Origin of the sequence: Pseudoalteromonas rubra (assembly GCF_004212645.1) — a bacterium.
Taxonomy (GTDB): Bacteria; Pseudomonadota; Gammaproteobacteria; order Enterobacterales; family Alteromonadaceae; genus Pseudoalteromonas; species Pseudoalteromonas rubra_G.
Genome location: NZ_PPUZ01000020.1, coordinates 1 through 57671 on the forward strand (window position 1 = coordinate 1; position 57671 = coordinate 57671).

The 57671-nt window shown below is 49.2% G+C and carries 49 protein-coding genes, 12 tRNA genes and 1 pseudogene (1 of these 62 running past the window's edge); 22 read left to right on the forward strand and 40 right to left on the reverse strand.

Translation table 11 applies throughout. The annotated features are described in order from the left end of the window. A pseudogene (locus C3B51_RS07375) lies at window positions 1-184 on the forward strand (transposase); the annotation flags it as partial. 1331 nt (window positions 185-1515) lie between these two features. Here the strand turns inward: C3B51_RS07375 and C3B51_RS07380 are convergent. The 10 genes from C3B51_RS07380 to xseB form a co-directional block, all read right to left on the reverse strand. After that, complete coding sequence (locus C3B51_RS07380; protein ID WP_125778871.1) at window positions 1516-2133, reverse strand: phage tail protein; 618 nt, start codon at window positions 2131-2133, stop codon at window positions 1516-1518. 192 nt (window positions 2134-2325) lie between these two features. Beyond that, on the reverse strand, window positions 2326-2826 hold the full coding sequence (locus C3B51_RS07385) for a hypothetical protein (protein ID WP_125778872.1): 501 nt from the start codon (window positions 2824-2826) through the stop codon (window positions 2326-2328). A gap of 85 nt (window positions 2827-2911) precedes the next feature. Further along, on the reverse strand, window positions 2912-3634 hold the full coding sequence (gene deoD / locus C3B51_RS07390; RefSeq protein ID WP_130244644.1) for a purine-nucleoside phosphorylase: 723 nt from the start codon (window positions 3632-3634) through the stop codon (window positions 2912-2914). Next, window positions 3634-4398 carry a deoxyribose-phosphate aldolase gene (gene deoC / locus C3B51_RS07395; RefSeq protein ID WP_130244645.1) on the reverse strand — a complete coding sequence of 255 codons (765 nt, stop codon included), beginning with the start codon at window positions 4396-4398 and terminating at the stop codon, window positions 3634-3636. Before deoC ends, deoD begins: the two co-directional genes overlap by 1 nt. Before the next feature lie 246 nt (window positions 4399-4644). After that, on the reverse strand, window positions 4645-5979 hold the full coding sequence (locus C3B51_RS07400; RefSeq protein ID WP_125716540.1) for a magnesium transporter: 1335 nt from the start codon (window positions 5977-5979) through the stop codon (window positions 4645-4647). A 12-nt stretch (window positions 5980-5991) separates the two neighbouring features. Next, window positions 5992-6804 carry a magnesium transporter MgtE N-terminal domain-containing protein gene (locus C3B51_RS07405; RefSeq protein WP_130244646.1) on the reverse strand — a complete coding sequence of 271 codons (813 nt, stop codon included), beginning with the start codon at window positions 6802-6804 and terminating at the stop codon, window positions 5992-5994. A gap of 11 nt (window positions 6805-6815) precedes the next feature. Then, window positions 6816-7670 carry a mechanosensitive ion channel family protein gene (locus C3B51_RS07410; RefSeq protein WP_130244647.1) on the reverse strand — a complete coding sequence of 285 codons (855 nt, stop codon included), beginning with the start codon at window positions 7668-7670 and terminating at the stop codon, window positions 6816-6818. 209 nt (window positions 7671-7879) lie between these two features. Then, window positions 7880-9739, reverse strand: coding sequence for a 1-deoxy-D-xylulose-5-phosphate synthase (dxs, locus tag C3B51_RS07415; protein WP_130244676.1), 1860 nt, complete (start codon window positions 9737-9739; stop codon window positions 7880-7882). A 212-nt stretch (window positions 9740-9951) separates the two neighbouring features. After that, window positions 9952-10839: a (2E,6E)-farnesyl diphosphate synthase gene (ispA, locus tag C3B51_RS07420; RefSeq protein WP_130244648.1), complete on the reverse strand. Its 888-nt coding sequence runs from the start codon at window positions 10837-10839 to the stop codon at window positions 9952-9954. 3 nt (window positions 10840-10842) lie between these two features. Next, window positions 10843-11085: an exodeoxyribonuclease VII small subunit gene (gene xseB, locus C3B51_RS07425; RefSeq protein ID WP_125716536.1), complete on the reverse strand. Its 243-nt coding sequence runs from the start codon at window positions 11083-11085 to the stop codon at window positions 10843-10845. 241 nt (window positions 11086-11326) lie between these two features. Between xseB and pomA the strand changes: the two genes are divergently transcribed. From pomA to C3B51_RS07440, 3 genes are all read left to right on the forward strand, one after another. Further along, window positions 11327-12094 carry a flagellar motor protein PomA gene (gene pomA, locus C3B51_RS07430; protein WP_010382858.1) on the forward strand — a complete coding sequence of 256 codons (768 nt, stop codon included), beginning with the start codon at window positions 11327-11329 and terminating at the stop codon, window positions 12092-12094. A 2-nt stretch (window positions 12095-12096) separates the two neighbouring features. Further along, window positions 12097-13029: a flagellar motor protein MotB gene (locus C3B51_RS07435; protein WP_125716535.1), complete on the forward strand. Its 933-nt coding sequence runs from the start codon at window positions 12097-12099 to the stop codon at window positions 13027-13029. Between the two features lie 229 nt (window positions 13030-13258). After that, entirely contained in the window at window positions 13259-13717 is a 459-nt protein-coding gene (locus C3B51_RS07440) for a hypothetical protein (protein ID WP_240657344.1), read from the forward strand. Between the two features lie 276 nt (window positions 13718-13993). On the opposite strand, the gene C3B51_RS07445 is transcribed toward C3B51_RS07440, so the two are convergent. From C3B51_RS07445 to putA, 3 genes are all read right to left on the reverse strand, one after another. Further along, the gene (locus C3B51_RS07445; RefSeq protein WP_130244649.1) at window positions 13994-14890 is read right to left on the reverse strand and encodes a hypothetical protein; all 897 of its coding nucleotides are present in this window, start codon (window positions 14888-14890) and stop codon (window positions 13994-13996) included. A 90-nt stretch (window positions 14891-14980) separates the two neighbouring features. Further along, on the reverse strand, window positions 14981-16201 hold the full coding sequence (locus C3B51_RS07450) for an aromatic amino acid transport family protein (protein ID WP_130244650.1): 1221 nt from the start codon (window positions 16199-16201) through the stop codon (window positions 14981-14983). 199 nt (window positions 16202-16400) lie between these two features. Then, window positions 16401-20204 carry a bifunctional proline dehydrogenase/L-glutamate gamma-semialdehyde dehydrogenase PutA gene (putA, locus tag C3B51_RS07455; RefSeq protein WP_125716531.1) on the reverse strand — a complete coding sequence of 1268 codons (3804 nt, stop codon included), beginning with the start codon at window positions 20202-20204 and terminating at the stop codon, window positions 16401-16403. 371 nt (window positions 20205-20575) lie between these two features. On the opposite strand from putA, the gene C3B51_RS07460 reads away from it, so the two are divergent. The 3 genes from C3B51_RS07460 (at window position 20576) to C3B51_RS07470 (ending at window position 25301) form a co-directional block, all read left to right on the forward strand. Beyond that, a complete protein-coding gene (locus C3B51_RS07460; RefSeq protein WP_046002933.1) occupies window positions 20576-21064 on the forward strand; it encodes a winged helix-turn-helix transcriptional regulator in 489 nt (162 codons plus the stop codon). 143 nt (window positions 21065-21207) lie between these two features. Next, window positions 21208-24432 (forward strand): S41 family peptidase, encoded by a 3225-nt coding sequence (locus tag C3B51_RS07465; RefSeq protein ID WP_206076611.1) that lies wholly within the window; start codon window positions 21208-21210, stop codon window positions 24430-24432. Between the two features lie 122 nt (window positions 24433-24554). Then, window positions 24555-25301, forward strand: a complete 747-nt coding sequence (locus C3B51_RS07470) for an SDR family oxidoreductase (RefSeq protein WP_130244652.1) — start codon at window positions 24555-24557, stop codon at window positions 25299-25301. Window positions 25302-25359: 58 nt separating this feature from the next. Here C3B51_RS07470 and C3B51_RS07475 read toward each other — a convergent pair whose 3' ends face one another. The 8 genes from C3B51_RS07475 to miaB all read right to left on the reverse strand — a co-directional run bounded on the left by C3B51_RS07475 (window position 25360) and on the right by miaB (window position 34330). Beyond that, complete coding sequence (locus C3B51_RS07475) at window positions 25360-27318, reverse strand: discoidin domain-containing protein (RefSeq protein ID WP_130244653.1); 1959 nt, start codon at window positions 27316-27318, stop codon at window positions 25360-25362. A gap of 423 nt (window positions 27319-27741) precedes the next feature. After that, window positions 27742-28275: a GNAT family N-acetyltransferase gene (locus tag C3B51_RS07480; RefSeq protein WP_130244654.1), complete on the reverse strand. Its 534-nt coding sequence runs from the start codon at window positions 28273-28275 to the stop codon at window positions 27742-27744. Then, complete coding sequence (locus C3B51_RS07485) at window positions 28259-28525, reverse strand: helix-turn-helix domain-containing protein (protein ID WP_130244655.1); 267 nt, start codon at window positions 28523-28525, stop codon at window positions 28259-28261. The genes C3B51_RS07480 and C3B51_RS07485 overlap by 17 nt, the downstream gene beginning before the upstream one ends. 318 nt (window positions 28526-28843) lie before the next feature. After that, a complete protein-coding gene (lnt, locus tag C3B51_RS07490) occupies window positions 28844-30424 on the reverse strand; it encodes an apolipoprotein N-acyltransferase (protein WP_130244656.1) in 1581 nt (526 codons plus the stop codon). Continuing rightward, window positions 30402-31280 (reverse strand): CNNM family magnesium/cobalt transport protein CorC, encoded by an 879-nt coding sequence (gene corC, locus C3B51_RS07495; RefSeq protein ID WP_046002927.1) that lies wholly within the window; start codon window positions 31278-31280, stop codon window positions 30402-30404. The genes lnt and corC overlap by 23 nt, the downstream gene beginning before the upstream one ends. A 22-nt stretch (window positions 31281-31302) precedes the next feature. Next, window positions 31303-31761 carry an rRNA maturation RNase YbeY gene (gene ybeY, locus C3B51_RS07500; protein WP_125716524.1) on the reverse strand — a complete coding sequence of 153 codons (459 nt, stop codon included), beginning with the start codon at window positions 31759-31761 and terminating at the stop codon, window positions 31303-31305. Next, the gene (locus C3B51_RS07505; RefSeq protein WP_054017263.1) at window positions 31761-32843 is read right to left on the reverse strand and encodes a PhoH family protein; all 1083 of its coding nucleotides are present in this window, start codon (window positions 32841-32843) and stop codon (window positions 31761-31763) included. Before C3B51_RS07505 ends, ybeY begins: the two co-directional genes overlap by 1 nt. Window positions 32844-32896: 53 nt before the next feature. Then, window positions 32897-34330, reverse strand: coding sequence for a tRNA (N6-isopentenyl adenosine(37)-C2)-methylthiotransferase MiaB (miaB, locus tag C3B51_RS07510; protein WP_054017262.1), 1434 nt, complete (start codon window positions 34328-34330; stop codon window positions 32897-32899). 326 nt (window positions 34331-34656) lie between these two features. On the opposite strand from miaB, the gene C3B51_RS07515 reads away from it, so the two are divergent. Next, complete coding sequence (locus C3B51_RS07515; RefSeq protein ID WP_130244657.1) at window positions 34657-35820, forward strand: FAD-dependent oxidoreductase; 1164 nt, start codon at window positions 34657-34659, stop codon at window positions 35818-35820. Between the two features lie 133 nt (window positions 35821-35953). Here the strand turns inward: C3B51_RS07515 and C3B51_RS07520 are convergent. From C3B51_RS07520 to lolB, 18 genes are all read right to left on the reverse strand, one after another. Next, window positions 35954-36038, reverse strand: a tRNA-Leu gene (locus tag C3B51_RS07520). 290 nt (window positions 36039-36328) lie between these two features. Next, a tRNA-Leu gene (locus tag C3B51_RS07525) sits at window positions 36329-36413 on the reverse strand. Window positions 36414-36440: 27 nt separating this feature from the next. Next, a tRNA-Gln gene (locus C3B51_RS07530) sits at window positions 36441-36515 on the reverse strand. Between the two features lie 222 nt (window positions 36516-36737). Beyond that, window positions 36738-36822 (reverse strand) — tRNA-Leu (locus C3B51_RS07535). Window positions 36823-36826: 4 nt separating this feature from the next. Next, window positions 36827-36903, reverse strand: a tRNA-Met gene (locus tag C3B51_RS07540). Between the two features lie 2 nt (window positions 36904-36905). After that, window positions 36906-36980: transfer RNA gene (locus C3B51_RS07545), tRNA-Gln, on the reverse strand. A 36-nt stretch (window positions 36981-37016) separates the two neighbouring features. After that, window positions 37017-37101: transfer RNA gene (locus C3B51_RS07550), tRNA-Leu, on the reverse strand. Window positions 37102-37120: 19 nt separating this feature from the next. Then, window positions 37121-37195 (reverse strand) — tRNA-Gln (locus C3B51_RS07555). A 39-nt stretch (window positions 37196-37234) separates the two neighbouring features. Next, window positions 37235-37319: transfer RNA gene (locus tag C3B51_RS07560), tRNA-Leu, on the reverse strand. Between the two features lie 95 nt (window positions 37320-37414). Then, window positions 37415-37489: transfer RNA gene (locus C3B51_RS07565), tRNA-Gln, on the reverse strand. A 36-nt stretch (window positions 37490-37525) separates the two neighbouring features. Continuing rightward, window positions 37526-37610 (reverse strand) — tRNA-Leu (locus tag C3B51_RS07570). A 124-nt stretch (window positions 37611-37734) separates the two neighbouring features. After that, a tRNA-Met gene (locus tag C3B51_RS07575) sits at window positions 37735-37811 on the reverse strand. A gap of 245 nt (window positions 37812-38056) precedes the next feature. Next, entirely contained in the window at window positions 38057-39148 is a 1092-nt protein-coding gene (gene ychF / locus C3B51_RS07580; protein ID WP_054017260.1) for a redox-regulated ATPase YchF, read from the reverse strand. A 58-nt stretch (window positions 39149-39206) separates the two neighbouring features. After that, window positions 39207-39791 carry an aminoacyl-tRNA hydrolase gene (gene pth / locus C3B51_RS07585; protein WP_130244658.1) on the reverse strand — a complete coding sequence of 195 codons (585 nt, stop codon included), beginning with the start codon at window positions 39789-39791 and terminating at the stop codon, window positions 39207-39209. 19 nt (window positions 39792-39810) lie between these two features. After that, window positions 39811-40419, reverse strand: a complete 609-nt coding sequence (locus tag C3B51_RS07590) for a 50S ribosomal protein L25/general stress protein Ctc (protein ID WP_125716521.1) — start codon at window positions 40417-40419, stop codon at window positions 39811-39813. Between the two features lie 199 nt (window positions 40420-40618). Then, the gene (locus C3B51_RS07595; protein WP_010386544.1) at window positions 40619-41566 is read right to left on the reverse strand and encodes a ribose-phosphate pyrophosphokinase; all 948 of its coding nucleotides are present in this window, start codon (window positions 41564-41566) and stop codon (window positions 40619-40621) included. A gap of 78 nt (window positions 41567-41644) precedes the next feature. After that, window positions 41645-42502, reverse strand: a complete 858-nt coding sequence (gene ispE, locus C3B51_RS07600) for a 4-(cytidine 5'-diphospho)-2-C-methyl-D-erythritol kinase (protein ID WP_130244659.1) — start codon at window positions 42500-42502, stop codon at window positions 41645-41647. Continuing rightward, window positions 42499-43086 (reverse strand): lipoprotein insertase outer membrane protein LolB, encoded by a 588-nt coding sequence (lolB, locus tag C3B51_RS07605; RefSeq protein ID WP_125716519.1) that lies wholly within the window; start codon window positions 43084-43086, stop codon window positions 42499-42501. Before lolB ends, ispE begins: the two co-directional genes overlap by 4 nt. Window positions 43087-43169: 83 nt before the next feature. Here lolB and hemA point away from each other — a divergent pair, with 83 nt between their 5' ends. From hemA to rlmM, 12 genes are all read left to right on the forward strand, one after another. After that, window positions 43170-44426 carry a glutamyl-tRNA reductase gene (gene hemA, locus C3B51_RS07610; protein WP_125716518.1) on the forward strand — a complete coding sequence of 419 codons (1257 nt, stop codon included), beginning with the start codon at window positions 43170-43172 and terminating at the stop codon, window positions 44424-44426. A 7-nt stretch (window positions 44427-44433) separates the two neighbouring features. After that, the gene (gene prfA / locus C3B51_RS07615) at window positions 44434-45519 is read left to right on the forward strand and encodes a peptide chain release factor 1 (RefSeq protein ID WP_125716517.1); all 1086 of its coding nucleotides are present in this window, start codon (window positions 44434-44436) and stop codon (window positions 45517-45519) included. Then, a complete protein-coding gene (prmC, locus tag C3B51_RS07620) occupies window positions 45519-46367 on the forward strand; it encodes a peptide chain release factor N(5)-glutamine methyltransferase (protein ID WP_130244660.1) in 849 nt (282 codons plus the stop codon). The genes prfA and prmC overlap by 1 nt, the downstream gene beginning before the upstream one ends. Window positions 46368-46508: 141 nt before the next feature. Then, window positions 46509-48050, forward strand: a complete 1542-nt coding sequence (locus C3B51_RS07625) for a response regulator (RefSeq protein ID WP_130244661.1) — start codon at window positions 46509-46511, stop codon at window positions 48048-48050. A 29-nt stretch (window positions 48051-48079) separates the two neighbouring features. Next, complete coding sequence (locus C3B51_RS07630) at window positions 48080-48454, forward strand: SirB2 family protein (protein WP_046006609.1); 375 nt, start codon at window positions 48080-48082, stop codon at window positions 48452-48454. A gap of 144 nt (window positions 48455-48598) precedes the next feature. Continuing rightward, window positions 48599-49402, forward strand: a complete 804-nt coding sequence (locus C3B51_RS07635; RefSeq protein ID WP_046006608.1) for a tetratricopeptide repeat protein — start codon at window positions 48599-48601, stop codon at window positions 49400-49402. A 110-nt stretch (window positions 49403-49512) separates the two neighbouring features. Beyond that, window positions 49513-50763, forward strand: coding sequence for a DUF819 domain-containing protein (locus tag C3B51_RS07640; RefSeq protein ID WP_130244662.1), 1251 nt, complete (start codon window positions 49513-49515; stop codon window positions 50761-50763). A 33-nt stretch (window positions 50764-50796) separates the two neighbouring features. Continuing rightward, window positions 50797-51651 (forward strand): 3-deoxy-8-phosphooctulonate synthase, encoded by an 855-nt coding sequence (kdsA, locus tag C3B51_RS07645; protein ID WP_130244663.1) that lies wholly within the window; start codon window positions 50797-50799, stop codon window positions 51649-51651. A 62-nt stretch (window positions 51652-51713) separates the two neighbouring features. Beyond that, window positions 51714-52607: a transcriptional regulator GcvA gene (locus C3B51_RS07650; RefSeq protein ID WP_046006605.1), complete on the forward strand. Its 894-nt coding sequence runs from the start codon at window positions 51714-51716 to the stop codon at window positions 52605-52607. After that, window positions 52604-53266: an alpha/beta family hydrolase gene (locus tag C3B51_RS07655; protein WP_130244664.1), complete on the forward strand. Its 663-nt coding sequence runs from the start codon at window positions 52604-52606 to the stop codon at window positions 53264-53266. The genes C3B51_RS07650 and C3B51_RS07655 overlap by 4 nt, the downstream gene beginning before the upstream one ends. Further along, the gene (locus tag C3B51_RS07660) at window positions 53259-53627 is read left to right on the forward strand and encodes a DUF423 domain-containing protein (protein WP_054017245.1); all 369 of its coding nucleotides are present in this window, start codon (window positions 53259-53261) and stop codon (window positions 53625-53627) included. Before C3B51_RS07655 ends, C3B51_RS07660 begins: the two co-directional genes overlap by 8 nt. A 23-nt stretch (window positions 53628-53650) precedes the next feature. After that, window positions 53651-54736 carry a 23S rRNA (cytidine(2498)-2'-O)-methyltransferase RlmM gene (gene rlmM, locus C3B51_RS07665; RefSeq protein WP_125716511.1) on the forward strand — a complete coding sequence of 362 codons (1086 nt, stop codon included), beginning with the start codon at window positions 53651-53653 and terminating at the stop codon, window positions 54734-54736. A gap of 98 nt (window positions 54737-54834) precedes the next feature. On the opposite strand, the gene C3B51_RS07670 is transcribed toward rlmM, so the two are convergent. Next, complete coding sequence (locus tag C3B51_RS07670; protein ID WP_130244665.1) at window positions 54835-55275, reverse strand: hypothetical protein; 441 nt, start codon at window positions 55273-55275, stop codon at window positions 54835-54837. Between the two features lie 240 nt (window positions 55276-55515). Between C3B51_RS07670 and C3B51_RS07675 the strand changes: the two genes are divergently transcribed. Then, window positions 55516-57396 (forward strand): hypothetical protein, encoded by a 1881-nt coding sequence (locus C3B51_RS07675; RefSeq protein ID WP_130244666.1) that lies wholly within the window; start codon window positions 55516-55518, stop codon window positions 57394-57396. Between the two features lie 100 nt (window positions 57397-57496). Further along, window positions 57497-57671: the start of an AAA family ATPase gene (locus tag C3B51_RS07680; RefSeq protein ID WP_130244667.1), read on the forward strand. Its footprint extends 338 nt past the window's final position; the window shows 175 of its 513 coding nt (coding positions 1-175); its start codon is at window positions 57497-57499; its stop codon lies off the right edge, out of view.

Sequence of the window (57671 nt, forward strand, 5' to 3'; positions counted from 1 at the left end):
TGATAGCCAGCCGCTGCTGGCTAGATTGCAAATAGAGCCAGAAAACTGGTTTAAGCTTACTACTCGATTTACCAAGGTATTCCATGGTGCAGTAGGGCGAAAGCAAGCAATGACGGATTACTGTGAACGTCTGGGTAAAAAGCGACGAACCAATCTGGTGCAGTGTGAGCGGCTATTTGGCTAACAGCCTTTTTCCTTCAGTGTCATTTAGATTTATCCAAACTGAAGCTTGGACGTACTCTCGTATTGTCTAACCCTTCTTATTTTCCAGAGTTTTGAGTTTAAACTTACGAATTTCACAGCTCAAAGCTTGTAGGAAGCTGTTGTGATTCAATAGTCCTGAGTTTCCAATTTAGAACATAGCCGTAACAGGTAGTGAGTTTTAGAATGGATGTCCCTGCTGATCCTCCCTGGTGTGAAAATATCTCCAGATGCATTTTGTTGTAACCAGGGACGAGTGACAACAAGAGTAAGCAAGTAAATGCATCCGGCGTTATGAAATTGGTAATGTGCCGCAGCTGACTTGCGTTTATGTGCTGAGTGCGACTGGGGTGAGCTAAATCAGTATTTGGTTCAAGAATTTTACAAGTGACTCGTGGGTCCAGAGAGTACAGAAATGAATCTATATTTTTCACGCATTGTTCAGGGTTGTTCAGCAGACTCCACAGCGGATTAAGCAGGCATCCAGATGCCCCCGGAACCAGGTTATCTAGCAGCTGAATTTTAGTCATACTGCCAACTGGGCTCTCGTTCCATTTTTTATATAAAAAACTGGCAGAGCAATTTCCTATCTTTCGCTTTTCAATCAGAGCGCTTAACTGATTCAAGCTGTTCAACCTGAGTCGAGTCAGTATTAATCCGAGCCAGTATCGGGTTGCCAATAGCTTAATTTCTCTTTTAAGGGCCCTGAATTGAGTCAAATTTATTCTCTGCTCTAAGTTTGGCACGCGCATGAATAACTCCAATAAGAATTTATTAACGTTCTGATTATTATGCTTTTTAATGTTTTTTCGCAGCGAATTCATTCCATAAAGCATAGTACAGAAGACAGTTTTCGCAGGTGTGTATAGGGTCTACACTTTGTTTTAGTCTCTAACAATGTATGACAAGAAATATAAAAGACACCCAATCTAAAGCCCCAGGCACCCGCCGGGGCTTTTCTGTTTCTGGTCGCATGTCACCGGTTTTTTGGTCACATCGGTTTGACCAGCGTGGTCGTATTCATCGACCTGGCGGTCCGTAGGTAGTGTGATATACAGGTGTATATGTCGCTTGTTTGGACCAGGTAAGTCAGAGTTGTATGACGGGTTCCATGGACTGCCACCTAAAATTGGCGTACGGGCTTTACGCTGACGGCTAGTGCGTTTTAAAGTGGATGTCTCTGCTGGTCTAAGGTCTGAAAATCAGTTGTGCAATCGCAAAGATGCTTGTCATTGTGACAAGTTAGCGTGCCTGGGCGGGGGATATCATCGCTGAGATTGTGCCAGAAGGCTATGTTCTTCTGGCACTCAATACTTAGTCGGCGCGTGACGGGTAGGTGCCGAAAAGACACACTTGCCAGCTGATGGCTTGTACCGGGCTGCGGATATCTACGGCAGTACTGGAACCGGCGCTTTCAACTTGAACGGTTGCTTGTGCAGTAGAGCTAACAGCTACACTGGGCCCTTTAATCTCTTCTAGTTGCGGTTGCGCAAAGGGGGTAGGACTAAAGAAGTTGGCGCTGCCAGGAGAACCGATATAACTGTCTGATGTGGGCACTGTTGCATTGGCACCATTGGCTGCAACAGACATCGTAGCCGTTGCTGCACTCTCTACAGCCACTTGAGCTGATGCCAAATGGGTGTGCGCAGGCAGTTGGCTGTGAGTAAGTTGGATTGTTTCACTACCAGTCATCATCCCTGGTATATAGTTACTTAAACCGGGTCCGCTGCCATAACTGATGGGACTTCGTCCGCGCAGGTCGGGTAAGCCAAATGAGGTTCGGCCATCACCGCCATAGTACGTGCCTAATATAGAGAACATCGCCTGAAACTGTGCAATTGAAAGTAATTGCCCTCTGCACTCTGCGTGGTTGCGAACTGCGAATACCCCGGAAAAGGGCATCAATTCGCCGATAAATGCGTCGACAGCCATAACACTCACTCCTTAACTTATTGTTGTTAAAAACCTGATAGTTACCTTGACGGTACTTCATCTTGGCAGATAAGTATATTACTTGATATTACACCGTGCTCGGCTAATGGTAGGAGTAAATCGTGCTTTTTACCATCGGGCAGTGAATATTTGCCTTTACGACGCCTCAATAATCTTACTGTAGTAAGGTAATTATAGTTGATGCTTTTCTATGTCAATGGCCGCGATTCTGTAGGCAGCTTTGAGCATCACAATGAGCGCAACCACATTAAATACCAGGCTGAAAATGGCTTCAAACGCCATAATATCAATATTAAAGGTACGTAAATATCGAGTGATTTGGTCAACAATTTCGATGGCAATACCGATCACAATCAGCATAAAGCCATAGTATTCAGAAGTAGCGTTCAGGGCGCTGTGCTGTTCAAGCGCTGGATCATTTTTGCTTTCCAGCAAACGCTTTGAGAAGATTTTACGGCCATCCATAATCGCCCCAAACCCAATCAGCAAAATGGTAATGGTCGACTCGTTATCAATGACGCGCTGATAACCATGTTTGTCCATATGGCCAAGCAGAAAACGCAGGTCATCTGCGGTAATACTGCCAACCAACAGGCTGATCAGCACCAGTGGAAACAGTAAAAAGGCCCGGTTGAGCACAACCGCATAAATAATTTGTCGGGTTTTGGTCATAAGTTTTATGTAGTTCGTTCAAGCAATGGTGTTGAATTTGCCTGATGGGGCTCAGCGCCATAGTGGGCGCATAAGCCCGGCATAGTTACAGCGCTTTAGCTGTTGTCAAAGCCAGCTGAACCATCTCAGTAAAGGAAGACTGCCTGGCGTCACTGCTCAGGTGCGTGTCGAGGGTGATGTGATCGGCAACGGTTAAAATGGTCAGGGCCCTGGCACCATATTGTGCCGCGACGCCATATAAACCAGCTGCTTCCATTTCCACACCCAGGATCCCCATGTTATCCATCAGGTCAAACATTTCTGGCTGTGGAGTATAAAACAGGTCGGATGAAAATACATTGCCAACTTGCACTTTTAACGCCAGCTGTGCTGCGGTATTGACGCAAGTATTCAGCAGCTCAAAATTGGCAATGGCGGCAAAGTCATGATCTTTAAAGCGCATGCGATTTACCTTAGAGTCGGTACACGCGCCCATCGCAATAATAATATCGCGCAGTTTTATCTGCCCGGACACAGCACCACAGCTGCCCACCCGGATCAGATTTTTCACTTTATATTCAGTGATCAATTCTTTGGCATAAATGGAGCAACTGGGGATCCCCATGCCGGTACCCATCACAGACAGCCTGCGGCCCTGAAAGAAGCCGGTGTAGCCAAGCATGTTGCGTACTGTGTTGACCTCTGTCACATCCGTGAGAAAGTGCTCGGCAATGAATTTAGCGCGCAGCGGATCGCCCGGCAGTAACACAGTGTCGGCAAAGGCATCGGCTGGCGCATTGATATGAACGGTTTGGTGAGGGTTGACCATCAGTAGTCTCCTGCTAATTTATTGTCGGAGCCTGTCAAAGTACTCAGTACATCGCTGAGTAAGCCCGACGCGCCAAATCTAAAATGTTGCGGGTTGACCCAGTCGGAACCCATAATTTGCCGGGCTTGGTCCAGATAAGCGCACGCATCATTCACCGTACGTACGCCACCGGCGGCTTTAAAGCCAACGGCTTTACCACTACTTTTGATGGTATTGAGCATCACATGTGCGGCGTCTAATGTGGCATTGACCGCCACTTTGCCAGTGCTGGTTTTAATAAAGTCGGCACCTGCTTCTATGGCGATACGCGACGCTTGTTCTATGAGTTGGGCGGTTTTTAACTGACCGGATTCTATGATCACTTTGAGCTGCGCCCCTTTGCCACATGCCGCTTTACATTGCCGCACCAGTTGCGCACCAATCTCGGTATTGCCAGCCATCAGTGCCTTGTAAGGAAACACCACATCGACTTCATGGGCACCGAGCGCAACTGCCGCACGGGTTTGTGCAACTGCGCTGGCGATATCCTCTGAGCCATGGGGGAAGTTAGTGACCGTGGCAATCCTTATCCGCGCAGCTAAATGCTGCGTGGCCAGTGGAATATGCTGAGGAAAAATGCAGATTGCAGCCACGGCGCCTGCCTCTGAGCTGGCCTGCTGGCAAAGCTGGATAATATCGTCGTCGCTTTCTGTGCCGGTCAGGCTGGTTAAATCCATACAATTGAGCGCCAGCTGAGCGGCTTGTTTGGGTGTTATTGATGACATAAGGAAACTCCTGATGTGCAGCCAGTATGGCGTGGCCTGGCTACTAAGAACCACTTACCCGACAATACGAAGAGGGCACAGTTCAGGCGTCGCTCACTCGTATGTTGGGAACTCGAGTGGACTTGGTTCCGTGAAGACGCGTCCCGGCGGGACACGCTAATTCCATTTAGTCACCAGCGTATTGTCTGTTAGTTGGTGATACTTTTCCAGTACTAAGGAACCGTCTCTTGATTTGGCGCAAAGTGACTAACCGACGGGCAGCATATCCGACAATAACAGGGCAATGCCCAGAAACGACATAAAACCAGCAATGTCGGTGATGGTTGTCAACACGATGGAGGATGACTGCGCAGGGTCAAGGCCAAACTTCTTCAGCGCAATCGGCACAATGGCACCGGCACTGCCTGCTATCACCAGGGAGCAGATCAGGGCCAGCGCAATCACCAGGGCTAAGCCCACAGACTGACTCCACAGATACACCCCAATGGCGCAGGTCAGCGCAATCGCCAGGCCGTTGAGAAAGCCGGCCAGCATCTCCTTGAGCATCACCTGATACCAGTGTCGGGTAGAGATCTCGCGCAGTGTTAGACCACGCATTGTGACAGCCAGTGCCTGGGCGCCGGCATTGCCCGATTGCCCGGCTGCCACGGGCAGCAAAATCGCCAGCGCGGTCACCTGGGCGATGAGCCCTTCAAACGCGCCAACCACCGCCGCGGCTGCAAAAGCGGTGAGTAAGTTGATCTGTAACCAGGGAAGGCGCTTTTTAACAGCAAACCAGCTGCTGGAGAGGGCCTTTTCATCTTTACTGGCACCCACCATAGTTTGCATATCACTGGCGAGTTCTTCTTTGGTCGACTGGTACACATCAAAAAAGCGGATCTGACCAACCAGCTGCTTTTGTGCATCTAATACGGGCAGCGCACGGGCCCGCAGGCCTTCAAACATTTCCACGACTGTGTCTTTGTGGTCCATCACATCCAACTTGCCTTTTATCGGCGTGGCTAGTAGGTCCAGCGTTTGATTACCGGCACTGGCCAGTAACTGGTTGAGCGTCAGCTCGCCAATCAGTGCCTGATCCGGGCCAAGCACATAAAGTACATCGGCAATCTTGGTTTTGAGCTTTTTCAGCTGGCTCAGGGTCTCATGCACGCTGGTATCGGCATAAAACGCCTGTATAGAGCGGTCCATCATTCTGGCTGCGGTGTCCGGGGGATAAATCAGCAACTCTTCGAGTTCGCTGGCCAAGTCCGGATGCTGCGCTTTGAGCGCATCGAGCAATATACTTCGGCTGTTATCATCGAGTGCAGCAAGCAGGCTGAGTGCAACATTGGCATCAAGCTGGCAGAGCAGGTCAATACTCAGTGGATGTGCCATGGCCTGAAACAGCGCGTTGGCGCTGCCCGGTGGAATATACTTCCAGAGTTTAACCACAATATACAGCGGCTGCTCCTGCAATAACCTGGCTGCTTCGTCGGGGGCCAGCTGGCTTATCAATTGAGCGCCTTTGCGGGGGTAGGTGTTTAAAAAGGCGGTCCCCAGCTTCTCAATGGCGGCGTCGAATTGCTCATTGCTGGCATGCATAAAGTCCCTCCTTCAGGGTTTTCCCGGGATCAATAAGTCGAGTACGTTGGCAAATGAGCTGGCATAGGCATCGAGCAGATCGCTGCTCATCAGCGGGGCAATTTGCTCCACCTCATGGTGCTTCAGGGCGTGTCGTACGCGATAGTGTTGTAAGGTACCAATAAATCCTTGCTTGCGATTGACCACAGCGACCTGATCTTGTCTGTCCCAGACGCTGGCAGACAGGGCGCTACCGAGCTCAGTGTAGCCGCTCAGAGAGGGCACCTTTTTATCCATAAAGTCGGCAACCAGTTGTCCCCCAGAGCGGCAGAGCAGCTCGTAAATTGATATTTGACCGACAACCTGGCGCTGGTGGTCAACCACGTAGAGTCGTGAGGGCCCCCGGTAGGTGCGCTTTTTTAGTCGCAGCATGGCATCTTCTACCGACATTTTGTCATCCAGGGTCAGCACATCGGTTTCGACCCAGGCACCGACGGTGTAGTCGGGGTAGCTGATCAGCATCCGGCACAGGGTTTGCTTTTTTAGTGGCAATAAGGCCAGGTAAGAATCCGTTGATTGCTTTGGTACATGGCGCAGAATTGCCGCAATGTCTGCCAGATTCAGCAGCTGCAACCAGCGGGCCTGTTGTACTTGTTCCAGATTAGGCAGCAGCTGAGCAGTATAACTAGGGTGCATGGCCTTAAGTACGCCGCCCACTTCGTGATCTTCCAGGGTACCCAGAATACTGGTGACGACTTCTGGCGCTTGTAATTCAAGCCGTCGGGCTGCTGCGCGTGGCTCTTGCTGCATAAAGTGTTGGGCGAGCTTAAGGTGTAAAGTCGACATACGCTGCCTTATTACTGCTGTCCGGTTGTGTGTGTGGCACCGATCTGGCTATGGTGTTTGAGAAACACACTGGCAGGGATCAGCACGCGTCCCTGGTCGGATTCAATGACCAGCATGGTTGCTGTGATCTCGGTTAATCGGCCACGCACACCGGCAATGTCGATATCATCGTTAATACGGCAATGGCGTTGTGCCTGCCTGGCCGCAACCGTGTTGGCAATCACCTCCTGGCTGCCGAGACCAAAGGCCAGTGCGACACCAAAGCACAGCATGCCAGTTACGACGATAACCAGGTTGGTAACAAAGTGCACATTGATCCCCAGTTGCTCGACCCCTATCACCATGGCGGTAAAAAGAATAACAAAATGGGCAATGCGGGTGGCGGCTTCAGTGTGGGCAAAGCCAATAGAGTGTGCACTGGCTTTGATCATGGAGCTGATCAGGCCGGCCAAAAAATAACCGGCAACCATGATCAGAATACCGGTGATCAGGTTGGGCAGGTAAGCAAAGAGCGCCGCGGCAGAGTCAGTAAATAAACTTAAGCCCAGGCTGGAAGCGGCGGCCGTGGCAAAAAACAGCAGTGTCAGCCAAAAAACACTACGGCAAATGACTTTTATGTGTCGGGAAGAAAGTTGCACCTGTTTGGGTTGTTGTGTCTTTTGCTGGACACTGGCCAGTGCCTTGTTGAACACCTGAAGCAGCGTCAGTGCCAGTTTGCTGAGTAACCAGGCGCAGGCCCAGCCCAGCAGCAGAATAACTGCGGCGACGACTAGCTGGGGGATCAGGCTAAAAAAGTAACTTTGCAGCTGCTCAAAACCGATATTTGCACTGCTGTGCCAGTCAAAAAGTGCCGAGCCATCAGCCATGATAGATCCTGATTAAAAAAGTTGGAAAAGCTATCGTCATCGCGTTCCGTCCGGTTTACCAACCTGGAAGTCGTGAAGATTGTAATCAGGCTGGTCGGTGAGTTTCTGATTTAGTTTCGCTGCGAAAGCGTGGTTTGTCCAGAAAATGATAATGAAATAAAAAAGCCACTGTGAAGACAGTGGCTTTAAAAATCGTTGGTGGTGGCGCTTTACAGTACCGCTTCGATCCTTCTTTGAATCCCGTCGGCATCCAGGCCCATTTCGGCGTGCATTTGCTCCTGAGTTCCATGCTTGATGAACTCATCGGGAATGCCCAAATGCAGAATAGGTTTAAGGATGTGCTTAGCGGCCAGATATTCACTGACAGCACTACCGGCACCGCCAGCGATGGCGTTATCTTCCAGTGTGACAAGCAGATCATGTTCAGCCGCCAGCGTTTCAACCATAGCGCCATCAAGTGGTTTCACAAAACGCATATCCACCAAAGTGGCATTCAGCGCGTCTGCGACTGGTTTTGCGTTGTGTAACAAGGTACCAAAGTTAAGTATGGCGACCTTCTTACCTGAACGTAGTTGGTTTGCCTTGCCTACTTCCAGCTCAGTCATCTGTGCTTCAATCTCTCCGTCACCTGCAGAACCACGTGGGTAGCGCACCGCGGCAGGCTGTTGCAGGCGATGGCCGGTGTAAAGCATCTGACGGCATTCATTGAGGTCACTAGGGGTCATAATCACCATGTTGGGAATACAACGCATAAAGCTCAGGTCGTAGGCGCCCTGATGCGTCTCGCCGTCGGCACCGACAATTCCGGCGCGGTCAATGGCAAACAGCACCGGCAGGTTTTGTAGTGCCACATCGTGGATCAGCTGATCGTAACCGCGTTGCAAAAAGCTGGAGTAGATAGCAACAACAGGGTTCAGACCTTCACAGGCAAACCCGGCGCCCAAGGTTACGGCATGCTGCTCCGCAATGGCCACATCAAAGTACTGACTAGGGTGCTCTTTTGAAAAACGAACCATGCCAGAGCCTTCACGCATGGCCGGGGTAATGGCCATTAGTTTGTTGTCTTGCTCTGCCATGTCACACAACCAGTCGCCGAACACTTTTGAAAAAGTCGGGGCGCTGGGTTTGGACTTAGGCAGGCTATGAATGCTAGGGTCAAACTTAGGCACGCCGTGGTAGCCAATCGGATCGGCCTCCGCAGGCTGATAACCTTTACCTTTTTGCGTTTTAACGTGCAGCAACTGCGGACCTTTTAGATTACGCATGTTTCTGAGCGTATCAACCAGCATATTCACGTCATGGCCATCAATCGGGCCTATGTAGTTAAAGCCGAGTTCCTCGAAAAAGGTACCCGGTATCACCATGCCCTTGAGGTGCTCTTCAACCTTGCTGGCCAGCTCTTTAACTGGTGGTACGCCTGAGAGTAACTTTTTTCCGCCTTCGCGGATATTCGTGTAGAAGCTGCCGGATAAAATGCGGGCAAAGTGGTTGTTCAGTGCGCCGACGTTTTCAGAGATGGACATTTCATTGTCGTTGAGGATCACCAGCATGTCTGATTTCACATCACCGGCGTGGTTCATTGCCTCGAAGGCCATGCCCGCGGTCATTGCACCATCACCAATCACGGCAACTACTTTACGTCCTTGCTGTTCCTTTTCAGCGGCAATGGCCATGGCCAGCGCTGCTGAGATAGAGGTACTGGAGTGGCCAACACTGAAGGTGTCGTACTCGCTTTCTTCACGGAAAGGGAAAGGATGCAGGCCATCTTTTTGTCGTATCGTATGCATCTTATCCCGGCGTCCGGTGAGGATTTTATGTGGGTAGGCCTGGTGGCCCACATCCCACACCAGGCGATCTGCCGGCGTATTGTAGACGTAGTGCAGTGCGACTGTCAGTTCAACGGTTCCAAGGCCTGAGGCCAGGTGGCCGCTACTTTGTGAAACTGAGTTGAGCAAATAGTCACGTAGCTCATTGCTGAACTCGGTCAGTTTGTGTTGCGGCAAAGTGCGCAGCTGCTCAGGCTGCTCTATCAATGCCAAAAGGGGATACTTGCTGTTATCAAGACTCATATTGATTACGTTATCCTGGGCAGAGTTTACTGACTTAGTTGTCATTGTTATCTGCCATTAAATTTATGAATTCTGTTCCAGGTGCTCAGCCAATTTACAAATCGCCTTTTTAGGCGCTCGGTTCGGCGTGCTCAGTGCAATGCACCACAGTATAACTTAACTAGTTATTAATTTAGCGACTTATCAGTCGATTGCTAGTTCGTGTACCGTTATTAATGGTCTCTGGCGATGATATAGTCAGCCAGCAAAGCCAGGGGTTGTGTGTCTGCATCTATATCTTGCAATGCCTGCTTGGCGTCTGCTACGAGTGCCTGTGCTTTTTGCTTGGCGCCAGCTAATCCCAATAGTGCAGGATACGTAGATTTATTATGTTCCAGATCAGACCCCTGAGGTTTGCCCAGTACTTCTGTGTTGCCTTCTATGTCGAGAATGTCGTCCTGAACCTGAAACGCCAGACCTATATTCTGACCATAGTCACGTAATCGCTCCAAAGTAGTAGGCGATACGTCGGGGGCACACAACGCGCCCAGTTCAATGGCACAGGTTAGCAGGGCGCCTGTTTTTAAGCGGTGGATCCGCTCGAGTTCTGCCAGACTGACGGACTTGTCTGTTGCAGCTAAATCGAGCGCCTGACCACCCACCATACCCTGTAATCCAGAAGCTTTGGCAAGTGTTTTTATCATCGTAATCTGATTTGCTGCCGGCACCGAAAATGTGTGTGTAGACAACAGCTCAAACGCCAGGGTTTGTAACGCATCACCGGCTAATATGGCTTGCGCTTCATCAAAGGCAATGTGACAGGTGGGCTTTCCTCTGCGCAGGTCATCATCGTCCATGGCTGGCAGATCGTCATGCACTAATGAGTAGCTGTGAATGCACTCAACCGCCGCGGCAGCAATATCCAGATCGCGCGATGAGGCGCCAAAAATTTGCCCTGTGGCGTAAACTAAAAATGGGCGTAACCGTTTGCCACCATTACTGATGCTATAGCGCGCTGCAGCGATGGCAGTCTCGTCACTGTCCAGTGTCTGGGCGAAATAGGTCGCCACAGTGTGTTCGACCTGCGCTCTGGCATGGGCAAGTTGTGCTTGTAAATCCACCGTTTATTCCAGCTCGTCCGTAAATTCATTCAGCGGACTTTGCTCGTCGTTACCAAGCAAAATCGCTACTTTTTGTTCTGCCTGTTGCAGCTTGTGTGAGGAGGCGTTAGCCAGTTTTATCCCACGCTCAAATTGCTTGAGGGATTGCTCCAGGGTCAATTCGCCCCGCTCCATGCCCTGTACAATGCTTTCAAGCTCGTCAACGGCTTCTTCAAAGCTCATGTTTTCCGGTTTTTTTGTCGCCATGTGCAATATTCACTTTGAGCTAAATTAAAAAACGCCTAATTTTATGAGTATTACAGATTGAGGTCAAAGATCTCTCAGACTTTTTGCGTTATACAGTCCGGACGGCCTTTCAATGGTTTATGAATTCGCAATTTCAAGGCAATTTAATATAATTGAGTTAAGTTATTGCAAAACTGGCCGATAACTCTGTCGATAATAATAACTGCGTGATAGATAGCGGGTAATTTCCTTTGGAGGGTGTGTGGATTTAGCAACCGTGATTGGGATCTTAGGGGCCATAGGCTTGATTGTGATGTCCATGGTACTTAGTAGTGATGGCCAGGTCGCCATGTTTTACAACACTCCATCAGTGGTTATTGTGTTTGGTGGCTCGATATTTATCGTGCTCTCTAACTTTACCATGAGCCAGTTTTTTGGCATTGGTAAGGTGGCCGGTAAGGCCTTTATGTTTAAGCTCGAAACCCCGGAAGAGTTGATCGAAAAAGCGGTTGAGCTTGCGGACTCTGCACGTAAAGGGGGCTTTTTGGCTCTGGAAGAAGCGGAAATTCCCAACTCGTTTATGCGCAAAGGCGTCGACATGCTGGTGGATGGTCACGATGCGGACGTGGTTAGGGCAACCTTACAAAAAGACATTGCGCTGACCTCAACGCGTCACGAAATGGGGGCCGGCTTGTTTAAATCCCTGGCAGACATTGCACCTGCAATGGGGATGATTGGTACCCTGATTGGCCTGGTGGCCATGTTATCAAACATGGATGACCCCAAAGCGATTGGTCCAGCAATGGCCGTGGCATTGTTAACCACGCTCTATGGCGCGTTTTTGGCCAATGTGGTGGCCATTCCTATCCAGGTTAAGCTGGAGCTGCGCAAAGACGAGGAAGAGCGCAACCAGCGGTTGATCCTGGATGCTATTTTGGGTATTCAGGATGGTCAGAACCCGAAAGTAATTGAAGGTATTCTGAAAAACTACCTGCCTGAGTCCAAGCGCGGTGGTGAGGCCGAGGAGTAGTTATGTCAGACGAGAACGAATGCAAATGTCCTCCCCCGGGCCTGCCTGCCTGGATGGGGACCTTTGCCGATCTGATGTCGCTGCTGATGTGTTTCTTCGTTCTGTTGTTGGCGTTTTCGGAAATGGATGTACTCAAGTTTAAACAAATTGCGGGCTCAATGAAGTTCGCATTTGGTGTTCAGAATAAAATTGAAGTCAAAGACATTCCCAAAGGCACCAGTGTGATTGCAATGGAATTCACCCCGGGCAAGCCTGAGCCCACTCCTATAGAAACCATTCAGCAGCAGACTGTTGAAATGACGCAGCAAATGCTGGAGTTTCAGGCCGGTGACGAAAGCTCAGCGGGTGGACGACAAGAACAGCGTGGTAACAAACGCGGTGGCGAGTCGTCCAGTACAGCACAGGAACAGTCGATGACGCAGGCAATCGCTGCGGCTGAACAGGAGCAAGTGAATGAACTGGTGAAAAAAATTGCGCAACAGCTCGAAAAGCAAATTATGGATGGCGCTATCGAACTGGAGTCGCTCGGTCAGCAGATCATCATACGAATTCAGGAAAATGGTTCATTCCCGTCGGGCAGTGCGTTTTTACAGCCTAAATTCAAACCAGTAATCCAGGATATTGCTCAATTGCTCAAAGATGTGCCCGGCGAAATAACGGTGTCTGGACATACGGATGATTTTCAGTTTTCCAATGAACTGTACAGTAACAACTGGGATCTCTCCGCGACCAGAGCTGTTGCGGTGGCTACAGAAATGCAAACAGTTCCCGGGTTTGATAAAAACCGCATGGTGGTTGTGGGCCACGCAGACACGCGTCCTTTGGTACCGAATGAAACGGATACAGACCGGCGGCGCAACCGGCGTGTCGAAATATCAATTATGCAAGGAAAAGCCAAAGAGTCTGAGCCAATTAATGTACGTGAAAGCAATTAGAGGTATTGCGTGGTACCCATTCTTGGGCTACGCTAGTCCACGGACTTTACCTTATAATGTTAATGGAGAAAACAATGCTTAATAAATACGCTTATATGCCAGGGTCAAATGGTGGTGGTGCTGATGGCGATGAAAAGCCAGAGTAAACGCTTGATTCGTCTCCATGACTCAGATCGATATTAACGGCGCTAATATAACGCCGATCCTTCACGCCATAATTGACAGCCAAATGGTACTCGTTTCTATTGCCGTGGTGCTGTTTTATTTTCTAAAGGACAAGCAGGCACTCAGATATGCTTTGCTTTGCTTTGTGTTTTTCATTAACGGCTATCTTACATACGATCTGATCATGGAGTTCGATACAAACAAAGTATATCGATACATATATTGGGCTGCCACGGATATTCTTTTCATTGCCATAGTTGCTTACTGGGCACTTAAAGATAAAATGTATATGTGGCAGAGCATTATCTGCCAGCTAGTGGTGATCCCAGCTCCTTTATTACAGTTATTCCGCTTAGTTGACTGGCATCTGATGGACTTGAGTTATTCAGGTTACCTGTACAGAACCATATTGCCTTTAGTCAATTACGCCACGGTATTTTTATGCTTTGCACCCTTGATATATCTTTTTGGCAGAAATGCGAAAAAAGGCGTCTCTTCACAGCCACCTCAGGATGTTAGTTAACTGGTTTAACGCGAGCCAGTCAGACCTTAATTAACCTCCAATCTAGATTCATCTATGCGTTGCTGTTTAAACGTTTATATCCGATATGGCAGGAAAAATATCAGATAAGCCAATGTCGCTGTACAGTGGCTTATCCATATCAGCTAATACCAATTTGATTAATTAGTTGTTCTATTTCTCCTTCAAATTGAACAGGTATTAAGTGAACTTGGTATAAGATCCCCTGATCGGGATACGCATTTTGCTGCTGATTATGCCTTTAACGGGTTGTAACAACTAGCGAATATCGATTTGGGTAATTTTTAGTTCCGCGTCTGTTGTGATAATACTCAACTCTCCTGCAACTTTGACTGCAGTTTTGGTACCGGTGTTGTCTGGCAATGCTACGCTGGTTGCACCAAATTTACACGACTCCAGTTTATCTGTCGTGGTCAGTGCCACACTCAAACATTGAGTCACTGCGTTATCTCCGGTGCCCTGAGTTTCACAGAAGCTGGGGTTCAATGCATCTCGCTGGCTTTGTGCGACCTGAGAGAGGGAATAGGAGAGTGCAAATCCACCTTGATCACAATTCAGAGTCACCGGATTCTGATTGCTCTGTGCGGTTCCCAAAGTAAAACGATTTTCGTCTTGGTTACGATACCAAACGGTCATTTCACTGGTTGGTGATGCGATCACGGTTTGTGCAGGTGCGCCCTGAGCGCGCCAGTCATCCAGTGAGGTGAGTTCCGGTAAATTCCCCGTGAAAGTGAGGGCGGGGCTGTAATAATAAAGTTCACCCTGTTTAACCGAACCATTGTCTTCCCCCATCCAGGTTTGAGCGCCACTTGATCCAAAGATATTAGCAGCCAGTAGGCACAGGGTTTCATCTGAGCTGAGTTCATGGGACGCATTCAGAGAAAACTTATCAGCAAAAATCATCAGCTGCGGTTTTGACTGTAGTCGGGCCCCCTCAATTTGCCAAAATACTGCGCTGCTTTCGAACTTATTAAGCGACCGCTGTGCATTAAAATCGTTGCCACAGCTTTGTACCAGGTTGCTGGTATCCTGACTATTGTTATCTGTTGACGAGCTATCAGAACTATCAGGGTTGGCTTTTAAAGGCTCGCTATTTTCGCCGCCACAGGCGACAAGCAATGCGGCTGGAAGAATTAGAGAGATCAGGTGCTTCATACGGTCCTTCTTAAACTACGGCTGGAATGTCTTGGTGGGACATTATATCGCCAGCCGCGCTTAAATCGAGGCAAAAAATGTGGTTATTTGTTAAAGCGCCGGTATAACGCCGAGCATTTGCAGACATTGGGCTGAGATGATCAGGACCCCACACAGACCGGCACACAATAAGCCCAGGTTTCCGCCTACCACCTGATAGCCCTCAGCTGGCTGATTTGCGCCGTTCGCCTGGTGCGTTTTACGCTGTTGCCAGACCATAGCAACAGGCAGGAAAATGGCCAGCACCACAAGTGCAATGGCGGCATAGCCCAGGGCCATAATAAACCCTTGGGGATAAAACAGGGCAAAGCCAAGGGGAGGTAAAAAAGTAATAAGTGCGGTGATGATACGCTCCGACACGGTATTACGCTTTTTAAATGCATCGGCAAAAAAATCAAATAGCCCCAAGCTGACACCCAAAAAGGAGGTCGCCAGTGCCAGGTCGGCAAACAGGGTAACGAAGGTACTAACCTGAGGACTATGGGCAATACTTGAGATGCTGGCGACAAACCCGGGTAAGCCCTCGCTGTTTAGTAGGGCACTTTGTGCCATCACGCCCTGGCTGAGTAACTGCCAGCCAATGTAAATAACCAGAGGCAATGAGGCACCCACTATCATTACTCTTCTCAGTGTACGAATATCAAGTCCGACATATTTAACGATAGAAGGGATGGAGCCATGAAAGCCAAAAGAGGTAAAAATCACCGGCAGAGCAGAGATGATTAGCCCTTGCTCAATTGGCATATCCAGTAAGTGCTGGCCACGTACATAGGGAGTCAGGACGAAAAACAAACTGGCCAGGACGATAAGCTTAACGGTAAACAATACCCGGTTGAGCTTATCTACGGTACTGGTGCCTAATGTCACGATTGTCGCAACCATAATAGCCAGAAGCACTGAGCCTGCCTGTGGAGCAATGTCCATGCTAGTGAGTGCTGTCAGCTTTTCTTGCAGTTGGGCGCCGCCGCCGGCGATATAAGCCGCGCACAGGGCATAGAATAAAAACACCATGGAGAAGTTCGCAATATACTGCCCTTTCTTACCTAAAATACGTTTGGCCAGTGTGTTTAATGTGGCGTCTTTGTTGGCATATTGATGCAACTCCAGCATCAGTAAGGCGGTGTAAGTCATTAAGGCCCAGGTGGCCAGAATCAACAGTAATGCGGTAGTGAACCCCAGCCCGGCAGAGGCGATGGGCAACGCCAGCATTCCTGCGCCAATGGTGGTGCCGGCGACAATTAACATGCTGCCGATAGTTTTGTTTTTTTGCACACATAGCCCCTAACTTAGTGAGAGAAGCTGGCACCATATAACGGTTAACTAAAAAATGAAATAGTTTTGCTACAAATCAAGGTACAGGTATGTAATTTGTGCATTACATATCCGTTTAAGACTATGGAAACTTGACATAAATTTGCATAAAAAAGCCGGCGAATGCCGGCTTAAGGTAAATGTAACTTAACGACTAACGTTATTCGTCGTCTTCTACCAGCGTCATCAATGAGGTATTACCGCCTGATGCTGTGGTATCGATACTGATCGTTTTCTCTGTAACCAAACGGCTGATCAGCGTGTCGTAGTATTCTGCGCTGATCACCGGTAGGATAGCGCCTTTACGCGCAGCAAGCTGCTGACTGAAGTAGCCCAGGCGCGAAGAGCGCGCGGCAACTACGGCACCTGCCAGGTGAGGATGCGCCAGGATAGCTTGGAGCTGATTTGGTTTAGCAACCTGGAATACCCCTTCAGCAACGCCGGTGGCGATAAACTTATCGCGAAACGCCTGCGCTTCCTCGTAGAACAACTCAGAGGCAACGGTGATCACTGTGTTACCCGCCGCCAGTGCGGTGATAACCGACAGTGCCCAGAAGTTAAACGAGGTACTCTTATCGGCATAACACACGACACAACCACGCGGCTCAAGGTGCAGGGTGTTAGACTCACCCGTTGGCCCAGGCAATACAATGTGTGAACGCATGCGCTTTTCAAGGCGGTTAAGCTGTGCACGGGCATCTGCCAGTGTCAACGCTAAGTCGTCTGCCAGCTCGTCGATGATTTCAACTGTGGCAACTTTAGCAAGCAGCTGACGTACCGCAGAAACACGGTCATTCAGCGGTGTAGCACGCCAGATCTTCTCGTCGCGCAGTGAGTTTTGCATCAAAGCTTCAACCTGCTCAACGGCACCCGGGAAGTGGTGTGTTTCCAGCTCATCCGGTGTCAGGTTGGTCATCTGTACGTTATCCGGAGACGCTTTTTCCTTTACCAGGCGCAGCAGATAGTTTGGACCACCCGCTTTAGGACCTGTACCAGACAGACCACGACCACCGAACGGCTGCACACCAACGATGGCGCCGATCATGTTGCGGTTAACATAGACATTACCCGCGCGAGACATTTTCGCCAGGTACTCACAGCGTGATTCGATACGTGAGTGAACCCCCATGGTCAGGCCGTAACCTGTGCCATTGATCTGATCAATTACCTTATCCAGCTCTTCGCCCTTGAAGCGGATGATATGGACAACCGGACCGAAGACTTCACGTTTAAGGACAGACAAATCAGAGATTTCATACAAGCGCGGCGCAAAGAAGTAAGCACCATTCTCGCTGTTATCCGGGATCTTCGCTTCGAACAACAGCTTACCGTTGCTCTTCATATATTCAACATGCTTAGTCAGGGTGTTCAGGGCTTTTTCGTCGATCACCGGGCCAACGTCTGTCGACAACATGGCCGGATCGCCAACATGTAGCTCCTGCAATGCGCCTTGCAGCATCTTGATGATGCCATCAGCGACATCGTCTTGCAGGAACAATACACGCAGTGCAGAACAGCGCTGACCGGCGCTTTGGAAACCTGATGAAATCACATCATCCACAACCTGCTCTGGCAGTGCTGTAGAGTCAACGACCATACAGTTCTGACCACCGGTTTCTGCGATCAGCGGTACCTGAATGTCGTTACGTTCAGCCAAAATTTGCGAGATCAAAGTACCGGTTTCTGTAGAGCCTGTGAACATCACGGCCTGAATGCGTTCATCCGGCACAATGTGCTTACCAACTTCACTACCACGGGCAATGACCGGCTGTACAACGTGCTCTGGCAAGCCCACAGTGCGCATCAATTCGATACAACGCAGGGCAATCATACTGGTTTGTTCAGCAGGCTTAGCAATAACCGTATTACCCGTCACAATGGCTGCGGCAACCTGACCAAGGAAAATTGCCAGCGGGAAGTTCCACGGGCTGATACATAAAATCACGCCACGGGCTTCAAAACGTTCATCTTTCGACAGCTCTTCGGCACGCGCAGCATAGTAGCGACAGAAGTCGACGGCTTCACGGACTTCATCGATACCATCCTGAGTGATTTTACCGGCTTCTTTGATACAGATAGCTACCAGCTCATCGTGGTGACGTTCAAGAATATCGCCGACGCGGCGCAGCAGATCCGCACGCTCTTTTACAGGCGTTTGTGACCACTCGGCAAAGGCATTTTCGGCATTGCTCAGAATGCTCTGCATGTAGGCGTCGTCGTGTATGGGAACATGGCCGACAATTTCCGTGTGGTTGGCCGGGTTACGCACGGCCATACGACCTTCTGGCACGTCGCTTTCTTCAATGCGATGTTCGTTGAACCAGTTGTCCAGATTCTCTTTAAATGGCGTTAGTACATTGATATCAGTCAGATCCATACCTTTCGAGTTCGGGCGCTCATCACCGTATAGCTCGATAGGCAGGCTGATCTGCTTGTTGTACTTATTGCGCAGGCCTTGCAGGGTTTCAACCGGATCTGGCAGCAGTGACTCAACAGGCTTAGTGGTGTCTACAATGGCGTTTACAAATGAAGAGTTTGCACCGTTTTCAAGCAAACGACGTACCAGGTAGGCAAGCAAGTCTTCGTGGTGGCCAACCGGTGCGTAAACACGACACTGAATGCCTTCACTGGTCACGATTTGGTCAAACAGCGACTCACCCATGCCATGCAGGCGCTGGAATTCAAACCCGGTGTTGTCGCCTTTCGCGACTTCAAGGATGGTTGCAGCTGTGTAAGCGTTGTGAGTGGCAAACTGTGGGAACAGCACGTCACGTGCTTCTAACAGCTTGATGGCACACGCTTTGTATGAAACGTCTGTGGTTGCTTTACGGGTAAATACCGGGAAGTGGTCCAAACCATCTTGTTGTGTGGTTTTAATTTCGGTATCCCAGTAAGCGCCTTTTACCAGGCGAACCATCAGTTTGCGGCCAACGCGGCGCGCCAGATCGGCAACCCATTCAACAACAAAAATGGCACGCTTCTGATAAGCCTGTACTGCCAGGCCAAAACCATTCCAGCCGTCCAGCTCAGGATCAGAGAATACCGCTTCAATCACATCAAGAGAAATATCCAGTCGGTCTGCTTCTTCGGCATCGACGGTAAAGCCAATATCGTACTGCTTCGCAGCAACTGCCAGCTCTTTAAGCTTAGGCACCAGCTCGTCCATTACACGGTCGCTGTGAGAGAACTCATAACGCGGGTGGATTGCAGAGAGCTTAACAGAGATACCCGGGCTTTTAATTGGGCCACGTCCCGCTGCGGCTTTGCCGATAGCGTGGATCGCATTCATATAACTTTGATAGTAACGCTCTGCATCGGCCATGGTGCGGGCGCCTTCACCCAGCATATCGTACGAGTACACATAGCCTTTTTGTTCTTTTTCTGCGGCTCGGGTGATAGCGTCCTGGATGGTTTCACCCATAACGAACTGCTTACCCATGATCTTCATAGCGAAGTTTACTGATTTGCGGATCACCGGCTCACCCAGGCGGCCAATGGTACGCTTTAGTACACCAAACTGCTCTTCCTGGTTTTTGTCGCTGTAGTTGACCATTTTACCAGTGACCAGCAGGCCCCAGCTTGAGGCGTTTACGAACAGCGAGTCGCTGCTGCCCAAGTGTGAACTCCAGTCACCTTTAGCCAGCTTGTCGCGGATAAGTTGATCTTGAGTTTCTTTATCTGGCACGCGCAACAGGGCTTCTGCCAGACACATCAGTACCACGCCTTCTTCTGATGACAGAGAGAATTCGTTCAGCAGTGCGTCTACACCATTCTGGCCATCCTGATCGCGACGAATATTGAGCACCATCTGGCGCGCTCTTTCCCAGGCACGGCTACGTGCCGTTACACCTACTTCAGCCAGGGGCAGAATATGGTCGATAACTTCGTTCTCATCGATGCGGTAAAAATCGCGGATCTTCTGTCTGATAGGACAAGTGGTTGTCAAATCGCCGTTATAAAGCATAACTCAGCCTCATAAAATAAGAGTCAAAAATGATTGTAAATTGAACTGTTCAGTGTAGCGGTGCGAGCAAGGTTTGTAAGTGCTTGCTAGCGAATTGTAACTTTTAAACGTTACAGAGTACCTACAAGAAGTATCAATTACGACAATATGATGCGGTCATAATGCTAACCTTAACACACCTCAGTGTGTGTTCAACATTTAGCCAGTCTCACGTTCAATAAAATCTAGCGCCACGGACAAGTCTGAGGTGTGGCGGTTACGTCAAATTTCGGGGACATTCTATCGAAAAGACAGCAGAATATGCTGTCTTATTTTTTTTGATTACGGTAAATTTGCGGGTAATTGCCAAGCTGTGCAGAATTATATGCTGAATGACCACTTCAATTAAAACGCGGGTGCTCGACAGGATTGATATGGCTATCCTGGATATCCTGCAAAAAAATGCCCGTATTTCCAATGTGAACCTGGCCAAGGCCGTCAACCTGAGCCCCAGTCCCTGTTTGGATCGGGTAAAAAAGCTCGAGGCTGAAGGCTATATCGAGGGCTATGCTGCCCGTTTAAATGCCGCTAAGCTGGGTCAGCACTTGGTGGCCCATGTTGAGATCACGCTCAAAAGCTCAACCGAGTCGGTATTCGAGACGTTTAAACAGCATGTGCTGGAGATCCCCAACGTAGTGGCCTGCGATATGGTAGCGGGTGGGTTCGACTATCTATTAAAGATCCGGGTACAGGATATGCGCCAGTATCGTGAGGTGTTGGGGCAGATTGTTGAAATACCGGGGGTTGGTACTAATCACACTTATATGGTCATTGAACACATCAAAGAAGATATGGGTGTGGAAGTGCTGAACTTTCAGTGATCCAGGCCCGGATGCATCCAATTTAGATAAAAATATCGGGGTTTCACATCTTGTAACAAGCTTTTGACCGCAAGTTAGCTGTAATTAGGAACAGAATTGTTATTATAAATGAGATAAAATAACAAAATGAACTTGTGAGGCTTATGAAACTCAAGCACTTAGTTGCCGCCATTGCGGCTGTGGCAGCGCCGTTGGCCGCTGCTTATCAAACTGAGGACACGCGTCTGTTGCGTTTCCCGGATATTCACCAGGACAAGGTCACCTTTGTATATGGTGGCGATATTTACATTGCCGATACCAAGTCGGGCAACAGCACCCGCCTGACCGACCACGTTGGCTTTGAGACTTTCCCTAAGTTTTCCCCGGACGGAAAACGCATTGCCTTTGCTGCCGAGTACAATGGTAGCCGCCAGATTTATGTGATCAACGCCGATGGTTCTGATCTCAAACAGCTGACCTATTACAATGATGTGGGCCCCATGCCACCACGTGGCGGCTTTGATTACCGGGTGTTTGACTGGACACCGGATGGCAAGCACATCGTGTTTCGTGCCAACCGTACCCCTTGGGGTAAGCGCATGGGTCGCCCTTACATGATCCCCGCAGATGGCGGACTGGAGCAGCCGCTGGCTATTCCTGAAAGCGGTGGCGGTATGCTGTCGCCTGACGGCAAACAGTTCGTTTATACGCCCATAGACCGAGAATTCAGAACCTGGAAACGCAGCCGGGGCGGTCGTGCCCAGGATGTCTGGGTGTACGACCTGGAAAACAACACCTCAAAACAGCTGACTGAGCACAGAGCAACGGATCAGCAGCCGACTTGGGTGAATGACAGCATTTACTTTGTCTCTGACCGAGATTACACCCTGAATTTATACAAATACCGTGATGGCAAAGCGCCGGTGAAAATGACCAACCACAGTGACTATGACGTACTGTGGCCATCGGCCGGACCGGATGCCATTGTGTATGAAAATGGCGGCTACCTGTATCGTTTTGATGAAGCTACCAAAGCCACCGAAAAGCTGACCATTAATGTGCCTGGGGTACGTAAGTACGCCATGCCTTATACTAAAAATGTTAGCAAATTCATTGATTCAATGGATGTGTCGCACGATGGTAAGCGGGCGTTATTTACTGCACGGGGTGAAGTGTTCTCAGTACCGGTTGAGCAGGGCACAACACGTAACCTGAGTATGACGGCACAGGGGCGTGAAATTGCGGCCAGCTGGTCACCGAACGGTCGTTACATTGCATATATGAGCGATGCCACGGGTGAGTATGAGATCTATCTGAAAGACCGCGCCAACAACAACGCAGTTAAACAGCTCACCAGCAACGGCACTATCTGGCGATTTGACCCAATCTGGTCGGCCGACAGCTCAAAGCTGTTATTTGCCGATAAAAACCACACCATGTGGTGGCTGGATGTTAAATCGGGCGAATTGCACAAGATCGATACCGGTAAGTATGATGATGATGGCATCACTCAGTACACCTGGTCGCCAAACAGTGAAGATCTGATCTTTGTGAAGAACAATGCCAACCGATACGCCTCTTTGTGGCATTACAACATCCAGAGCAAGACGCTCAGTCGCCTGACGGATGATATGACCAGCGAGCAGAACCCGGCTTTCTCACCGGATGGTCAGTATTTGTATTTCACTTCAGAGCGCGATTTTAATCTGACTTTCAGCTCCTATGAGTTCGCTTATTTGTATAACGATGCAACGCGCCTGTACGCGGTTGCTGTGAACGATAAGGTAGCCTCACTGACTCAGTTTAGCAGCGACGAAGCCGCGATTGTCAGTGACGAAAAAGATGACAAAGCCGATGAGGGTAAAGCCGATAATCAGCTGCAGGTTGAGGGCTTTATGTCACGGGTTGTGGCACTGCCCGCGAAAGCAGGCAGCTATAATGACTTGGCTGGCGTAAAGGATGGTGTACTGGCATTGTCTGAGGGCGTATTGAAGCTGATCCCCAATAAACAAGACGGTAAAGTGCAAACGGTCGCCAAGGGCGTACAGGCCTATAAGCTTGCGGCAGGTGGCGCGCACCTGATTGTTCGCGCTGGCGGTAAATACAGTGTGATTAAGCCCCAGGCCAAGCAAGATCTGAAGGCAACACAACTTGATCTTGGCAACATGATGCTGAAGATAGATCCTAAAGTTGAGTGGCAACAAATGTATGTGGAAGGCTGGCGCACGCTCAGAGACTGGTTCTATGATGAGAATCACCATGGTCAGGACTGGGATGCGATACTAAAACGCTATCAGCCAATGGCCGATGCCGTGGCACACCGCAACGATCTGGACTATGTACTGAGCGAAATTGCTGGTGAAATCAATGCCGGTCATATTTATGTTCAGTCCGGTGATGAGCCAAAAGCCAAGCGCAAGAAACACGGCCTGTTGGGCGCTCAGATCAGTGCTCACAGTTCAGGCTTTGTGCGCATCGAAAAAATCTACCAGGGTGAGAACTGGCATGAAGAATTCCGCTCGCCGTTAGACGAACCCGGAGTGAACGCCAGTGTAGGCGATTACATAGTGTCGGTGAATGGTCGTGCGGTTAATACCGTTAGTAACTTCTACGAGCTGCTGGAAAATACCCAGGGCACGCAAGTTGAGCTGCGCCTTAACAATAAACCGAGCCTGGAAGGCGCCTGGCAGGTGACCGTCAAGCCAAGTGCCAGTGAGAGCGGTCTGCGCTATCTGGAGTGGGTGCACTCTCGTATGGCCTATGTCGACAAGTTATCGGGTGGCCGAATTGGCTATGTGCACTTGCCAAATACGTTGTTTGAAGGTAACCGTGCCATGTTCAAGCACTTTATGCCACAAACAACCAAAGATGCGCTGATCATCGACGACCGCTACAATGGCGGTGGCTTCATTCCTGAGCACATGATCACCTGGCTGGCACGTAAACCGTTGAACTACTGGAAGCGCCGTGGTGTTGAGCCGACAAAAACACCGCAGTTTGCTCACGATGGCCCGAAAGCCATGCTGATCAATGGTTACTCCAGCTCAGGTGGTGACGCACTACCTTATTACTTCCGCCAGGCGGGATTAGGTAAACTCATCGGCACCCGTACCTGGGGTGGTCTGATCGGTATCTCAGGTAACCCAAGCCTGGTCGATGGAGGTCAGGTGATTGCGGCGACTTTCCGTATTCTCGATACTGAAGGGAACTGGATCATTGAAGATGTGGGTGTCAGCCCGGACATTGAAGTGATCGACCGTCCGGAGCTTATCCATGCAGGTAAAGATCCGTCAGTAGAGCGTGCCGTTGAGGAGCTGCTAAAAGAAATGAAAGCGAATCCGAAGCAGCCGCTCACGGTGCCGCCAGCGCCTACGGAGTTTGGTCGCTAAATAGTGCTCAGTGAGCATTTGATGAAAAAGCATTGGGTCTGATAAATTCAATGCATATCAATAAAAAAGGGGTGCGAGGCACCCCTTTTTTATTAGCAAACTGGTGTAAGGAAAAAATAATAATGAAAAAAGTGGTGTTAATCACAGGTGCCAGCCGGGGAATTGGCGCGGCAACCGCGAACTTACTGGCTGAGCAGGGTTACCAGGTGGCGGTTAATTACAAATCAAATCATGCTGCTGCTGAGCAGGTGGTTGCTCAGATCCGCGCCCAGGGTGGCGCTGCCGAGTGCTTTGCGGCCGACATTAGCGACGAGTCGCAGGTAGTTGAGCTGTGTAATGAAATCAAAATGCAGCTGGGCCCAATTTCACACCTGGTCAATAATGCCGGGGTGCTTGCCACTCAAATGCGCGTGGAAGAGATGACCGCAGAGCGCATCAATCAGATGTTATGTACTAATGTGACACCGTATTTTATCTGTGCCAGAGAAGTACTGAAACAGATCCGTGGCCATCATCAGCCGGACCAATGTGCCATAGTGAATGTCTCATCGGCGGCTTCTTATCTGGGCGGTGCCAATGATTACGTTGATTATGCTGCAGCAAAAGGTGCTATCGACAGCTTCACACGAGGTTTGTCTCTGGAGTTGGCGGCAGAAGGGGTCCGGGTCAATTGTGTACGCCCGGGTTGCATCTACACCGATATTCATGCCGATGGCGGTGAGCCCGGCAGAGTCGACAGGCTGGCATCACTCCTGCCACTGCAAAGAGGTGGCAGGCCCGAAGAGGTGGCCAGCGCCATCGCCTGGTTGCTCAGTGAACAGGCAAGCTATGCGACTGGTACTTTTATAGATTTGGCGGGGGGGAAGTAGGGCGACTCATCAACCTGAGAGGGAGCGCATAAGCTCCCTCTATTGCATTGCAACCTTTTTATTTTACGTAGTAGTACAAAGTATTTTGCTCGGCACCACTGTAAGTTCCATGGCTATAAGGCCATACATCGAACTTAACGCTGTGTTGGTATAACGACGCGCCTGCGCGCAGGTAGCCATCGCCTCGGCTGGTAGATTTTATACTCAAAGCAATAAATGAGTAATCTAATCCTGACATGCTGCACCCAGTATTTTCGTTATGCCATAAAACGGCAATATCGTAAGGTACTTGAGGCTCAGTTAAGTCATTATTTTGTTTTACAGAAATACAGTTAGCGTTTACGAGTTTACTTTTGCTTATTTGTGAAACCTTGCTGTGCTCATCAATAAACATCATACCCGTTGTCATGTTGTCGCGAATGGCCTGCCATTGATCATTTGCAAGCACACCGACCGTGTTTAAGGTAACAGGTGAGGTATGTACGATACTTTCAAGTCCATCGGAATGATGCGCAACTAACGCCCAGCCACCGTCATTTTGTGTCATTTCACAGTATGCACTAAATGGTGCAATGCCATTGTCGCCATCAGGGTCAATTTCGTAGAAACCAGAGCTGGCAGTGGGGTTTTGCTGCTTAATGGTGGCACAGGTAATGCCATTTGCTGGGTTTGGCTCTTCAGTTGGAACTTCAGGTGTGCCATTGCCTACAAAACCGCCATAGTATTCTAATTCTGAGATCACACGATAATTATGTCCGTGCGTAGAGTGGATCTTCAATCTGACGTATTTACCGATCGCTGGCTGTGTCAGTTCTACGGTTTGATCATAACTTCTGGTTAGGGTAAATGACTCATGATCAATAAAGTTGGTATTATCATCAGACACCTGTAACGTGATATCTTTTACACCCATACCAAGGTCAGCGGCACTGTTATGCACCATAAGTCTAAATGACGTAATGTAAGCTTGTTTCTCAAAGGTAACCTGAAGCCAGTGTTCCTGAACCACAGTACTTAGCCAAATACCTCGCTTAATCTTTCCTTTAGTGGCGTCATTATTTACCAGTGTTGAATTGTTATAGCCGTCGAATGCACCAGAGGCACTATCCGCATAGTAACTTTGGCTAGTCGTGTAAGATGATTCGGTTAAGCCATTTGAACCGATTAAAGCGATATTCCCGTATTGGCCTGTTTTTTCACCGGGCTCAATTGTGAATGTGCTGGAGGCTTCTAAGCGAAGCGACATGGTATCTTTGCCGTAGTGGGTGATGTCTTGCGCAAACAGTTGGTTTTTCAAATTTAGAATATTCACCACTTCCAATACGTGGTTTGTCTCTGAGTCTCTAGATTGCTCTTCTTGTATAAAAAGCTTTCCGTTTAGGGTTTGAAAACCGGTTTGATTGGTTGCTTGATGCATTAGGTTATAAGCTAGGTTTTCGTTGGTAAAACCATTATTAGTTTCTTTGTAGATAGCAAGATAACCAATGGTTTCTTCTGCATGTGTGCTACCAAGCTCCTGCACTGCTAAGTCTGCACCTAGAGTCAGTTTTGAAACGCTAGAAGCACGCAATGTATAGGCATCACTGCGGTTTTGAGTTTGGCCACTCAATAGTACACTAGGTGCATGTGCAAAGCTTTCTTTAAAAAATAGCTGAGTATTGCCACTTTTAAGGTTAAATTTTCCAGCTTCCCATATGCTGCCATCTTCAAGCTGGTGGCGGCCATTTTCAACAACTAAAAACGACACTCGTTCTTCTTCATGTATGCCATCAAGATACGGCCACTCTTTAAATTGCACATCAAAACTGGTTGAAGTCACATTCGAAATGGAAATAACGCCCGGTTCACTGTCATTAAGTGTTGGCACTGATGAAATAATAACGGGATCAGTGTAACCGTTAAATGTAATGGTTTGTTTTTCACTGCTAACTGCAATATCTTCAATTAATGTAAATGCGTGCGCACTGTTCACTATAACGGTAATGAGTATTGCAACTATTCCAAGTATTGCCCTCATGCAGGCTCCTTTTTATAATTAAAAATAGAATTGAATCAGCGGGTTAATCTAAAGTCAACAATCTTTGAATTTTCTTCTGAGAACGGGCTGATTGCAAAGGGACTGTTTACCTATTTGTCATAAATGTATCTGTTTTAGGTATTTGATTTGGAAAACTCACCGCCTCACCGGTCCTTACTTTGAGCTTATTAGGTTTCTCATCTGGTGTTATATCTATAACGCTGATTTCCCCTAATGAGGCAATATCAACTGCTATTAGGTAAATTAGTGAATAGCGTAAATTAAAATGAAGAGGGCCTTTACCCCGTAATAGTTCATACTGTTTTGGGTTGGCCCATTACTTTTTATGATGATGGTTGCAGTACTCTGTTATTGTCTTTTTTCGCCTCATTACGCCACGAAGCTCCTTTATTCGACTGTCGGTTAAGCGGTCAGTGAACAGGCAAGTAGCTTAAAATAATAGCTGGTGGCATACAGAGTACCTTGTTGATCACTAACAAAGTGTGGGGTCTCTCCGCTTTTGGTAAAGCCAACGGCTTGATAAAACTGCTCCGACTTATCACCACTTTGTGTATCCAACACTAAGAGCCTAATGCCCAGCTGACTGGCATAGACTTCAAGATGATGCATCAGTGACTGGGCGATGCCCTGACGCTGATAATCCGGATGTACGATCAGCTTTTCTACTTCTGCACGATGCTGGCCATTTTGTTTTTGGCAAGGTACCAGTTGTACCGAGGCAACCAACTGCTGATTGACGTAAGCGCCCAGTAAGAGGCGTTTACTCTCCTTGAGCTCAGTGTTGACCTGAGACCAGTAGTTTGCCACGTCTGCGTCACAGAGTGGGTGATAGAACCCCAGGGATGCGCCCTGAGCAACACAGGCTTGCAATTGCCAGGCAAGCGCTTGCTGCTGCTCAACAGTGAGCTGTGCCAGAGGTTCAATTATGAGTGGCATAGTTATCCTTTTGTATACAAGCCAGTTCTTCGCGGACCTGACGAAGTTGAGATTCGAGTTGCTGTTTTTGCTGTAAAAGCTGCGAATAGTGTGACTGAGTACGGGCCTGATTACCCCGAAGTGCCCTGTAAAGCGTGCGCTGAGATAAGGCAAACTGACTGGCCGCTTCATGAATGGTCAGTTGCTGGCTTTGTACCATATGCACCGCACGCAGCACACTGGGGTGCGTGGAAGAGAGTTTGGCGGCCATTTTAGCTTTCCTCACTATTAAACTGTTGGTCCCGCAGTGGCCATACACTGCAGTCTATTCGCCAGATCAGACTTAGGGTATCGATAAATGTATGGAGCATATTTTCATTCCTTCCGAGTTCATATTGATTAGTAAGGAAGAACTATGCCAAAAATTTAATGCTAATATTTTCAGTGGCTTAATAAAAATAAAGGCATAATGAAAGTGATTGTGCACTTTACTAAAGCAAAAAGCTCACAAACATGGTGCAGTATTTGAGGGGGATTTAGTGTGTAAAGGTTAGCTGGAAACCTCTTTGCTCAAAGCGTGACTATTTTTTTACAAATAGTCACGCTCAACCCGGTATTTTAATCTGTTTAATCCTTTTTCGAGCATGACCAGCGTGGTCAAAAGTACCAACACTATCCAGATGCATGTGTTCCCATGCTGGCTATACCAGCTGTTTCCGCTCATCAGTTTTACGTCCAATAACATCGTTTCTTCAACAAACTGAGGGAGCGTATGCTGAGTCTGGCTGAGTGGATCATAAATCCCACTGATCCCATTATTGGTTACTCTGATCAGCGGGCGTTGTAGCTCCAGCGCACGCATGCGCGCTATTTGCATATGCTGATGCGGGCCGTGCGAGTCACCAAACCAGGCGTCGTTGCTCACGGTAAAGAGCATATCCGACTCGCTGGTGTAATTGTTTCTCACCAGTTCGCTGAAGGCAATTTCATAGCAGATAGCAGGTAAAATATGCAGCCCGTTGGCAATCAGATTAGGCTGCTGCGCTTCGCCTCGCGAGAAGGATGACATAGCCAGGTTGAATAACGGCGCAATCGGTCGCAACCAGGCTTCGAACGGGACAAATTCTCCGATCGGCAATAGCTGGTGCTTCTGATAACGGTTAGGGTGAAGATAGCGATAGTGACCCTGCTCATCCTCTGCATGCTGTTTACCAACCACAATCAAAGTGTTATAGACATTGCGGGTATCAAATTGATAATCCGGGATGCCGGTAATAAGTGCGCTTTGATTAAACGCGGCGGCTTTATCCAGATTGTGTAAAAAGTCGAATGCTAAGTCTTCCAGCTCAGGAATAGCGGCTTCCGGCCAGACAACTAAGTCGGCCTGCTGCCACAATGGGCGGGTCATATCCTGATATTTAGACATAGTCGGCCAGAACTGCTCAGGCTCCCAGCGCAGGCTTTGCTGAATATTGCCCTGAACCAGCAAGGTTCGGGTTTGCTCGCCGTTATAGTGCACCGGATTATCCGCTAAGCGTGTAAACAGGGTGAGTGCCAGCACCGGCAGCAGGGCAATCATGGTCAGCTGATAGCGCCTTTGCCAGAGCAGGTAGTACAGCAGCGCGCCAAGTAACACGCACACCAGGGTCAGGCCAAACTCGCCAATCCAGGGAGCAAGCATGTTAAGTGGTGCGTCGGTCTGGCTATAGCCAAAGCTCAGCCACGGAAACCCGGTCAGTAAGGTGCCACGCAGGTATTCAAATACCGCAAACCCACTTAGCAGCAGCGCAATGCGTTGCCAGGGTTTATCCGAAAAACGTGTTGCCAGCGCAAAGGCCAGTGCAGGGTAAATCGCCAGGTAGGCACACAGTAGGCCCATTAACAATAGTGAAGCCGGTAAGGGCAGCCCCCCGAACTGAGCGATGGAAACATGTACCCAGCTTATTCCGGCCGCAAACCAGCCAAAGCCAAATAAAAAGCCATATTTAGCAGCGTGTCGGGTTGTGGGCTGATCGGTGACAAAACACGCTACTGCGAGCGCTACAAAAGTCAGGGGCCAGAGGCCAAACGGGGCATAACTAAAGGTCAGTGAGGCACCGCTAAGCAGTGCCAGCCACGCAAACTTGTCTTTGAGTAAGGTGGTGAGTTTATTCGAAAATGTCTTCAACATGTTCAGCTTTTGGCATGGTCACCTGTAACTGCAAAATACGGCGATTGTCCGAGTTGGTAACCTTGAACTGCAAAGGTGCAATATCAATGGTTTCGCCCCGGCTTGGCATATGGCCAAAAGCATGCAAGATGATCCCGCCTATGGTGTCTGCTTCTTGCGTATCATATTCCGTTTTAAAGAAGTCGTTGAATTCATCCAGTGGAGTCAGCGCCTGAACGTTGAACACGTGTTTAGAAAGCTGGCGAATGGCCTGCTGTTCGTCTTCGTTGTCGTGCTCATCTTCGATTTCACCTACGATGGTTTCCAGAATATCTTCGATGGTCACCAGGCCCGAAACACCGCCGTACTCATCGATGACAATGGCCATATGATAGCGTTTTTGACGAAACTCATTGAGCAGCGCGTCAACACGTTTACTTTCTGGCACCACAACGGCAGGTCGCAAGTATTCACGGATGGTTGGCAGTTCACTGTCGCGCTGAACAATCAGCGGTAGCAGATCTTTGGCCAGTAAAATGCCTTCGACATGATCTTTGTCTTCGCAAATGACTGGAAAGCGCGAATGGCTGGATTCAACCATAGCGGGTAACTGCGACTCCAGGTCCTGATCAATATCCAGCGTCACCATTTGTGAGCGCGGGATCATGATGTCACGGACTTTCAGTTCAGAGACACTGAGTACGCCTTCCATCATGTCTTTGGTTTCAGGGTCGATCAGGGCTCGTTCCTGCGCGTCGGCAATTACTTCTACCAACTCTTCTTTATTTTGGGGTTCCCCTTGCAGCATCTGAGTGATGCGTCCCAGCCAGGTCTTGCTCGAAGAACCCTGACTACTTTGCGAGTTTTCGTCGCTCATTGCGGTGTGTTACTCCAGTCGGTTAAACGTCATCTCGATATGGGTCAGCAATACCCAGATCGGCTAAGAATTCTTTTTCAATACTTTCCATTTCATCGGCGTCCTGTTCATTTATATGGTCAAAGCCCAACAAATGCAAGCACCCGTGTACCACCATGTGGGCAAAATGATCATGGAAAGTTTTTTCCTGTTCTTCGGCCTCACGAAAAACCACCTGAGGACAAATAATTAGGTCGCCAACTAAAGGCAACTCAATCCCAGGCGGCGCTTCAAAAGGAAAAGACAGCACATTAGTGGGCTTGTCTTTGCCACGGTACTGGCTGTTCAGTTCCTGGCTTTCTGCTTCGTCCGCAATTCGTATGGTGACCTCGGCCTCTTCCTTATACGCAAGGAGTGCTTTTTCGGCCCACAACTGAAATTGTTCAGCAGAGGGCAGGTTGGCGAAGTCACTGGCAATCTGTAGATCTACCTCAAGCGACATTATGAGCGCTCCTCGTCGTTGGCGTTTGGCTGTGTATCAGCCGGCGCGGTATTGGCCTGTGCCTGTAATCTTGCCTGCTGTTTGTTAAACTTTTCCTTTCGTTCGGCTTCTTCTTTTTTCTCGTAAGCCTCAACAATGCGTGCCACCACAGGGTGACGTACCACATCGTGAGATTTAAAGAAGTTAAACGAAATCTCGTCTACCTCACCCAATACATCAATGGCATGGCGCAGACCAGAGCGCGCACCGCGTGGTAAATCCACCTGAGTGATGTCGCCGGTGATCACCGCTTTGGAATTAAAGCCAATCCGGGTCAGGAACATTTTCATCTGCTCTGTGGTGGTGTTCTGGCTTTCATCCAGAATAATAAAGGCGTCGTTCAGTGTACGACCGCGCATATACGCCAGTGGAGCCACTTCTATCACGTTCTTTTCGATCAGGCGCTCAACTTTTTCAAAGCCCAGCATTTCGAACAGGGCGTCGTACAATGGGCGCAAATAAGGGTCTATCTTTTGCGTCAGGTCGCCGGGCAAGAAACCGAGTTTTTCGCCAGCTTCAACGGCCGGACGAGTCAGCAGAATACGACGAATTTCCTGACGCTCAAGGGCATCTACCGCTGCAGCGACCGCCAGATAAGTTTTACCTGTGCCTGCCGGACCAATACCAAAGCAGATGTCATGGGTCAGAATATTGGCCACATACTGGCTCTGGTTGGGGTTACGAGGCTTAACCACACCACGACGTGTTTTGATAAACACTTCTTTTTCCCACACATCCGGGGCTTCCTGCTCCAGGCAGTTCGCTTCGGTGATAGCCAGATGAACCTGATCCGGTTCGATATCCGCAAATTTACCGCGTACGGGCTGGGTTTCGACATACAGAGATTTCAAGATGTCGACGGCGGCTTTTGCCACAACCGGCTGACCGGTCACTTTAAACCAGTTATCTCTGTGGGTAATTTCTATGCCCAGACGACGTTCGATTTGCTTCAGGTTGTCATCAAAAGGCCCGCATAAAGAAGATAGGCGGTGATTGTCGGAGGGTTCCAGATAAAATTCGATATTCTTGACTTGGTTACTCAAAACAACTTCCTAATAACAAGACGCCAGCATCAGCTGGCGTCGAAATTCCAAGACTAAGGCGTAAAGGTCGCTACACCCAGTTCGTTGGCTTCAGGTTCTGCCGGGGCACGATTTAAGATATCAGATGGCGCCACATCACGGCGTAAGTCCATCTCAGCTTCGGTCCTTAACAGCTCACCACGTAGCGAGTTTGGCAGCGCCTCTGTGATACGTACATCAACAAACTGACCGATCACTGAGTGAGGACCTTCAAAGTTCACCACTCTGTTGTTCTCGGTACGGCCACGCAATTCCATCGGGTTCTTTTTCGACGGACCTTCGACCAGAATACGCTGCTCAGTGCCATGCATTTTACGGCTGATATCCTGCGCCATTTGATTAATGCGGTTTTGTAGCAAGTACAAACGTTCTTTCTTTTCCTGCTCAGTAACATCGTCAGGTAAGTCAGACGCTGGCGTGCCCGGACGCGCAGAATAGATAAAGCTGAAGCTCATATCAAAGCCAATGTCGTTGATCAGATTCATGGTCGCTTCGAAGTCAGCTTTGCTTTCGCCCGGGAAGCCAATGATAAAGTCAGAACTCATGCTCAAGTTCGGACGGATCTTGCGCAGCTTGCGGATAGTCGACTTGTACTCAAGCGCCGTGTGGCCACGCTTCATTAGGTTCAGAATGCGGTCAGAGCCACTTTGAACCGGCAAGTGCAGGTGATCAACCAGCTCAGGTACGTCTGCGTATGCGTCAATGATGTCCGGTGTAAACTCAACCGGGTGCGAGGTGGTGTAACGAATACGGTCGATGCCATCAATGGCCGCCACAAAGCGCAGCAGATCAGAGAAATAGCAAATTTCGCCATCGTGCATTTCGCCGCGATAGGCGTTTACGTTCTGACCCAGCAGGTTCACTTCACGCACACCTTGCTCTGCCAGCTGGGCAACTTCAAGTAAAACATCATCAAGTGGGCGGCTTACTTCTTCACCTCGAGTATAAGGTACAACGCAGAAAGTACAGTATTTAGAGCAGCCTTCCATAATAGAGACAAAGGCACTCGGACCTTCTGCTTTGGGCTCTGGCAGGCGGTCAAACTTCTCGATTTCCGGGAATGAAATATCGACCACAGAGCCTTGCTTGCTCTGTACTTGTTTGATCATCTCTGGCAGACGGTGCAAAGTTTGCGGGCCAAACACGATATCAACAAAAGGCGCACGTTGACGAATGGTATCGCCTTCCTGAGACGCCACACAGCCACCGACGCCAATCACCAGATCCGGGTTATCGTCTTTGAGTAGCTTCCAGCGACCCAGTTGGTGGAATACTTTTTCCTGAGCTTTTTCACGAATTGAACAGGTATTGAGTAGGATCACATCCGCTTGCTCAGCTTCTTCTGTTAGCTGATAGCCGTTGGTGGAGTCAAGCAGATCCGCCATTTTCTGGGAGTCATACTCGTTCATCTGACAGCCCCAGGTTTTGATATGCAACTTTTTACTCATTGAAATAATGCCTCGTTTTCAACTCGGTGAATAGCACGGTGTGCGACGCTAAAACAACTAATATCACTAAGCCGACCCGCTTATCACCTGTGTCAATACAGAGCATAACCTGTATCTTTGCCAGGATCTTGCGTGAAATTAGTTTAAAGGACGCGTATTTTATATGACCTAATGACACTAGCCAAGTATAGTTTTTAACTTTAGAAACCAAGATCAAGGCATCTTGTATTTGCTCGGCTACACTATGCAGGGCTGTGAACCTTTCAGAGCGAATTGGGTTACAATAGCAGGATATGACTTAGCAAGCAGAACTAAGGAAAAAGGGTATGAAAAACAAAGTGCTGATAGTAGGCGGTGGCATGGTTGGCGCAGCCGCCGCCGTCAAGCTCGCACAGCAAGGCCTGACAGTCACTGTGCTCGAAACGCATCCATTGGATGCCATGCAAGCACTAACGGACGAGACCATAGATATTCGGGTTTCAGCCATTAATCGCTTCTCAGAAGCTTTGCTGGATGAACTCCAGGCAATGCCGTTGCTGCGCAATGCCAGACTGGCACCGTATCAGCAGCTCGAAGCGTATGAGCAGGAAAATAACAGCCTGCTATTTGATTGCGAAGAGCTGGCTGCAACGCATTTAGGCCACATTGTTGAAAACCGTCTTATCCAGGCCAGTTTATGGGCACAGTTCGAACGCCTTGGTATTCAGGTCGAACAGGTTTCTGGTACGCCGCAGGCAATCAAGCAAGATACTGATTCGGTTGAGTTGATTTACCCGGAGCAAAGTTATCAGGCCGATTTACTGTTAGCAGCTGACGGCGGACGCTCGGTGGTACGTAAACTGGCTGGCATTGGGGTGACCGGTTGGCAATATCAGCAGCATTGTATGGGTGTGCTGATCAAACTGGATGCGCCACAGCAGGTAAAAACCTGGCAGCAGTTTAAGCCGTCCGGACCGATTGCCTTTTTGCCCATGCAATACCCATATGCCAATCTTATTTGGTATAACTATGGCAATGAGCTGGCGCAGATGAAGACGTTATCGAATGCACAGTTAAAGCAGGAGATACAAAATCACTTCTTTGATTTACCCGGTGAGTTTGAGGTGTTACAAAGCGCGGTATTTCCACTGGCCAGACAACATGCCAATCAATACCATCAGGGGCGTGTCGTCCTGATTGGCGACTCAGCACACACCATTAACCCGCTGGCAGGGCAGGGCGTTAATTTAGGGTTCAAAGATGTGGCTGCGCTGGCAAGCGCACTGGAAGGCGCTAAGGACATTGGTAACGCCGCCTTGCTGCGCCGCTATGAGCAGAGCCGTCGCAACGATAATCTGATGATGATGAGCATGATGGACGCCTGCTACTTTGGCTTCTCTAACGAAATTGCACCTTTAAAGCATTTACGCAACCTGGTGTTAAAAGTGGCTAATCATGCTGGTCCAATTAAACGTGAAGTATTGAAACATGCAATGGGTGGCGTCGTTTAGACGTCATTCATGACAGGAATAACAGATAGAAAAGTAGTGAAGCAAAATTAACTGGAAACTACGAAGACGATGGAAAAATAATTAAGATATATCGGAAGAGTAATAAGGTAGTTGAAGTTGTCTTTGAACTAAATGGTGCGGAAGGAGAGACTTGAACTCTCACAACCGAAGTTACAGAAACCTGAATCCTGCGCGTCTACCAATTCCGCCACTTCCGCATAGTATTTAGTTTATCAATGAAAAAGAAACCTGAATCCTGCGTCTCATTCGAAGACAGCCAATTCTGACACTTTTGCATCGTATATTTAGTTTATCAATGAAAAAGAAACCTGAATCCTGCGTCTTATTCGAAGACAGCCAATTCTGACACTTTTGCATCGTATATTTAGTTTATCAATGAAAAAGAAACCTGAATCCTGCGTCTCATTCGACAACAGCCAATTCTGCTACTTTTGCATCGTATATTTAATTTTTAAAAAAGAAGAAAAGTTTCAAGATAAGAGTTAAATGGTGCGGAAAGAGAGACTTGAACTCTCACAACCGAAGTTACAGAAACCTGAATCCTGCGCGTCTACCAATTCCGCCACTTCCGCATCAAATTGTATCTCTTAAAGAAGAGATGGCTGGAGTACCAGGATTTGAACCTGGGAATGGCGGGATCAAAACCCGCTGCCTTACCGCTTGGCGATACTCCAGCAATAATTCAAATCTAAATACTTTCTCAAGATTTGAAACTGGGGGTGGATGAATGAGGGATCAAAACCTCTCTCTTCTGTCCTTACCGCTTGGCGATACTCCAGCAATAATTCAAATCTTGAATCCAGATAAATCTAAATCGATAATATCCTTCTTCTTAACGCTTGATACTACAGAGATAAAAAGCGTAATCAAGTGTTTTAGTTCTAACTTGAAGAACATGGTGCGGAAGGAGAGACTTGAACTCTCACATCCGAAGATACTGGAACCTAAATCCAGCGCGTCTACCAATTCCGCCACTTCCGCAACGTGGTGGCTATGCCCTGATTTGAACAGGGGACCCCATCATTATGAGTGATGTGCTCTAACCAGCTGAGCTACATAGCCAATGGCTGGAGTACCAGGATTTGAACCTGGGAATGGCGGGATCAAAACCCGCTGCCTTACCGCTTGGCGATACTCCAACGAAAATTTGATTGTTTTAGTTCCAATCGAGAACATGGTGCGGAAGGAGAGACTTGAACTCTCACATCCGAAGATACTGGAACCTAAATCCAGCGCGTCTACCAATTCCGCCACTTCCGCATTTTAATCTCATAAGAGATGGCTGGAGTACCAGGATTTGAACCTGGGAATGGCGGGATCAAAACCCGCTGCCTTACCGCTTGGCGATACTCCAACGAAACTAAATCTGTTTTAGTTCTGACTTAAAAGAACATGGTGCGGAAGGAGAGACTTGAACTCTCACATCCGAAGATACTGGAACCTAAATCCAGCGCGTCTACCAATTCCGCCACTTCCGCATATTTTTTCGCTTTGATATTGGAACCTAAATCCAGTGTCTAGTTCAAGACACCTGGCCAATTCCGCCACTTCCGCATTTTTATCTCAGAAGAGATGGCTGGAGTACCAGGATTTGAACCTGGGAATGGCGGGATCAAAACCCGCTGCCTTACCGCTTGGCGATACTCCAACGAAAAGTCGATTATTTTAGTTCTTATCGAGAACATGGTGCGGAAGGAGAGACTTGAACTCTCACATCCGAGGATACTGGAACCTAAATCCAGCGCGTCTACCAATTCCGCCACTTCCGCACATCTTTTGCTTCTATGTTGGAACCTAAATCCAGCGTCTATTTCTAGACATCTGGCCAATTCCGCGACTTCCGCATTCATTTGCAATTCAACTATACAATGAGTTTTGGTAGTAATTAAAGCATGGTGGCTATGCCCTGATTTGAACAGGGGACCCCATCATTATGAGTGATGTGCTCTAACCAGCTGAGCTACATAGCCATCTCTTTAATTTCTCATCATCGCTGATGCGGGGCGTATTATGCGTATATGCCCGTATGTCGTCAACACCTTTTTTGCAAAAAAATACCTAACACAGTTTGTTTGCAGATAAATTAAGCGAAGCGGGCTGTTTTTAGCGCAATTCAGCCAATAATTCTTCATACAGTGTAAGAGAAAGACAAAAAAAGCGCCATCAGGCGCTTTTTATCAGACCAATAAACTTGGTCAATAATGAATGCAGTTACTTAGACATTGAACAGGAAGTTCATCACATCGCCATCTTTTACGATGTAATCTTTACCTTCCTGGCGCATTTTACCTGCGTCTTTCGCACCGCTTTCACCTTGGTACTCAATGTAGTCATTAAAACCAATGGTTTGTGCACGAATAAAGCCACGCTCAAAGTCGGTGTGGATCTTACCCGCTGCCTGTGGCGCAGTGGCACCAACAGGAATAGTCCATGCGCGCACTTCTTTAACACCTGCTGTGAAGTAGGTTTGTAGTTTCAGTAGCTCGTAACCGCCACGGATCACCAGGTTAAGCCCTGGCTCTTCCAGACCAAGGTCAGCCATGAATTCAAGCTTGTCTTCTTCTTCAAGTTCAGACAGTTCAGATTCAATTGCAGCACAGACCGGGATCACAACCGCTTCTTCCGCTGCGGCAATCTCACGTACCTGGTCTAAGAATGGGTTATTTTCGAAACCATCTTCAGTCACGTTTGCGATGTACATGGTCGGCTTAATCGTTAAGAAGTTAAGCGGCTTAATCGCAGCTAACTCTTCTTTTGTCAGCTCCAGTGAACGCAGTGTTAACCCTTCATCCAGGTGTGCTTTGACCTTTTCCAGTACTTCGTTTTGGAATTTAGCGTCTTTATCGCCACCTTTGGCTTTTTTAGCATTACGTTGTGCTGCGCGGTCGGCTGCTTCCATATCTGCTAAAACCAGCTCAGTGTTGATAACATCAATATCGTCTGCCGGGTTTACCTGGCCAGATACGTGAACGATGTTTTCATCTTCAAAGCAGCGAACAACATGACCAATGGCATCTGTTTCGCGAATGTTTGCTAAGAACTGGTTACCCAGACCTTCACCTTTAGAGGCGCCCTTTACCAGGCCTGCGATATCAACAAACTCCATCGTAGTTGCGATGGTTTTTTGTGGATTAACAATCGCAGCCAATTGGTCCAGACGCGGATCCGGAACGGCAACTACGCCGGTGTTTGGCTCGATAGTACAAAAAGGGAAGTTCGCGGCTTCGATGCCCGCTTTGGTTAATGCATTGAATAGGGTTGACTTACCTACGTTAGGCAGGCCAACAATGCCACATTTAAAACCCATAGTTTAAAACCTTTAGTTTGCCATCAATCACAGCTGTAACGGGACAGGAGAGTCGGTGTTACGGCTTAAAAGAATGTAGTCTATTTTGTGCTTTTAACACACCGTCTTTGGCCAGAATTTCCATACAACGCACGGCTTCATCTACCACTGCATCGATTTTTTCCTGATCTGCCTGAGGGGCTTTGCCCAGCACCCAACCTGTTACTTTATCTCTGTGTCCAGGGTGGCCAATACCAATACGCAGGCGCATAAACTCTTTGTTATTGCCCAGCTTGGCTATTATGTCTTTGAGACCATTGTGTCCACCGTGACCGCCGCCTTTTTTGATTTTGGCGACACCAGGTTCCATATCCATCTCATCATGTGCAACCAGGATCTGCTCTGGCGGGATCTTGTAGAAGTTTGCCAGGCTACCTACGGCTTTACCGCTTAGGTTCATAAAGGTGGTTGGGATCAGTAGCTTAAATTCCTGATTGTTCAGGATAAGCTTGCCACTAAGGCCATGGTATTTTGAGTCAGGTTTAAGGGGGACGTTGTAGCGCTTGGCCAGTTCTTCGATAAACCAGGCACCGGCATTGTGACGGGTGTTTGCGTATTCGGGGCCTGGATTAGCCAGGCCCACTAGCATTTGAATAGTATTCAAGGTGCTAACACCTTAGAAATTATTCAGCAGCTTCTTCAGCTGTTTCTTCAGCAGCGCCGCCTTTAGGTGCGTTTACAGTTACAACCGCTTGGTCGTGGTCTGCACCTTTAGCTAGCTCAACAGAAACTACACCAGCTGGAAGAGTGATGTCTGAAAGGTGTACAGTTGCGCCAACTTCGATAGCTGCTACGTCAACTTCTACGAACTCAGGAAGCTGAGCTGGCAGACACGTGATTTCGATTTCAGTTACGTGGTGAGCAACAGTGTTGCCGCCTTTAGTTGCTGCTGCTTCGTTCAGGAAGTGAACAGGCACTTTAGTGTGAAGCTTTTGAGAAGCGTCAACGCGTTGGAAGTCAAGGTGAGTTACCTTAGGCTTGTACGGGTGACGTTGGATGTCTTTCAGGATAGCTTCAACAGACTCACCACCGATGTTCAGAGTCAGGATGTGCGTGTAGAAACCTTCGTCTTCTTGCATCTGGATAACTTTGTTGTGGTCCAGAGTAAGCGAAACAGCGTCTTTGCCTGCACCGTAAAGGATAGCAGGAACTTTATCAGCGCGACGTAGGCGGCGGCTCGCACCAGTACCCAGAGTTTCGCGTACTTCAGCGTTTAATACGTATTGTGACATGAGTGTCTCCAATTATTTTAGTTAATACTTCGAAGGGCTCGCGACCAAGCACTTCGGTAAATCACTGTACTCGCCAAGGTTGTATCCAAAGCAAGCCCAGTAAAAAGGCGCGCTAATATACCACTAACCAGCAGCCTTGCAAACCTTTGGATATAAAAAAAGCACCCTAAGGTGCTTTTTCTTTGCCAGTGAACACGGATTAGTGTTCAAACATCGCAGAGATAGACTCTTCGTTGCTGATGCGGCGGATGGTTTCAGCCAGCATATCAGCCAGTGTCAGTACTTTGATCTTATCAACAGACTTCAGCTCGTCCGACAGCGTAATTGAGTCAGTGACAATCACTTCGTCAATTACTGAGTTGCGCAGGTTCTCTGCGGCATTGCCAGACAGAACCGGGTGCGTTGCATAAGCAAATACGCGCTTAGCACCGTGCTCTTTCAGTGCCGCAGCGGCTTTACATAGCGTACCACCGGTATCAATCATATCGTCGACGATGATACAGTCGCGGCCTTCCACGTCACCAATGATGTGCATGACCTGAGAAACGTTAGCCTGTGGGCGACGTTTGTCGATGATAGCCAGGTCTTTGTCGTCCAGGAGCTTGGCGATTGCACGCGCACGTACGACACCACCAATGTCTGGTGACACGACCACAACATCGTCAAAATCGCGCTCTTTCATGTCTTCAAGCAGCACTGGGCTACCAAACACATTGTCTACAGGCACATCGAAGAAGCCCTGGATCTGTTCAGCGTGCAGGTCTACCGTCAGAACGCGGTCAACACCAACGCTTGATAAGAAATCCGCAACAACTTTTGCAGTGATTGGCACACGCGCAGAACGTACACGACGATCCTGACGGGCATAGCCGAAGTATGGAATAACGGCGGTAATACGACCTGCAGAAGCACGACGTAAAGCATCCACCATCACAATGAGTTCCATCAGGTTGTCATTGGTTGGTGCACAAGTGGATTGGACGATGAATACATCAGAACCACGAACATTTTCATTGATTTGAACGCTGATCTCGCCGTCGCTAAAACGGCCTACAACGGCATCACCTAATTCGATAAACAAACGTTTTGCAACTTTTTGAGCTAGCTCAGGTGTTGCGTTACCAGCGAAGAGCTTCATGTCGGGCACGGTAGGGTTCCTCAGGCACTGTAATATATATTTTGCAATGACGGCGTCTGTGACAGTGTCAAAACAGGCTAACTTAAACTATTTTACTTCATCTTTACGCCATGCAGCCAGTTGCCGGTGGGCAATTGACTCGCTTGCGCTTTGGGTAACAAAGCCGGTCCAGTGAGACGGGAGTTGTTCGAGTACACGCTGTGCCGCCTGTGCTGAATCAAATTCTGCAAAGCAGCATCCTCCTGTTCCCGTCATTCTGGACGGCGCATATTTTAGCAACCAGCTCAGGGTTTTTTCAACCTCGGGGTAGAGCTTTTTGACTAATGCCTGACAGTCGTTGTGTGTCTGATCAATGGTCCAGCCCTCAGATAATTTCGGGGTATTTCTCGGCAGCTCTGGGTGTGTGAATACTTCCACAGTACCAACATGGACGTTGGGGAAGACCACCAGATAGTGTTTTGTTGCCAGTGTATAGGGGCTCAACTTCTCTCCAACCCCTTGCGCCAGCGCTGTTTTCCCTCGTACAAAGACGGGGACATCCGCACCGAGTGATAATCCGATATCCGCAAGCTGGTCAAGTGATAAGTCACATTGCCACAATGTGTTTAAGGCAAGCAAGGTGGTTGCGGCGTCTGATGAACCGCCCCCCACGCCGCCACCCATAGGCAGCTTCTTAACCAGCTGAACATGGGCACCGAATGGTGATTGTTTATAGGGCCTGAGCGCTTCGGCAGCACGGTAAATCAAATTCTCTTGCAACGGAATACCAGCGACATCGCCCCCGATCTCCACAATATCCTGCTTGATAAGCGAGAAAGTCAGTTCATCGCCGTACTCCAGCATAGTGAACAGGGTTTCCAGTTCATGGTAGCCATCCGCACGGCGGCCATTGATGTGCAAAAACAGGTTCAGTTTGGCCGGGGCCGTTAATGTCAGTGTCTTCATAAGGTCTCAAAGTGCCAGTTGCTGATACGGATCTTAATGGTGATGTCTTTGTGTGTCAGCGTTAGCCGGGTTGGCAGAGTCAGTCCGTTAACGCGTTGATAGGTTTGGTAAGCAACCTGCCAGCGCAGGCCTTGCTCGTCTTGCCAGGTGGCCTGAGTTAATTGTTGTTTATCATTATACTGATTACCAGGCGCCTCTATGTTACCGGTTAACCATTGAGGGGCTTGTGACACTGGCAGTTGCCAGCCGCTCAGGCGGTACACTAAATCGCTGCTGTCTTCGCTGGTGTAGGTGTTATCTTCGAGCGTCAGCACACTGTGCTGATCGAATTCTTGCAACTTGAGGACCTGAGTCCCGATAAAGGTATTGAGCGTCAGGGTTTGCTTTTGTTCACGATATTGCCAGTTAAAGTTGGCAGACTGACGCTCTTCGGGAGAGATAAATGCCAGCTTGCCTGTTGCCCGCCAGTTGTTATATTTTTCGGGACGATTTTGCTGTGCATGCTCGTCAGGGGGCGTAATACGCTGCGCACACCCGCCCAGAAACAATAAAAACATGAGCAAAATCAAATGAAACTGTTTCAAACTGAGTTCCTTACTTTCCATATTCGATTGATTTTTGGTAAAATTAGCGGCTTTAAAGCAGGGCTTGAGCAATACTGGCAGTTATGACCATCATCGCACTTGGGATCAATCACAAAACCGCGTCCGTCGAATTGAGGGAAAAAGTCGCTTTTTCTCCGCAACAGCTATCGGATGCGCTACAGCAGCTGTCTGAGTTACCGCAGTTTAATGAGTCCGTGATTGTTTCTACCTGCAATCGGACCGAAATCTATTGTAGCCTTGGGGACTCGAATTCCCAAGCGCTTCTGGGCTGGCTGGCTGAATTTCACCAGATAGAAGAGCAAGAGCTGGCCGAAAACGTCTATGTGCACCACAATCAGGATGCCGTCAATCATCTGATGCGCGTGGCCTGTGGCCTGGACTCACTGGTGCTGGGCGAGCCGCAAATTTTGGGACAGATCAAGCAAGCTTACAACAGTGCCAAAGCACACAACGGCATTCAGCCGGTGTTTGAACGCTTGTTTCAAAAAACGTTTTCTGTGGCCAAGCAGGTGCGCACCGAGACTGAAATTGGTGCCAGTGCCGTCTCTGTGGCGTATGCGGCCGTCAATCTGGCCAAACATATTTATGGTCAGCTGGAAAAAACCAATGTGCTATTAATCGGTGCGGGTGAAACCATAGAGCTGGTAGCCAAGCACCTGTCTCAGCACAACCCCAAGGCCATCACAGTCGCCAACCGTACTATTGAGCGGGCACAAACGCTGGCCGACGAAATAAACGCCAGTGTCATTTCTTTAGCCCAGCTGCCCGAGCAATTACACCAGGCAGACATAGTGATCAGCTCCACCGCCAGTACCCTGCCAATCATAGGTAAAGGGGTGGTTGAGCAGGCCCTGAAAAAACGCAAGCATAAGCCGATGCTGTTCGTGGACATTGCGGTGCCACGTGATATAGAAAGCCAGGTCAATGATTTAGATGCGGCCTATCTTTATACAGTGGACGACCTGCAGGCGATCGTGAATGAAAACATGGCGTCGCGGGAACAGGCAGCACGCGAAGCCCAGCATATCATTGATGACAAAACCCACGAGTTTGCACAGTGGCAGCGCTCTTTGACCTCGGTGGATGTGATCCGTGACTATCGTGATTCGGCCCAGACGATTAAATTAGAGCTCGTGGAAAAGGCGTTAAATCAGCTACAATCGGGTAAGAATTCAGAAAAGGTCTTGTTAGAGCTGGCAAATAAGCTCACCAATCGACTCACTCATGCACCGACCCGGGCCATTCAGGCGGCGGCAAAAGAGGGTGATATAGAGCGCATTGCAGTATTAAAACAAGCATTAGGTATTGAGCAGGAATAAAAGTTAAATGAAAGAGTCCGTCTATCGTAAGTTGGAAACGCTGGTAGAGCGCCACGAAGAAGTGGAAGCCATGCTGGGTGATCCGGAAGTTATTGGCGATCAAAATCGTTTTCGCGCGTTATCAAAAGAGTATTCAGAGCTGGAAGACGTCGTCAAGGCATTTACGGCTTATCAGCAGGCGCAGGAAGACGTGGCTGCGGCTGAAGAAATGCTCAAGGACTCAGATCCTGATATGCGCGAAATGGCGCAGGAAGAATATAAAGAAGCAAAAGAACAAATCAGTGAGCTTGAAGATCAGCTCCAGATCCTGATGCTACCGAAAGACCCCAAAGACGACAACAATGTATTTTTGGAAGTCCGTGCCGGTACGGGCGGTGACGAAGCGGCTATCTTTGCCGGTGACTTGTTCCGTATGTACAGCCGTTATGCCGAAACCCAGAAGTGGCAAGTGGAAGTAGTCAGTGCCAACGAAGGTGAACATGGTGGCTACAAAGAGATCATTGCTAACATCAAAGGTGACGGCGTGTACGGTAAGCTCAAGTTTGAGTCGGGCGCGCACCGCGTACAGCGTGTACCAGAGACTGAATCTCAGGGCCGCGTTCACACGTCAGCCTGTACAGTAGCAGTTATGGCTGAGATCCCGGAAGCGGAAGCCATCGAAATTAACCCAGCCGATCTGAAGGTTGACACCTTCCGTGCCTCGGGCGCCGGTGGTCAGCACGTTAACAAAACTGACTCCGCTATCCGTATTACCCACATCCCAACGGGCGTTGTGGTTGAATGTCAGGACGAGCGTTCGCAGCACAAAAACCGCGCCAAAGCGCTGTCGGTACTAGGCGCGCGCCTGCAACAGGCAGAAGACGAAAAACGTCAGGCTGCTGAGGCAAGCGAACGTCGTAACCTGGTAGGTAGCGGTGACCGCTCTGAGCGGATCCGGACTTACAACTATCCGCAGGGCCGTATTACGGATCACCGTATTAACCTGACGCTTTATCGTCTGAATGAAGTTGTGGCCGGTGATCTGGGTGCGGTTATCGACCCGTTAGTATTGGAGTATCAGGCTGACTTGTTGGCAGCCATGGGCGACGACTAATGACGCAACATTCAACCCTTGCCCAGGCGATTGCCTGGGCGAGCGGGCAACTTCAGAGCAGCTCAGAGTCGGCGAAACTCGATGCCGAAGTGCTGCTTTTGCATATCCTTCAGAAAAACCGTAGCTATTTATTTGCCTGGCCCGAAGCCGAGCTAAACGCCGAGCAACAGCAGCGTTTTGCAACTCTAATCGCGCGTCGACAAGCGGGTGAGCCAGTTGCCCACCTTACCGGAGAGCGGGAATTCTGGAGCCTGCCTTTATACGTCAATAACAGTACACTGATCCCACGTCCGGATACCGAAACTCTGGTTGAGCAGGCGCTTGCATTGCCTTTGTCTGCGCAGGCCAAAGTACTCGACCTGGGTACCGGGACGGGCGCCATTGTGCTGGCACTGGCATCGGAGCAACCTGGCTGGCAACTAATGGGTGTCGACTTCTCACATGATGCGGTAGCACTGGCAGAGAAAAATCGTCAGCGCCTTGGGTTTGAACATGTCGAGATCCGCCACAGTGACTGGTTTTCAGCATTAGCAGATCAGCGTTTTGATCTGATTGTCAGCAATCCGCCCTATATTTGTGAGCAAGATGAGCATTTGAGCCAGGGCGACGTGCGTTTTGAGCCATTATCGGCTTTGGTGGCCCCGGAGCAAGGCTATGCCGATATCCGTCATATCATCGAGCAAGCTCAGGCCTTTTTGGCGCAAGATGGCTATTTGATGTTTGAGCACGGTTATCAGCAAGCGGCTGGTATTCAGCAGATTTTTGCACAAATGAACTATCGCAATATACTTACAATAAAAGATATGGCAGGCTGTGATAGGGTGACGATGGCGCAAAAGCCGCAATAATCCCACCTGGTTAAATCGCAGCAGTATGCATAGCACGGACTTCTGTTCAGGATACACATGCGCATACAGTGTCGGCTTTAAGTCCGCCAGCGGAGCATTGCTGGCGAGATATATGTATATAAGAGTGTTAAGGACTCTCCAATGGATGATTTTTTGTTTTCAGACGATCCGGGTGAAGTAGAAGTACAGGAAAAAAGTGGCACCTGGAAGGTCATCATTGTTGATGATGAACCAGAAGTGCATGCGGTAACTAAACTCGCGCTCAGCGACTTTGAATTTCAGAAAAAGCGCCTGGAATTTCTCAGCGCCTATTCCGGTGAGGAAGCAAAAAAGGTGGTTATGGACCACCCCGATGCCGCCATTGTGCTGCTTGATGTGGTGATGGAAACGGATGATGCGGGCCTGCGAGTCGCGCAATTTATTCGTGAAACAGCAAAGAATAACAACATTCGCATTATTTTGCGTACCGGTCAGCCTGGCCAGGCACCGGAGCGTCAGGTTATCGTCAATTATGATATCAATGACTACAAGTCCAAAACAGAACTGACGGCGCAAAAGCTGTTTACTGTGGTGATGTCGAGTCTGCGCTCTTACCGGGATATCTTATCCATAGACCAGTCCCGGCAGGGGCTGGAAAAAATCATCACAGCCTCACGTAATATCTTTGCCTCACACTCCATTGATCAATTTATAGAAGGCGTTATCCAGCAGCTTACCTCGTTACTGGGGACTGTGGATGAAGCCATTTATGCCACCTCTTTGGTGGCCAGTAATGACCCCAGTGACAGCAGCGATAAACTGGTGGTGTTTACCGGCCGGGGCGAATTTGCCAGAAGCGAAGGCAAACCAATAGAAGAGGTACTGGCGCCGGAACAAATGGAAGCCTGCCGGCAGGCCTTGCAGGACCGCGGGATTGTTTACAAGGACAACTACCTGTTTGCTTACTGCTCCAGCGAATATAATCATGCGTCTATGTTGTTTGTATCGGGGATCCCTGAGTTTTTGACCGACACACAAAAACACCTGATCAAAATATTCTCGCAAAACGTACAACTGGCTTATGAAAATGTTCAGCTGCAGGCGGAAATTGAAGACACCCAGCAGGAGCTGGTATATCGCCTGAGTGAAGCGCTGGAACAGCGCTCGACTGAATCGGGTAATCACGTAAAACGTGTGGCTAACATCTGTTATGTGCTGGCCAAGCGTTATGGCCTGAGTTATCGCGAGGCCGAGTTGGTGCGACTGGCGTCTCCACTTCACGATGTGGGCAATGTGGGCATTCCCGATGCCATTTTGAATAAACCCAATAAGCTTGCGGACGACGAGTGGGAGGTGATGAAGTCTCACACTCAAAAAGGCTATCAGATCTTGCGCGATTCACGCCGTGAAATTGTTAATGCCGGCGCTATGATCGCCCGTGACCACCATGAGCGCTGGGATGGCAGCGGCTACCCGAGCGGTAAAAAAGGCGAAGAGATCCATATTTTTGGTCGTATTGCTGCGATTGCGGATGTGTACGACTCAATGCGTCATGAACGCTGTTACCGTCCGGCTTATAATCTGGAAGAAGTGGTAGCAGAAATTAACAGCCAAAAGGGCAAGCATTTTGACCCCAAACTGGTTGATGTGTTTAATGACGCAATTGATGAGCTGGAGCAGATCCTGGCTCGCCTGGAAGATTAATTTAACCGTTTATTTATTAAGGGGCAATTTTGGACTACATGGCACTTAAACACACGCACGTGATGTTTGCAGTTTTGAGTATTATTTTGTTTTACACCCGGGCAATCTCGCGCCTGGCCAGTGGTAAACTGGCAGCCAACAAAGGGGTGTTCATCGCCAGCCACAGTATTGATACTGTGTTGCTTATCTCGGCGGTGTCATTGGCGGTGATGGCCAGTCTCAATCCAGCGCAACAGCCCTGGTTGATGGAAAAAATTATCCTGGTTATCGCTTACATTGCACTGGGTTTTGTAATCGCAAAATCAACCACCAAAGCCAAACAGGCAGGCGCTCTGGTGCTAGCCACGCTAACTTTACTGGCTGTTGGCTACCTCGCCAGCGCCAAAAATGCCCTGATATTATAATGCTCAGGCCGGGCAGCCTTGCTGCCCGCGAACCTCCCGCAACTGGGTCAATCTGCCCACGCATAAAAATCCCCTTGGGAATGTGTTGAAAAATGTTACACTAGTCCATTATGACTATAGACAGTAGAAAATAGTTCGTTATTTATGACTGATATCTGGTTCGATGAACACGACACAAGTACGGATCATTTCTCGACGCCTGCCTTGTTACGTTGTATCTGGGCTGAGCCACACTGGGATGCGCAGGCCGATACCTCACATACGCTATGTTTGCTGGCCGAGCTGGAGCAGGCTGTTGACGACATTTGTCATCAAAATGATGATAAGCACAAGTGTGTGGATGCACTGCTCGATACGTTTTATACCCAATGGTTATTTAGCGGCACGGACCAAAAAGTGCCTGAGCATTTACTAAACAACGTCTGCTATGTGTTAAAAATGCGCAGCGGCACCAGCATGGCGCTGGCTCTGATCTTGGTGCACTTACTGGAACGCGCTAAGCTGACTGCAAGCCTGGCCATCAACCAGGGAGATGTGCTGGTGCATATCGCACTGAGCGATGAGGAAGGCTACATCATAGATCCCAGCTCTGGCCACCAGTCCTGGTATGTGATCCCGGAAAATGGTGATGATAAAGAGCAGGAGCCCATGGAGCTGGTATTTGGTGAAGAAGCCTTCAAGCTTTACCTTGCGCAGCAAAAGTGGTCGTTTATTGCGGCCGAAAAATTTGGTCATGCACTGAGCTGCGTTGAAATGCTGATGGAATTACTGGGTGATGACCCTTATGAGCGTCGCGACAGGGGCTATTTGCTGAATCAACTTAACTGCCCGAAAATGGCCAAAGATGATCTACAATTCTTTGTGGATGAATGTCCGGACGACCCGACCATAGAGCTCATTCAAAATCAAATCGCAGAGCTGGCCGATCACAATAATATCCTGCATTAAGTGAGGCCAGCAGGCACTGCATGTTAGGGAGCTTCGCCGTTTTGTTCACTTGCATACCCGGCATGGCTTCCCAAGCGGTTTTTGTATAATCAAGGAAACAGAGAGATCCCATGCAAGAGAGTAGTGTACTCATTACCAATAACGCCGTTGTGCTTGGCCTGTTAGCCATCATTCTGGGGTTTGTGTTCTATACCTCCAATCTGAAAACCGGGTTCTGGGCCAAATTCTATCGCTATGTGCCCGCCCTGTTAATGTGCTACTTCCTGCCCTCCTTATTGAATACCTTCGGCATTGTTGATGGCAGCGGCAATGATGTTTATACGGTTGCTAAGTACTTTTTACTGCCAGCCTGTCTGGTGTTGCTGACATTAAGCATCGATCTCAAGTCCATCATGGGACTCGGTAAGCGCGCCATCATTATGTTTCTGACCGGTACGGTCGGCGTGGTGCTTGGTGGGCCGATAGCACTGCTGATCACGGCCACCTTTATGCCAGAATTACTCGGTGTAGCCGGACCAGAAGCCGTCTGGCGTGGAATGGCGGCACTGGCTGGTAGCTGGATTGGCGGTGGTGCTAACATGGTGGCGATGAAAGAAATTTACGGCGCCGGGGGCGAGATCTTCACCATTATGGTGACCGTGGACATAGTGGTTGCTAACCTGTGGATGGCTGGCCTGTTGTTTTTAGCTGCCAGACACAAAGAAATTGACGCGCGCACCGGTGCTGATACGGCCTCGATTGAGCGTTTGATTGACAAAGTACAGGCCTTTGAAGCGGAGCATGCAAGACGGCCCGAATTAAAGGACCTTATGCTGCTGATTGCCTTTGCATTTGGTGCAACCGGCCTGGCGCATTTTGCCGCTGATCTGCTGGTACCTTACTTTGCCAGTAATTTCCCGGAGCTGAAGAAGTTCTCTCTGCATTCCAAACTGTTCTGGATCATCGTACTGGTCACCACCATCGGCCTGGCGCTGTCTTTCACCAAAGCCCGCAACTTTGAGGCCGTGGGTGCCTCCAAAGTGGGTAGCAGCTTTTTATACATCCTGGTGGCAACCATAGGCTTGCACATGGATATCACTAAAATCGTCGAGGCCCCCAAGTATGTGGTCATTGGTCTGATCTGGATGGCAGTGCATGTGGGGTTATTATTTTTGGTGGCTAAACTCATTAAAGCGCCCGTGTTTTACGTGGCGGTTGGCAGCAAGGCCAATATTGGTGGCGCGGCGTCTGCGCCTGTGGTTGCGTCAGCGTTCCACCCGGCGCTGGCACCGGTGGGCGTACTGTTAGCCGTATTGGGCTATGCGCTGGGCACCTACGCGGCCTGGCTATGCGGACAACTTTTACGTGTGATTGGCAGTTAGTGCTGCCAGTTAGCGACTATTTTAGGAAGAACAATGAATACACAGATTATCAAAGTAGCAGACATCGAAGTTGCTAACGACAAACCTTTTGTGCTGTTTGGTGGCATGAATGTGCTGGAGTCTCGCGACCTGGCCATGCGCATTGCCGAGCACTATGTTGAAGTGACCAGCAAGCTGGGCATTCCTTATGTGTTTAAAGCCTCGTTCGACAAAGCCAACCGCTCTTCAATTAACTCGTACCGTGGTCCGGGTATGGAAGAAGGGCTTAAAATCTTTGAAGAAATCAACAGCACCTTTAACGTGCCGCTTATCACCGACGTGCATGAGCCGCATCAGGCTGCACCCGTTGCCGAAGTGGTTGATGTGATCCAGCTTCCGGCCTTTTTAGCGCGTCAGACCGACCTGGTTGTGGCCATGGCAAAAACCGGCAATGTGATTAACGTGAAGAAACCTCAGTTTCTGGCACCACACGAGATGCGTCACATCATCAAAAAGATGAGCGAAGCGGGCAACGAGCAAGTGATCTTGTGTGAACGTGGCACCAGCTTTGGTTATAACAACCTGGTGGTCGACATGCTGGGCATGGATGACATGAAGCACATGGCACCGGTGATCTTCGATGCCACACACGCCTTGCAGCGCCCGGGTGGCCGCAGCGATTCGGCCGATGGTCGTCGTGCACAGGCGGCTGAGCTGGCACGCAGCGGCATGGCCCTGGGTCTGGCAGGCTTATTTATTGAAGCGCACCCCAATCCAAACGAAGCCAAGTGCGATGGTCCTTGTGCACTGCCGCTGGCAAAGCTGGAGGGCTATTTGCAGCAGATGAAAGCTGTGGACGATTTGGTCAAGAGCTTTGCACCGTTAGATACCAGCGCTGCCGATCTGTAACATGACACTTACTGGCGGAGGAGACTCCGCCATTTTCATCAGCCTGGTTTGGAACACCCGCCATGTCACGACGATTACCCCCATTAAATGCACTGAAAGCTTTTGAGGCCGCAGCCCGGCACCTGAGTTTTACCAAGGCCGCAGAAGAGCTGTTTGTCACTCAGGCGGCCATCAGTCACCAGATCAAAATTCTGGAAGAGCACCTCGGGGTTAAACTCTTTTTACGTAAAAACCGCTCTTTGCTGTTAACGGAAGAAGGGCAGGGTTATTTTCTGGATATCAAAGAGCTGTTTTCTCAGCTGATCGATGCCACCGAAAGGCTATTAGCACGTGGTGCAAAAGGGTCGCTCACAGTGAGCCTGACGCCCAGTTTTGCCATTCAGTGGCTGGTGCCCAGGCTGAGCCTGTTTAATGAATTGCACCCCGACATTGATGTGCGAATAAAAGCACAGGATCTGGATGAAAACTCATTAACCGATGACGTGGATGTGGCCATTTATTATGGCCGGGGCAACTGGAGCGGCGTGCAAACCCACAAGCTGCACACCGAATACCTGGTGCCCATGTGTAGCCCTTTGCTGCTCAATGGCCCTAAGCCGCTGGATCAGCCCAGTGACCTGGCGAATCATACCTTGCTGCACGATACCACCCGACGCGCCTGGAAAGCCTGGCTGAAAACCGCCGGAGTGCGCAATGTGCCGGCTAACACCGGACCGATTTTCAGTCACTCGTCTATGGTGACTCAGGCTGCTGTGCATGGCCAGGGGATCGCACTGGGCAACAGTGTATTGGCCAAACCCGACCTGGACGCGGGCCGTTTGATCATTCCATTTAGCCATCACCTGGAAAGTAAAAATGCTTACTATCTGGTGTGTCGTGAATCTCAGGCTGAATTAGGTAAAATAGTGTCCTTCAAAAACTGGATGCTGGAAATGGTAGAGCAGGAACAACAATGACGCACAGCGAAGTAAAGATTGATATCGAGTGGCATCAGGCTGACGCACCTCTGGCGCAACTTATCCTGGCCCATGGCGCAGGAGCGGGCCGCGACAGCGACTTTATGCAGGACATGGCAGACCGCCTGAGTGCGTTGGGAGTCACCGTCGGGCTGTTTGATTTTGGCTATATGCAGATGGCAAAGGCGCTGGATAAACGTCGCCCGCCGGAGCGTGCCCCTAAACTGCTGGCCCATTATCGCGATGTGCTGAGCGCGCAGCTCGACGACTTACCTGTGTTTATCGGTGGTAAGTCGATGGGCGGGCGTATGGCATCTATGCTGGTCTGTGAAGACGATATTCAGGTACAGGGCGTGTTTGCGCTGGGTTATCCGTTTCACCCACCAGGCAAACCCGAGAAACTGCGTACCGAGCACTTTGCCGATATCCCTTGCCCGTTTGTGGTGCTGCAAGGAGAGCGCGATACGTTTGGTAATCACGCCGAGGTCACAGCTTTAGCTGCACAAGCTGAAGAAAAGAGCTGGCCCGAGCTGGTATGGCTTAAAGATGGCGACCATTCGTTGAAGCCGCGCAAAGCAAGCGGCCTGACAGAAGCACAAAACCGCCAGCTGGCAGCTGAGGCCATTGCAACTAAAATTGCGGAGATACTCAATGGCTAAGCTATTCTTACTGCTGGGTGGGGCATTTTGTATGCTGTCGGTCATGCTGGGGGCCTTTGCCGCCCATGGCCTGAAAAGCCGTTTGAGCGACTATGCCATTGGCATATTTAAAACCGGCGCTGAATATCAGATGACACATGGCCTGGCATTGCTGGCCGTAGCCCTGCTCCTGAAATGGGGCGTGAAAGTTCAGCTCTCGGGCTATTTATTTGCGACCGGGATTGTCCTGTTCAGTGGCAGCCTGTATTTGCTGGCGCTGACCGGTGCCAAATGGCTGGGACCGATTACGCCACTGGGCGGACTGTGTTTTATTCTTGGCTGGGCCTGGCTGCTGTTTCAGGTTGCCCGTCAGCCCTTTTAATTGATTAGAGACTTTTTATCACTATGTCTAGTGTGGTTATTTATTGCCGAAGCGGCTTTGAAAGCGATGCGGCGGCCGAAATTACGCATCACGCCGCGTTACATAATGTCGCCGGTTACGTAAAAGCTAAGCCCAATACGGGCTATGTGACCTTTGAGTGTTTTGACCCGGCTCAGAGCGAGCTGCTACTCAAGCAGGTTGATTTTTCCAGCCTGGTGTTTGCCCGCCAGTGGTTTGCGGGTGTGCTGTTAAGCAAAATGCCCGTTGAAGACCGCGTATCTGAGATCAAACAGGTGGTTGGGGATTTCCCTTTGTGTGGCGATCTGCGGGTAGAAACCCCGGATACCAATGAAGGCAAAGAGCTGTCGAAATTCTGTAAGAAATTCTCGACGCCGCTGGCCAAAGCACTGGAGAAGCAAAATAAGCTGACCCGCGACCACAAAGCCCATAAACCGGTGCTGCATGTGCTGTTTCTGGCAAACGACACCGCCTATGTCGGGTACTCATTCAGTCATAACAACTCGCCGTTCTTCATGGGGATCCCCAGGCTGAAAATGCCGGCCGATGCACCGAGCCGCTCAACGCTGAAGCTGGATGAAGCCTTCAATGTCTTTGTTGGTAAAGAAAACGAGCCAGAGCGGGTCCGCTCTGGCATGCGCGGCGTGGATCTGGGTGCCTGTCCGGGTGGCTGGACCTATCAGCTGGTACGCCGCGGGTTGTTTGTGGCGGCAATCGACAATGGCCCGATGAACGACGATTTGATGGAAACCGGGCAGGTGAAACACTTCCGTGAAGATGGCTTTAAATATCGCCCCGAAAAGCGCAACATCGACTGGCTGGTGTGTGACATGGTCGAAAAACCGACCCGCGTCAGCGAGCTGATGGTCGACTGGATAGTCAACGGCTTTGTCCGCGAGTTGATCTTCAACCTTAAGCTGCCCATGAAAAAGCGCTTTGATACGGTTTATGAGTGTTTGACGCTGATCCACGACGAGCTGAAAAAATACGGCGTAGGCTACGAGCTACAGGCCAAACACCTTTATCACGACCGAGAAGAAGTGACCGTGCATATTCAGGTACTGAAAGTGCCGCAAAACCTCTACAGCTAAGTTATATTTGGCGGCAGTCTTGTTGACTGTCGCTTATTCCATTTTCAGCCAAATTCCACTCAAAAAACGAAAATGGCCTCTGATGTTCAGCCTCTTTATCACCGCAGCGTGATTAAATGATGCAGCCGTGGTTGTAAATCACCGTAAATATCCGGGTCGGTATTAAATTCGTCCAGCCTGCTCGAGATAAAGAGCAACGCCTCTCCACTTTGGTGTAAGAGTTCTATGGTGTTGACTGTTTCGTCACTGAGCTTGCCCTCTAATAAGGACAGAAAACAATCGGCTATTCCGGGTTTATCGAATTCGTCGTGCCTGCACGTGACGATAAAGCGGACAAAATAGGGCAAACAGGCCATCAGTAAATTGGCCGGCATAAACCTGAGTTCATCTGTACGCTCAATAAAGTTGATTTGAAAGCGCTTTAGTATCTCTTGCTCTGACTGGTTAAAAAACACCGATTTGGCATAGATTAAATCAGGATCGGCTTCACTTTGCGCAATTGCCTCATTCCACTGGTTTTCAGATATATTGACTGACATGTTGTATTAGTCCTGACTGGATACGCAGGCCCACTATGGGCGGCCTATAAGTTTGTTTCTATATTAGTTCCATATAAAGTCGTATCCAAGACCTTTTACTTAACTTACTATTACCGACTCAAAGATGTTCTTTGGGGCGGTTAGTCAATTTGTATGAAGCATTGCATTCAGAGTTATAAATGATGTGGCTATCTACAGTGTGACTATACTTTATCCGTCCAATGACAGGAGAAAAGGAATATGAAGATACTCAGCGGGCCTATGCTCAGGCGTTTAGAGTCTAACTGTGCTTATATCTGGCTGGTGATCCAGGGGGAGTTTGACGTTGCATCACTCAGTGCACAAACCTGGCTGGGGAGCGAACAGCTATCTGGTGATTGCGAGTGTACCGTTATAAAGCTGTCAGAGTCACTACACGCCGTGATGGTGTGCCTGAAGGCGCCAGCAAGCGGCTGGCCAGAGGCCGATTCCGTGGGATATGACCTGTGTTATGAGCAGCAAAGCGTGTTTCAGCCGGCCTATTTTGAGGGGCCTTTACCTCTGTATCATGGCGAAACGTATCCCAGTTTTCGATATTACCCGCGCATCACGCAAATGATGAGTGCATCTTGTCGTAAACCCCATGGTGCAAAGCAGGATGCGCTGGCGGCATACGACCGTAAGATTGAACAATCCGGGCCGTTGAATAAACTCCCTGATGTGTTATTTCTCACCGGCGATCAGATCTATGCCGATGATGTGGACCCGCAGGTTGCTCAATTGATCTATCAATATTCCGCTGAGCTTTTTCCTGATGAGGCACTGGCAGAACAAGGGCAAAATAGATTGTCACTGGACTCAATTGGCTGGCGCAATCGAAATTTGTTACTGAATAAGAAAAATGGTTTTTACACAACAGCAGGGGAGTATCATTTACTTGGTTTTCGTGAGTATCTGAGCATGTACCTGCTGGCTTGGGGAGGACTTTGCCATGACCTGCCTGAACCTGTTATACCTATGCCCACGAAACATAATAAGGGAGAGTTAAGTAAGCGGCAAATTGACCAAGACCGTGCTGTGTGGCGCAGTTACAATAAGGCGCGCAACTTTGTTGGTCAAAGCTGGCGAGTCCGGCGTCTGCTGGCACATGTGCCCAGCTATATGATGTGCGATGATCATGAAGTGACCGATGACTGGAACCTCAGTGCGCAAATTCAGGCGCAGCTCAGTGCGCCGGGAACTCTGGGTCAGCAAGTGGTGACCAATGCGCTGACAGCATTTGCGCTGTGCCAGGCATGGGGTAATGCGCCCGAACAATATCATGAATTAATAACGCAGACCTTGCCTGCTTTTATTGGGGGTCTGACAGAGTACAATGCTCAACGATATCAAGACACCTCTAAAAAGCTCACCACACTAAACTTTACGGTACTCAGTGCAACACAGCCGCCAGCTTTGATATTAGACACCCGAACACAAAGGGCGTTTCGACCTGGTAAGCCATTCGCACCATTGTTAATGAACGACGCCGCGCTGAGTCAGGTGAAAGCACTGTTGGCAACGCTGGAGCCGAATACGCAAGAGCTGGTGGTGGTGTCACCAGCCCCTGTGTTTGGCTTTACGGAGTTGGAACAACTGCAACTCGGAGCAGTCAGCATGCTAAAACATCAAGGGGCAACGCGATTCGATGGAGAATGTTGGATAAGCGATGCTGCACAAATGCAGGCACTGACCGACAACTTGCTGACTCTACCTGCCCTCAGCCACTGCTATTTGCTCTCTGGTGACGTGCATTATGGCTATTGCCGCAGTCATAAAAAGTCACACCCTGCGAATAGTCACAGTGTTGATTTTTGGCAGCTTACCAGCAGCTCGGTATCGAATGCGCCCACCGGGATACTGGAAACATCACTAAAAATGCTTCATCAGGGAACCGTACTGGGGTTATCCATAAATCCATTCAAACGCAAGAATACTCAGTATCTTAAGCCGGTAAACTGGCAGGGGAAATTCCTCTCTGGCCATCTTAATCTCGGCTGGCTGAACCTGACGGATAAACGTTATACCATGTCGATATTGCGCCCAAATGGTAAGTGGTCTGATTGGCAGTATGATTTAACTAAGCCGAATTTGCTGGAGTAAACATAGCCAGCAAGTCATACAAGTGAATACGCCGGTTGACCGGGTGGCGCACAGCCTGGATACTGGCTCCTCGGTCAAACTAAAAAACAAGGAAGAATCAATGGCATCACGTGGCACACTCTATTATTTATGCGGCAAGATGGGGGCTGGTAAATCCACCCTGTCGCGCAAGCTGGCTCAGGATCATCAGGCGGTTGTGTTGTCAGAGGATGACTGGCTGGCGGCGCATTACCCGGGCCAAATCCAAACTTTTGATGATTACATCGAGAAGTCCC

Excerpts from the sequence above, each read along its gene's own strand:
- C3B51_RS07405 (WP_130244646.1), bottom strand. The coding sequence starts at position 6,804 with ATGTCGACTTTACACCTTAAGCTCGCCCAACACTTTATGCAGCAAGAG.
- C3B51_RS07445 (WP_130244649.1), bottom strand. The coding sequence starts at position 14,890 with ATGAAGCACCTGATCTCTCTAATTCTTCCAGCCGCATTGCTTGTCGCC.
- C3B51_RS07380 (WP_125778871.1), bottom strand. The coding sequence starts at position 2,133 with ATGGCTGTCGACGCATTTATCGGCGAATTGATGCCCTTTTCCGGGGTA.
- C3B51_RS07625 (WP_130244661.1), top strand. The coding sequence starts at position 46,509 with ATGGATGATTTTTTGTTTTCAGACGATCCGGGTGAAGTAGAAGTACAG.
- C3B51_RS07460 (WP_046002933.1), top strand. The coding sequence starts at position 20,576 with ATGACCACTTCAATTAAAACGCGGGTGCTCGACAGGATTGATATGGCT.
- C3B51_RS07655 (WP_130244664.1), top strand. The coding sequence starts at position 52,604 with ATGACGCACAGCGAAGTAAAGATTGATATCGAGTGGCATCAGGCTGAC.
- C3B51_RS07440 (WP_240657344.1), top strand. The coding sequence starts at position 13,259 with ATGGTACTCGTTTCTATTGCCGTGGTGCTGTTTTATTTTCTAAAGGAC.
- C3B51_RS07670 (WP_130244665.1), bottom strand. The coding sequence starts at position 55,275 with ATGTCAGTCAATATATCTGAAAACCAGTGGAATGAGGCAATTGCGCAA.
- C3B51_RS07660 (WP_054017245.1), top strand. The coding sequence starts at position 53,259 with ATGGCTAAGCTATTCTTACTGCTGGGTGGGGCATTTTGTATGCTGTCG.
- rlmM (WP_125716511.1), top strand. The coding sequence starts at position 53,651 with ATGTCTAGTGTGGTTATTTATTGCCGAAGCGGCTTTGAAAGCGATGCG.
- deoD (WP_130244644.1), bottom strand. The coding sequence starts at position 3,634 with ATGGTCAACCCTCACCAAACCGTTCATATCAATGCGCCAGCCGATGCC.
- C3B51_RS07465 (WP_206076611.1), top strand. The coding sequence starts at position 21,208 with ATGAAACTCAAGCACTTAGTTGCCGCCATTGCGGCTGTGGCAGCGCCG.
- C3B51_RS07435 (WP_125716535.1), top strand. The coding sequence starts at position 12,097 with ATGTCAGACGAGAACGAATGCAAATGTCCTCCCCCGGGCCTGCCTGCC.
- C3B51_RS07475 (WP_130244653.1), bottom strand. The coding sequence starts at position 27,318 with ATGAGGGCAATACTTGGAATAGTTGCAATACTCATTACCGTTATAGTG.
- ybeY (WP_125716524.1), bottom strand. The coding sequence starts at position 31,761 with ATGTCGCTTGAGGTAGATCTACAGATTGCCAGTGACTTCGCCAACCTG.
- hemA (WP_125716518.1), top strand. The coding sequence starts at position 43,170 with ATGACCATCATCGCACTTGGGATCAATCACAAAACCGCGTCCGTCGAA.
- ychF (WP_054017260.1), bottom strand. The coding sequence starts at position 39,148 with ATGGGTTTTAAATGTGGCATTGTTGGCCTGCCTAACGTAGGTAAGTCA.
- C3B51_RS07385 (WP_125778872.1), bottom strand. The coding sequence starts at position 2,826 with ATGACCAAAACCCGACAAATTATTTATGCGGTTGTGCTCAACCGGGCC.
- C3B51_RS07470 (WP_130244652.1), top strand. The coding sequence starts at position 24,555 with ATGAAAAAAGTGGTGTTAATCACAGGTGCCAGCCGGGGAATTGGCGCG.
- C3B51_RS07400 (WP_125716540.1), bottom strand. The coding sequence starts at position 5,979 with ATGCATGCCAGCAATGAGCAATTCGACGCCGCCATTGAGAAGCTGGGG.
- C3B51_RS07480 (WP_130244654.1), bottom strand. The coding sequence starts at position 28,275 with ATGCCACTCATAATTGAACCTCTGGCACAGCTCACTGTTGAGCAGCAG.
- xseB (WP_125716536.1), bottom strand. The coding sequence starts at position 11,085 with ATGGCGACAAAAAAACCGGAAAACATGAGCTTTGAAGAAGCCGTTGAC.
- C3B51_RS07590 (WP_125716521.1), bottom strand. The coding sequence starts at position 40,419 with ATGTCACAATACGTATTAAACGCTGAAGTACGCGAAACTCTGGGTACT.
- C3B51_RS07675 (WP_130244666.1), top strand. The coding sequence starts at position 55,516 with ATGAAGATACTCAGCGGGCCTATGCTCAGGCGTTTAGAGTCTAACTGT.
- miaB (WP_054017262.1), bottom strand. The coding sequence starts at position 34,330 with ATGAGTAAAAAGTTGCATATCAAAACCTGGGGCTGTCAGATGAACGAG.
- prmC (WP_130244660.1), top strand. The coding sequence starts at position 45,519 with ATGACGCAACATTCAACCCTTGCCCAGGCGATTGCCTGGGCGAGCGGG.
- C3B51_RS07515 (WP_130244657.1), top strand. The coding sequence starts at position 34,657 with ATGAAAAACAAAGTGCTGATAGTAGGCGGTGGCATGGTTGGCGCAGCC.
- dxs (WP_130244676.1), bottom strand. The coding sequence starts at position 9,739 with ATGAGTCTTGATAACAGCAAGTATCCCCTTTTGGCATTGATAGAGCAG.
- lnt (WP_130244656.1), bottom strand. The coding sequence starts at position 30,424 with ATGTTGAAGACATTTTCGAATAAACTCACCACCTTACTCAAAGACAAG.
- prfA (WP_125716517.1), top strand. The coding sequence starts at position 44,434 with ATGAAAGAGTCCGTCTATCGTAAGTTGGAAACGCTGGTAGAGCGCCAC.
- deoC (WP_130244645.1), bottom strand. The coding sequence starts at position 4,398 with ATGTCATCAATAACACCCAAACAAGCCGCTCAGCTGGCGCTCAATTGT.
- putA (WP_125716531.1), bottom strand. The coding sequence starts at position 20,204 with ATGCTTTATAACGGCGATTTGACAACCACTTGTCCTATCAGACAGAAG.
- corC (WP_046002927.1), bottom strand. The coding sequence starts at position 31,280 with ATGAGCGACGAAAACTCGCAAAGTAGTCAGGGTTCTTCGAGCAAGACC.
- C3B51_RS07640 (WP_130244662.1), top strand. The coding sequence starts at position 49,513 with ATGCAAGAGAGTAGTGTACTCATTACCAATAACGCCGTTGTGCTTGGC.
- C3B51_RS07635 (WP_046006608.1), top strand. The coding sequence starts at position 48,599 with ATGACTGATATCTGGTTCGATGAACACGACACAAGTACGGATCATTTC.
- C3B51_RS07485 (WP_130244655.1), bottom strand. The coding sequence starts at position 28,525 with ATGGCCGCCAAACTCTCTTCCACGCACCCCAGTGTGCTGCGTGCGGTG.
- kdsA (WP_130244663.1), top strand. The coding sequence starts at position 50,797 with ATGAATACACAGATTATCAAAGTAGCAGACATCGAAGTTGCTAACGAC.
- C3B51_RS07410 (WP_130244647.1), bottom strand. The coding sequence starts at position 7,670 with ATGGCTGATGGCTCGGCACTTTTTGACTGGCACAGCAGTGCAAATATC.
- C3B51_RS07650 (WP_046006605.1), top strand. The coding sequence starts at position 51,714 with ATGTCACGACGATTACCCCCATTAAATGCACTGAAAGCTTTTGAGGCC.
- ispE (WP_130244659.1), bottom strand. The coding sequence starts at position 42,502 with ATGAAGACACTGACATTAACGGCCCCGGCCAAACTGAACCTGTTTTTG.